This is a genomic window from Synechococcus sp. CS-603 (genome assembly GCF_977929215.1).
On the sequence record NZ_OZ376778.1, the window covers coordinates 2,148,929 to 2,203,634 of the forward strand.

Consider the following 54,706-nt stretch of genomic DNA (forward strand, 5'->3'; position numbering starts at 1 on the left):
ATGCTGAGCTGCGCAAACCAGGGCACAACTGAATCCGACATTGATTCCATTGCCACTGCTCAGCCGAGCCACTCCGCCAACTTGGTGTAACGCCGGCGGCTTAGGTGGTTCTTCACCGCCATCGCCAGTGCTTTCTTCTGCCCCACCAGCACCACCAGCTGCTTGCCACGGGTGATGCCGGTGTACACCAGATTGCGCTGCAGCATCGCGTAGTGCTGGGTGAGCAGGGGGATCACCACGGCGGGGTATTCGCTGCCCTGGCTCTTGTGGATCGTGCAGGCGTAGGCAGGCACCAGGTTGTCGAGCTCGCCCCAGCCGTAGGTCACCTCGCGGCCGTCAAAGCCCCCGGCTTCCCCGGAGGGGTAACGCACCGTCAGTTCGCTGGCATCGGCATCGATCGTTTCCACCGTGCCCACATCGCCGTTGAACACCTCCTTCTCGTAGTCGTTGGCCACCTGCATCACCTTGTCGGCCGGCGCAAAGCGCCAGCCAAAGCGCTCCACCTGCTCGGTGGGGTCGGGGTTGAGCAATTGCTGCAGCTCGATGTTGAGCGAGCGGGAGCCACAACCACCGCGCGCCATCGGGCACAGCACCTGCACCTGGGCGATCGGATCGAGGCCAAAGCGCGCCGGGATGCGTTCGCCCACCACCTTGAGGATCAAGGCCACCGCCTGCTCGGGCGAGTCGGCAGGTAGGAAATAGAAGTCGGTGGTGGTCTCAGCCGGCGGCGGCCGTAGATCGGGGATGGTGCCGGCATTGATGGCGTGGGCGGCGGTGATGATGCGGCTGCTGGCCGCCTGGCGGAACACCTCCGTGAGCCGGGCCACCGGCAGCGCGCCGCTGTTGATCAGATCGGCCAGCACCTGGCCGGGCCCCACCGAGGGCAGCTGATCCACATCACCCACCAGCAGCAAGGCCGCCTCTGGTGGGAGGGCGTCCAGCAGGGAGGCCATCAACGGCACATCCACCATCGAGGTCTCATCCACCACCAGCAGATCGCACTCCAGCGGCAGCTCGGCATTGCGCTTGAAGCCAAAGGCCGCCGGGTCGAACTCCAGCAACCGGTGGATGGTTTTGGCCTCAAGCCCGGTGGTTTCGCCCATCCGCTTGGCGGCCCGGCCGGTAGGGGCGCAGAGCAGAATTCGCAGCCGCTTGGCCGCCAGGATGCGCAGGATGGCGTTGATCAAGGTGGTCTTGCCCACCCCCGGCCCGCCGGTGATCACCAGCACCTTGCTGGAGAGGGCCTGCTCCACCGCTGCCTTCTGGCTGGCAGCGAGCTCCAGGCCCAGGCGTTGCTCCACCCAGGGGATGGCAATGGCGGCCTCGATGCTTCCCCAGGGCGGGCAGCCCACCACCAGCGCCTGAAGGAACGCCGCGATGCGGCGCTCATCGCGGTGCAAATTGGCAAGGAAGATCGCCGGTTCACCGGCCAGGACGTCCGCAACGACGGAACCCTCGGCGAGTTCCAGATCCAGGGCGCTCTGGATCAGCCCTGGCTCCATCGGCACCCGAGAGGTGGCGCCGCTCTCCTCAACCGGCCCACTGGGCCGCTCGACGGCCAGCAAATCTCCGGCGAGCTTGAGCAGCTCGGCGCTGGGCAGGCCGCAGTGGCCCTCACCGCTGGCCTCCAGCAGGGCGTAATTAACGCCGGCCCGCAGGCGGATCATCGCCTCAGGTTCGATACCCAGTCGCGCAGCGATCGCATCAGCGGTGCGGAAGCCGATGCCACGGATGTCGCGGGCCAATCGGTAAGGGTTCTCCGCCATCACCTGCACGGCGTCATTGCCATACGTCTTGAAGATCCGCACCGCCCGGGCGGTGCCGACGCCATGGCTGTGCAGGAACACCATGATTTCGCGCACCACCTTTTGATCCGCCCAGGCCTGGCTGATCCGCTGGCCCCGCACCGGGCCGATGCCCGGCACCTCTCGTAGGCGCTCAGGGGCCTGCTCGATCACCTCGAACACCTGATCGCCGAACACGGCCACGAGCTTGCTGGCATAGATCGGGCCGATGCCGCGGATCATTCCCGAGCCGAGGTACTTCTCGATGCCCTCGGCGGTGGTCGGAGCGGAGGCCCTGAGGAAGGAGGCCTTGAACTGCTGGCCGTGCTCCCGGCTGTTCACCCAGGTGCCGCTGACCGTCACCCATTCGCCGGCGCTGATTTCGGCGGCGTGACCCACCACCGTCACCAGGTCGCGGTGGCCACGGGCCTTGATGCGCAGCACGCAGAAGCCGTTCTCGGCGTTGTGGAAGGTGACGCGCTCGATTGAGCCTGCCAGCACCTCGGTGGGTTGCGGGCTGGCTTGGGTCTGATCTGACGGGGACTGGCGTGCCAGGGCAGAAGTGGCTTGTGGCCTCACCTTTGCAGGCTTCAGCCCTTCGGGGGGCGAAGGGTGCGCCAGCTGCCGCTCTCGGTGCTCACCTCCAGGCCAAGGCCAACTTGAGCAGCCGGATCGCCGGTGGGCTTTCGCTGCTGCCACCAGTTGGTGGCGAAGGCCCAGGCCTCCTCGATCGACTCGAAGTGCTCATCGAGCTCAAGGTGAGGTTGGCCGTGGTGATCCACCAGGCGATAACGCCGTGGCTGGTGGCTGCTGCTGATCGGCAAGAAGGTGGTCATCAATTCTGAGCTCAGCTTGGTGGGAGTCGATCGGTTTGTGCTGTGGTGGTGATCACCACTGGGGGCTGCAGGGCGCCCAGCCCGCCTTGCGTTTCTCCTCCCAGAGCTTCAGGGCCTCCTGACGACTGATCTCCCGTCGGTTCTTGAGCAAAGGCACCTGCTCGCCTGGCAGCAGCTCACCGCTGGTGATCTCCAGGCGTTGGTAGGTGCGCTCCCAGCGGGTTGGGCGGAAGCACAGAACCTAGCGGCCGTCGCTCAGCCAACCCTCCTGCGGGGTCAGTGGGACACGGGACGATGGTCGGCTCATGCTTTTCGCAGTCTGGCCTCGATCAACCGACAGCACTCCTGCACGTTGCTCTCGCTCTCCACCTCGGCGGCTAGCGAGCAGAAGAAGTCGTTCCAGAGGGCCGGCACCGCCAGCAGAATCAGCGGCCACCACCGCCGCAGACCACCACCAAATCAGCGCTCAGCACATTGATCACGTTGCGGGCCTTACCCATGCCGGTGAACAGGGCCAGATCCAGGTCTGCTGTGTTCTGCCTGTGGCCACCGCTCCCTTCATCGGGCAGCACCCCCACCACCCAGGTGTCCCTCCACCCGAGCCGCGCCGCGGCTGGCCGCCGGTTGCTCATCTCACCTCCGGACACCAGCCCCGCTGGCGCGTCATGTCATCGGGCCAACCCTGACAGCGGTGAGCACGGGGGATGCAGCACCCCGGCTGCTACCAGGGAGTGATGGCCATGGACGAAACCCCTTAGCACTCGCTCTGTTCAGGATGATTGACGCTCTTGTTTCAGGGCGACTGCCCGCGGGAACAACACGTTGTTCTCTTTGTACACGTGCTGGTGCAGGTCGATTTTGAACTGCAGCAAGCCATCCATCAGGGCGCGACAAGAGTTGCAGCCCCACTCCGGGGTATTGCAGTCGTCTGAGAGCTCCCGCTGGCGGCTTAGCACCGCTCCAACCTCGCTGTGCTCCAGCTCCATCTGCTGGATCGGCGCCGCCACGGATCCGCAGTGGAAGCTGGAGGAATCCTCCCCGGCCTCCAGGAACAGACCTCCGCCAGCGTGAGCTGACCACCACAGCAGTAGTCGATCCTGAGTTCTTCAAACAGTCGTGCAATGGATGGTGGGCATGGGTTAGGGCCTCCTCCAGTGGCTTTTGATCAATTTTCTGAGCCTGTTCCGTGCCTGGCCAGCCGTAGCTCCAGGCCACCCTGTCGAACAGGGTTAGGGTAATCAATATGTTCACACTGAACACCAATGGGGTCAACTACGTGCGTTGCCAACAAGGAACAGGCTCTTGTGATCTTGGTGGTTCAGCAACTGGTCGATGCCCAGTTCGTTCGTGCCAATCAGACAGCAGCCGAGCGGCTCTGGCAGGAGGTGGCTGCACTCGATCTCAGCATCGATCGAGTGATCAACTTGCTTTACAGCGCACTCGATTTCAACAAACGTGACGCGCTGCGCGCTGAGGACAATGCATGGGTGGCCTGCCACCAGGTAAGGCCACCGCGTCGTGGGCCCTTGCGGTCCTGGCGCCTGAGTCGGAGCCGTAGCCAGTCGCACCCTGCGATCTGCACCACCTGAGCCACCTGGTCAAAACCAGTGGTGGGGATAAGGCTCATCAAGGAGCCTCAGACGGCTGAACAGCAACGCCATCAACGTCAACAGCAGGGAACCCGTCAGCATCGGCATCACCACAAATCCGGGCTGGGCTTTGAGCAGAACGCACAGCAAGGCCACAGCACCGGCAGGCGGATGCAGTCAGCGCAGCAGCTGTCCAAGGGCAATGGTGAGCCCAACCGCCAGCCCCATCGCCCAAGGGGTACTGCCCAGGGTTGCCACACACACCAAACTGACTGCCGTCGCCATGGTGTTGCCTAACACGATGTTGCGCGGCTGGGCTAGGGGGCTGCTGGGATGGCCGAACAACAGCACGGTGGAAGCCCCGAAGGGTGCGACCACAAGGGCGTAGTGGCTCCAGGAGCTGATCAAGCTCAGAGCTGAGATGGCCAGCAGGCCGCCTAACCAGGACGCCATCACATCGTGGGTCTTAAAGCGTGGCTGGAAGGCCCGGCCGCGTATGCACTGCTCCTGGACCCGGCGCCAGGCCATCAGTTGTGTAGCCAAAGGCACAACTGTAGGGCTGCAAGCCTGGTTTCAGGCTTGCAGGGAAGGGCTAATGCAACCGCTGCGAGATCAGGAGTGCCCCCAGACCCTTGACCCTGAAGTGACTACAGGCTGTTTGATGATGTCTGGATGACATCACCATGGCGGATCCTTGCTGCAGCAGCGGAACCAGCGGGCAGACGGCCGAAGCCATCCCAGCCCCGCAGCCGGCCGCCGCTACCGAACGCTTGTTTCGGATCAGCGCCATGGATTGCGCCACCGAAGAAACCGAGATTCGCCATGCCCTCTCAGGACTCGACGGCATCCGAGGCCTGAGGTTCCTGCTGGCCGAGCGGGTTCTGGCGATCGATGCCGAAACAGCCGCGCTCAGCTCCGCGCTCGCCGCGATCCGCGTGCTGGGGTTCAACCCGGAGCCGATCAGCCCCGATCACCGGCCGTCCGCCGCCCAGACCCGCGCCGAACGGCGCCGTGAACAGCTCCGCCTGGGAAGTTCCTTGCTGCTGGCGATTACGGCAGAGCTGCTGCATCTGGTCATTCCCGCATTCCCGGGTCATGAACTGCTGGAAGGCGGGATGGCGATTGCCGCAATCGCCCTGGCGGGCTTCTCCGTGTTTCGCAAGGGCCTGGCCGCCCTGCGCCAGGGCCGGCTCAACATCAATGCACTGATGAGCGTGGCGGTCACGGGCGCTTTCCTGATCGGCCGTTTCCCGGAAGCTGCCATGGTGATGGCGCTCTACGCCGTGGCCGAGGCGATTGAAGCGCGGGCGGTGGAGCGGGCTCGCCAGGCGATCACCAGCCTGATGGCGATGGCCCCTGATCAGGCGGAGATCCAGAAACCCGATGGTCGCTGGCAACGGGTGTCAGCCACTGCTGTGGCCATCGGAGACGTGGTGCGTGTCCGCCCGGGCGAACGTCTGCCGCTCGATGGCACGGTGCTTAGCGGCGAGAGTGCGGTGAACCAGGCTCCGATCACCGGCGAAAGCCTGCCGGTTGACAAGGTCAGCGGCGATGAGGTTTTTGCCGGCACGATCAACCAGAGCGGCGCCCTCGAGATCCGGGTGACGGCGCCCGCCTCCCACAGCACGCTGGCGCAGATCATCAAGGCCGTGGAGGAAGCCCAGGCTTCCCGTGCTCCGATCCAACGCTTCGTCGATCGCTTCGCGGCGCGCTACACCCCGGCCGTCTTCGTCTTCGCCCTGGCTGTTGCCCTGCTGACGCCAGCTTTGCTCGGATTCACGCCACCCCAGGCGATCTACAAGGCCCTGGTGCTGCTGGTGATCGCCTGTCCCTGTGCGCTGGTGATTGCCACCCCAGTCACCGTGGTGAGTGGACTGGCCGCCGCCGCCCGTCGCGGCATCATCATCAAGGGAGGCCTGTACATCGAGGAGGCCCGCAAGATCAAGGTGCTGGCTCTCGACAAGACCGGCACGATCACCCTGGGCCAACCCAAGCTGGTGGCCTTCTCCTCTCATCAGGCGGATGCCGACGCCGGCGCGCTCCAACAGCTGGCCAGCAGCCTGGCCGATCGCTCCGACCATCCAGTGTCGAGAGCGATTGCCACAAGCCTGGAGGGTGAACGTCTGAGCGTGGAGGCCTTCGAGGCCCTGCACGGGCGGGGGGTGCGCGGCATGATCGCCGGGCGGCCGCTGATGCTGGCCAATCACCGCTGGATCGAGGAGCTGGGGCTCTGCTCCAGCGAACTGGAAGCTGTGATGCGGGTGCACGAGCGCCAGGGTAGATCGCTCAGTTTGTTGGCCGATGAAACCGGCGTACTCGCTCTGATCGCTGTCGCTGACACCGTTCGGCCCAGCTCAGCGGCTGCCATGAAGGCCCTGCGCAGCCTGGGTGTCACTCCGGTGATGCTCACGGGTGACAACGAAGCCACCGCGGCTGCGATCGCGGCCGTTTCAGGGATTGAGGAGGTTAGGAGCAATCTGCTGCCTCAAGACAAGCTCGAAGCGGTGGCCAATCTGCAGGCTCGCTACGGATTCGCAGCCATGGCCGGCGATGGCATCAACGATGCGCCGGCTCTTGCCCAGGCGGACATCGGCTTCGCGATGGGGGCCGCGGGCACCCATATCGCCATCGAAGCGGCTGATGTGGTGATCATGAACGACGACCTGATGCGCGTACCGGAAACGATCGCACTTTCTCGCCGCACATTCACCATCCTGCGTCAGAACATTGTGCTGGCGCTGGGAATCAAGGCCCTCTTCCTGGTTCTCACCGTGGCCGGCAATGCCACGATGTGGATGGCGGTTTTTGCTGACATGGGCACCAGTCTGATCGTGATCGCCAATGGTCTTCGCCTGCTTCGCAAACCCATGGTTGAGCGGCTCAGAGTTTGAGCCAGGGCGGAAACAATCAGATCTGGGCCTTGTTGATTCGAGCCGAACGGTTCAACTCCACGAGAATGCCACAGGTCTTCACCTCATCAGATTGCGGACAAAGACCTCTGAGATTCCGCAACTGATTCTGAAGCTGGCGCAGTTCATCAACCCGCGCATCAACCTCGGCCATCTTTTCGTCGAGCAAGGCGTTTACGGTCCGGCAGCTTCCGGCTGGTGCGTCCCGCGCCCCGATCAAGACGCGGACCTCCTCCAGGCTCATGTCAAGGCTGCGGCAGAAGCGGATGAAACGCAACTGCTCCACATGCTGCGGCGAATAAAGACGATAATTGCCATCTGTACGCTGCGGCACCGTCAGCAAGTGCTCCCGTTCGTAATAGCGGATGGTTTCGATCTTCACCCCGGTGCCCCGTGCCAACTCGCCAATCTGCATCGATCCTCCCTCCCCGGTAGGTGGCAACCCCTTGTTGGGGACATTAGGCCCTTGACCCTGTAGCCACTTCAGGCTTTTCAATGGCAGCCTCTCCAGCCTTCTCTCAGCCTGGGTGAAGCTCACCTTGGCCGCGCTCGCCACGATCGGCATGATCGCTACCGGCTCGATCACCGCCAAGCGCTGGTGATCGAATGTGCGGAGGACGGCGTTAACAGCCAGGCCTCGCCCTTTAAGCAGCAGGGGGCTTAGGGCTATCCCAGCTGGCAGATCAAGGGGGTTTTGGATTCGGGCGTCAAGCCCGTGAACACTCCCGCTGATCTCAGTGGCTATACCGCTTCCCGCGATTTCTGAGCCGGTGTTGCTCGCCTGCCAAGGGCGAGACCTGACGACCCACGCCCCAGCTGTATGGCCCAGGTGATCTTTCACGACTTCCACAAAAGCCTCGATCTAGCTCTGAATGCCACCACCACCAGCCTGGAGCTACCGGCTACCCCGCCGGGGATCGATCCCTTTCATTGCGGCATGAACATGGTGCGCGGTGTGATGGAGGTGAACTAAGCGGCAATCTCCAGGGTTCCCATCATCCCCAGCTCCTCGTGATCAAGGATGTGGCAGTGGTAGACGGTGAGTCCGGTGAAATCGTCGAAGCGAGTGCGGATCCGCACGGTCTCCCCCGCTCGGACTAACACCACATCTTTCCAGGCCCGATAGGATTCCGGAGTGCCGTTGCGACTGATCACCTGAAACGGGTTGACATGAACGTGGAAAGGGTGATCCATGACCCCGTCGTTCACCAGTTCCCATTCTTCGGTGTCTCCGAGTTGCACTCGTGTATCGATCCTGCCGTGTTCGTAGGCGCGGCCGTTGATCAGGAACACCATGCCCATGCCCGGGGCCATGCCGTGGTTGAGCAGGAAGCGGCGGGTGCGCACCGGCTCCGGCAGGGGAACAACCGGCAACAGGCGCTCCGGTAACGGCAGGGTCGCCACAGATCCCTCATAGGCCAGGGTGGCGACAGGCACCGGCCCCTGTTGGGCAGAACCCCGGCCCATTCCCATGCCTCGGCCCATTCCCATTCCCATTCCCATTCCTCTGCTTCGGCCCATGCCGCCCATCATTCCGCCAGAGCCGCGGGCATAGGGAAGGTTCAGCAGCCGGTAGCGGCCGCCCTGCTGGTCGCCTCGCACCAGCACCTCAGCCCGCTCGCCGGGGGCCAGCAGCAGCTCGTCTAGCTGCACCGGAGTTTCAAGGGCACCGCCATCGGTGGCGATCAGGTTGAACGGATGGTCCTCCAGGGCCAGCCGCCAGAAGCGGGCATTGGATCCGTTCACAATCCGCAGCCGCAGCAGGCCGCCAGCTGGGATCGAGAGCGCAGGATTCACCTGGCCGTTGACGGTGAGCACCGCTCCCTCCCGTCCCAGCATCATCCCCATGCCCATCGAGCCGAAATCCCCATCACCAGGGAGATCCTTGAGGAAAACCACCTGCTCCTGGGCTGCTTGCACCTCGGGGATGCGATCAAGGGCACCCCGCACGATCAGCACACCACCCAGGCCACCGAACACCTGATCAGCCACGCTTCCGTGGCGGTGAGGGTGGTAATAGAAGGTGCCGGCAGGGTGGTCGGCGGGCAGGCTGAAGTCGTAGGTCTGGCTGGCCCCCGGGGCCACGCTCAAGAAGACGTTGTCCGCGTTGCCGCTGGGAGAAATATGCAGGCCGTGGTAGTGAAGATTGGTGGGACGATTCAGGCGGTTGTGCAACCTGATCCGCACGGCGTCGCCGGGTTCAGCCTCCAGCAGCGGGCCGGGCAGCAGGCCGTTGTAAGTGAGTGCCATTCGGGGGGCATTGGCAATCGTCACGGCCGTTTCCGCCGCCACCAGATCCATCTCCAGCCGCCCGCCGCTGGAGCGAACACGTGATGGGCCGGACGCCATGGGGGCGGAGCGCCCCAGCAGGGCCGCGCCCGCGACGGAGGCGGAGGCCCCTGCCGCGAGGCCAAGGAAAGAGCGGCGGCCAAAATGGAAATCCATCGCCATCTTTATGCCTTCACGTGGAAGAAGGGCGTAAACGATCCGTCGCGGGTGAAGGAGAAGACTGTGTAGGACTCACTGCGCAACGCTGACTCCATACCCGGCGAACCGAAGGGCATCCCCGGCACGGCGAGGCCCGCCACTGCCGGCCGCTGGCGCAGCAACTGGTGGATGGCCTCAGCAGGAACATGACCCTCGATCACGTATCCCGCCAGGGTGGCGGTGTGGCAGGACGCCAGATCCCCAGGAACTCCATGACTGACCTTGATCTCTTCGAGATTTTCCACCACGTGATTAACCACGCTGAACCCCTCGGCGCGCAGATGGTCCAGCCAACCCTTGCAGCAGCCGCAGCTCGCTGAGCGGTAGGCCGTCACCTGCTGGCTCTTTCCCTCAGAAACGCTCAGATTGGTCTGCTCAGCAATTGATGGCCGAGCGGTGGGCTGCGCGTACCAGGTTCCAAGACCGGCGACGGTCATCACAGCCAGCACCGTGGCGAGTAGAAGACCGCGACGGTGGACCCCTGACCAGCGGTGTTGAGGGGGACGATTGGGATCGATTTTCTGGTTGAACATCACACCGGACATACCAATCATTCAAACCATAAGGTCTCCAGTGGAGAGGAGAGTCAAGGGGGCTGCAGGCCAGCGGCTGCTCAGAGCGCGAAAAGAGCGTCGTACTTGTGGTACGCCGGCTTACGCAGTCCATCCACGGCCAGCATCCGGCGCAGTTCGATGATCTCGGCCCGCTGGGCAAGGATTACAACCCGATTCTCCTTGGTGGGCCCATCGCCCATCATCCGCATGCCGTCGATGAAGCGCAGGTCGTAGGTGGAGCCGGCCGGGCCCACATCATGTGCGTGGCCGACATGGGCAGGGTCGACTCCGGTTGGGGTCGCCATTCCAGGCATCCCGTCCATGTGTGGGGTGGGCGGCGGTGTCAGTAGGCAAAACGTGCTGACTGAAAAATCGACATCACCACTGGGGCTTGCAGGGTCTCCAGCCCTCCTGACGCCTGGTGGCCCACAGCTTGAGGGCCTCATCCCGGCTGTGAACTCCCGTCGGTTCTTGAGCAATGGCACCTGCTCGCCCGGGAGCAGTTTGGCTCTGGTGATCTCCAGCCGGCGATAGGTGCGTTTCCAGCGCGTGGGCTTCGAGGCCGCCCTTCTTGCTCGTCTTGGGGTAGCTGGACTCAATCAGGTCAATCAATGCTTGCCAAGGCAGCACCTCTTCAATCTCAGACAGGAACTTCACCCGCCAGTGGCTCCGCCACGCTCGGCCTCTGGCCTCGGTAGGGGTGTGCTTCTAAACCATCATCTGCTCATAATCCGTGAAGTCAAGCTGCTTGCCGGCCGTCAACTCAATACTGAACGGTGATCACAGGTCCATTATGCCGCGATGAGGCTCGGTTTTCCAGAGTCTCCTACATGCGCGGCGAGCTGACAAGGAGGATTGGACTTGCCAGAACAAAAGCTTGGTGAGGACTTCGCGACCTGACATACAACTTGCTGCATGACCTGTACTGCTCCTCAAGGCTGTCGCTGGCTGCCCGATCATCAGCTAACTAGATAATCGTCCCGCCTTGCAGTCATGGATGTCAGCCATCAGGCGAATCTGCACGTGCAGAGGACCAAATCATGGCTTCTCAAGGCTCCCTCGATAATGACAATATTGCGAGGTGCTCACTAGATAGTCAACCTTTTTGATGGCTGATTGACGCGATTAAGCTATTCTTCAGCTGATGGATTGTCTTTAGCATAGGCTCGGCTCTGACCTTCCAGCTTAGCAATAAGGTTGGGTACAAATTTCTCTGAAAAGCCTGCTACAAATGACCAGGCCAGCAGCTTGGCGAAATCTGCGTTGGTGCCGGGGTTTACATTCAGGACAAAACATCGGATACCATTATAGCCTTCAGTACGATTTGGAAACTCTGGAAACAGACCACCACTTATGATTCCACCCATAAAGACCAAGTACAATACCAATGCGAATGCAGCCGCCACTGAGCACTTCCAGGCAAAATATAATGCCTGCGAGGCATAATCCATGCTCCCGTCATCAGTGCGAAAGGGCTGATTGACAGCCGAGCCCACTATTGCCGCCAAGCCCACGAAGACCGAGATTGGCACAGACTCTGTGTCACCCCCACTCATTAGATGATGGTAGGTGGCATATGCAATTAGACTGGCTGCTACCACTGCAGCAAGTCCGGCTAATCGCTTGAACCGAGTTCTTGCTACTGACCGGCTCATTTGACCTTCATGCATCCCTGGCTTCGCTCGCTGTCTCGGCGTGTGTCACCCCGTGCTTTTTAGGCCGTGTGGATCAGCAGTCGTAGATGCCGACGGCACAGCGACGCACGGTGCGGCGACCCACTCCCGCCACGCTGACGGGCGTGAGCGGCCGGCCCACGCGTGCCTGCGCCGGAGTAACGAGTGCGTTGATGACCGCTGATGACCAGCTCGGTGTCAGGGCTGTGCCAACGAGTCCAAGGGCAAGGATCAAGGCGGTGGCGTGCTTTTTCATGATGGTCATTGGTTGTCTTCACGAACAAAATTACTGGGTAGCTCACCCATGTCTTTCATCGCCTTCAGTTCCTTGAGGGTGATGGATCTGGCCCCTTCAGGCGGCAGGAAAGTGAAGTCCTGCCCGACAGCACCGGCGCCTGTTTTCCAGTCGCTGATCTGGACACTGTATTGCGGAGAACCGAGAACCTCCTTGGCTGTGATCACGTAACGGCAGGGATAGGGCCGATCTCCCTGGGCGATCCAGATCTGATAATCCACATCCTGTTTACGGAAGGCGAGATGATCGCATTCCACGCCACCGATTACCCCGCTGCCAAGGTCCTTGACATCAATCACTTCGTTCGTCAATGCTGCATAAGCCTTCGGCAGCAGCAGGTCGGCAGCCGGCAGTGGCCTTTGGTATTTGTCCTTGAGCTCATCCACCAACACCTCAATTGAACCTGCAATCGGGATCTGCATGTAGACGTTCTGATCCTTGCCAAGGAGCGTGAAGGTCGAACCATCGAATATAGATTCGATGTCAACGAACCCACTGGAGCGCGTGGCGCGAATTTTTCCCGGGCGAGCGAGCGAGACTGAGCCTGAACTGGCAAGGGTGAGCCTCTGTTTGTCGCTCGTGACAACTTCCAAGTCGGAGTCGTAGCGGAACGACAGCTCCCTCTGTGCGGCCACGTAGGTGGTCATCCCCTTGAGCAGGGCCATCGCTTCAACCTCACCGGCCACCGCCTTGCTCGCCATCGAGGCGGCTGCCATCGCCGCGAGCAGACAACAGCACGCGCCATGGCGCAAGGCCTCGCGTAAGCCATCGCCAAGCGTGAGAGTGTTGGGCAACACGGGCATCTTTGCTGACATTCACAGGAGCCATCCCCAGGCTCGACGCTCTCCGTAATCAGGGCAGTGACTGAAACGTTTCTTGATCCGAAAGGCCGTCGGAAACGAACATGCAAAATGAAAGCCTCCAACCCCTTCAACTCCAGCTCCCTCCCCGCCAGCACATCCGCCGACAGGCAGACGCAGTTTGGACAGGCTTAGATCACATTCATCGGCTCAAGGTTCTCTCCACATATTGCGCACCCACACACACTGGGCACCAGCTCCAGCTCCAGCGTTGCCCCTTTGCTGATTCCACCCGCCATCACCACCTCGAAGGCGAAGCCGAGGGCAGCTGAGTCCGCACCCGCGAGCCGACCCACCCGGAGCTTCACGGCGTGAATCCGCCGGCCCCCCTGGGCCGCCGCCGCCTCCAGGGCGATGCGGTGCACTTCCTCCATCAGCGCCAGTTCATGCATCGCCGCACCAGCACCTCGGGCAGCAAGGCACTGGTTGCGGGCGTGAGCCGGGTGCTGAAGCCGTAGCGGTTGTCCGCCACCAGCAGTTGCCTTGCGGGCCGGGTTGACTCAGGGCATGCCATTTCTGAACATCAACGGCAGCGGCCTCTGCGGAGCCGCCGAGGAGCCGGCGGTACGCCGGTTTGGCGGTGATGTGGGTGAGGGGCCCGCTCGATCGTGGATTTGATCAATCCGGAGACTCGCGCCAGTCAGATCGAGAGGCTCAAGTCGCCAGGAAGTTTTCCAGGCCCTCTCCACCAGGCAGTCGGTAGAGGCCGAAATCACGTCGATCGAGGGTGGCAATGCGGCGGAGCCCGTGCTCATGGGCCAACCAGTGCAGCGAGGCATCGGCCAGATCCATCGGCAGATCGCCGTACTGCCGCATCCAGCTGGCCATCAACTCCAGGGCCGCCCCACTGAGCTCGGCAACGCTCAGGCCACCGAGTGAGACCCAGCTCAGAAAGCGAGGGGCCACATCGGCTGGGATCAGATGGCAGACCTCAGTGAGAACAGGCCAGGTGGACACCAAAGCCCCGCTGTGCACCAGGAAAAAGAGGCGCAGGCGCCAGGGCTGCGGGGCTGGTGGATTGCCGCCGTAGCAGCTCAGGGCCTGGTCTCATTGCAGCCGTATTACGGCAGTAATACAAGCAATCGAATGAGGGTAAGGGCGGCTGGACGGGTTTGCTTAATCGTTGGGGGTCCACAGAATCAGATAAAGCCCACGTCCAGCCAGCAGCTCGTCCGCTACGGGCACACCTGCGCTGGAAGCAGTATGAAGGCGTGGTCCGAAGCCGCCGATCAGCCCCAGCCGATGCAGAACAGCTTCTTCGCCGACTCCCTTGACCAGGCCAGCATCAGCAGCAGGATCCTGGCCCTCGAGCAGGGCGTGGTGGGTTACTACAGCATCGGCCTCTACCCGGCGTCCCTGGCCTACAACAGCGCCATGCATGGGGGCGGCGACCGCTTGCTACTGGCGCCACGCCAAGGCCGCTCCCTGTTCGGGGCCTTTTCACCACGGGATTTGTCGGGCATGGACCCGACCCACGTGGCCACGATGGAGCGGATGGTGCGCCGCGAGCATGAAGGTCAGCTGCAGGAGTACACCCTGCGCGACCTGATCGAGCTCTGCGATCTGGTGGTCCTGGGCGCCAACAGCAACCACATTGAGCAAGACCTGCACGAGGCCTGCGAGCTTCGGCATGAGCTGGACCGGGAGCATGTGGTGCTGGCCTGCCTGGCGGGGTCCTTCAGCCACGATCCCCTGCGCAACGATTCCTACGTGCTCTGCGAGCGGCAGCCCAACCTGGCGTTCTTCTCCGGGTTCCACCGCCACGGCGCCCTGCGGGATCCAGTGGACAGCTTCACCGCCAACTTCTGCCATCCCAATGCAATCACGGCCTTGATCGGAGCCCGACTGCTTGACCGGCTATCACCGAATATCCAGGTGTCACCAGGTGTTCATAACGTGGAGGCGCAATACATCAAAGCAGCCAAGAATATTTCATCCATATTTGCAGGTTTTGGCTATGCCTATCACGCCGAAAATACCGGCATCTTGCCTACCCTGTTGACCCTGCTGCTGGACCAGTGTCTTGACCAGGCGTCCTCAGTTTCCATGGGCCGGAAAGACCGGCAACGGCTCTATGGCCGCCAGCCCTTTCCACTGACCGAGCTGGGCTACGGAGTGCAACGAATCGAAGCCACCCTCAGCCGTGGTGGAGACATGGAGAAAGTTCGCGACCATACCTTCACCCAGCTCACGGCCATGGTGGCTGACGTGCGCGGCAGCATGATGCTGCCGGTGTGCGGCAAGCCCACCCGCAACTTCCAGGCGGGCCAGATCCTGGCTGAGGGCATGCGGCGGCTGGGACGCTGCCCCAATGATGTGGATGAATTCGAGCACTGGTGTGAGCAGGCTGGGGTGAAAAAAGGAGGCCTTGAAGGCCTCAAGGCCCTGCGCTACTGGCCCCAGATTCTGATCAATTACGGCATCCAGGTGCATGACGCCTCGATGGTAAACCTTCTGTACATGGCGATTTTCGGCAAGAGCGACACCAAGGCCGTCGCCTTCAAAGTGATGACCGAAAGCCGGGAGCTATCGAACTATTGCCAGGAATCGGTCCGCCCCTCCCACAGTCGCCGCTATTCAGAAGCCTTGCAGAATCTGGATCGGCCGGAATCTTTGGAACTGTTGGCCAATGCTGTGATTGCTGACAATGCCAGGCGGGCCATCCCCGATGACAGCAACCAAGAGGATGGTGATGCCAATGCAGACATTCCTGCCTACCTCAAAGCCATGAATGTGATTGAGAATGTCTGGTAAGTTTGATTTATAGCTTTGATCATCAGATGACATTGATCGAGCAGTGCCTGTCAGCTTTAGGCGCCGTTTATTGCAAGTGGAGAATTTAATAGCCATTGGGTATTAACCATTGTGCATTAGCCATTGGGCATCAGCCGCCAGTCACCAGTCACCAGTCATCTTCCTACTTTCAACTGTCAACTTTCAACTGCTAACCGAGATAACTTAACGTCACCAACGCAACAAACTCGCAAAGATCCCTAGGCCCTGAAGGTATGCGTGTCAATGCAGCTAGCTTTTTAATTCTTTGGCCGATTCTTCGCCCAGATATTCTCCAAGGACTTGCGAAAGTCTCGTTCTGTCATGGGTTTGGCAAAGTCTCGTTGTCTCATCAGGCTACTGATCCACCAGACCTGCAAACCCGCGAAGGCAAGAGCAACAAGGCCCAACTGGACATATCCCCAGTTCAGCTGCTCCATCACGACACCTGCCGGTTGCTAGCCCAACGGCGCTCCAGGGAATGCCTGAACTGCTCCAAGCCCATCGCCGGGCAGGGCTGATTGAAAGTCTGTCACAAGCGAGCTTGGCGTTGCTGCGAGCATTGGGTTTGGTCGGCGGGAATGGATCCCTTCTTTGCCAGAACCCTCTCCTGCTAATGCCTCTGCCGACCTGATCAGCTTTCTGCAGGCGATCCCAGAGGGACGGATGCGTCGTGGGGTGCGCTTCCCCCAGTGGTTTCTGCTCCTGGTGGCGGTCCTCGGGATCTTGAGTGGCTGCCAGAGCCTGCGGGATCTGGAGCGCTTTGCCCTCCGCCATCACGCTGCGCTGAACCAGGCGTTGGGTCTTGAGCTCAGGCGGCCACCCACTGATTCCACCTTCCGCTATCTGTTCCTGCAGGTTGATGTGGCCGAGATCTGCCGGCAGCTGCAGGGGTGGATGCTCGCCCAGATCCCAGGTGGTGCGATGGGTCTTGATCAGCTCGTGTGCGACGGCAAGACACTCCGCGGCTCGATTGTCCAGACCGACGGTGGCGGCGGTGCGTTCATTTCTCAGGTGACGCTCTACTCCAAGACCCTGGGTGTGGCCATTGCCCAGGCCACCTACGACACCCGTGAATCTCACGAGCGTGCCGTACTGCGGGAGCTGTTGGCCACGATGGATCTCGACGGCGTCTTGATCCAGGCCGACGCGCTTCATACCCAGAAACCGTTTTTCGGCAGCTCACGGAGCAGGGGGCCGACTTCCTCCTCACAGTGAAAGCAAACCAAAGGACCCTGCATCGCCAGATCGGCGAGCAGTTCCTCTACTCCCGCAAGATCCCTCTCACAGCAATGGTTTCTGAACGCAGCCATGGACGCGACACCACCTGGATACTCAGGGCCAAACAGGCTCCTGACTTCATCAACGAGGCCTGGCCCGGCAGTAGCTGGATTGTTGAACTTGTCGTCAGTGGCAAGCGTCATGGCAAGCCCTCCCTCCAGCGGCACCTTTTTCTCACCAGCCTGCGCACCACGCCAAAAGCCCTGCTGCAACTGGTGAGGGACCGCTGGTGCATTGAAAGCTGGCACTGGATCCGCGATACCCAGCTCCATGAAGATGAACACCGTTATGGCGGCCCCGGCGCTGCCGTGCTGGCCACGCTGAGGACCCTGGCCCTCAACCTGCTCGGGCTGCACGGCCACTACTCGGTGAGAGCTGGGCTGGCTGAGGTGGCCCACGACATCGCCAAGCTGCTCACAATGGCTGGGATCAGGCCAGGATGGGCGACTTGATCAGACTTTCAATCAGCCCTGCATCGCCGGGGTGAGTGTGCGCCTTAAGACCAAAGAAAGCCGCCAGACCTTCAGACCCACCGCAACAACAAAAACAATCCAGGCTATTAGGAGCATGCGCGGTCTCACGATCGCAACATTCTCGCCTGCCATCTGCCCAGTGCTCGGTGCCCTCTGGGCGGATGGCTTCGGCTCAGGCTTCGTGCGCCATAAAAAACTACTTGACCCAGGAAAAGGGCCAAGTAGCACAATCAGATGACCTGAACAAGAATTCAACTGACCTGAACAGCAGTGATCTTAACTTTCCTGAGCAACATCAGCTTGAACTTTAGCAGGAATCGGAGCTTGCTTCTTTACTACTTTAGCTCTTTTTGGGGGAGCGCTGTAGCCTTGACTCTGGCTCAGGCTCTGCTCGTAGACCACTTGTTCAAGGGGCTTAGGATAGTTCAAGTTACCCTTGGTCACCAGTGGCTGTTCATACATTCTGACTTGATAACCACCATAGCCAAACTCAGCCTTACCTTCGACTGGAGCCGAAGATTGATAGAAAGTTTGTTTACGATCCTGGAAACAGGTCTGATAGAGCGTTTCCCTAATGCCATTAACCGTGGCGAGACTAGGTTTCTCAATTCCTTGAGAAGGGCAATAGACGAAGTCAGCAAAGGCTTGTTCTGCAACCAGGTACGGGCTGGGTTCAGCCTGGGGGCCTTCATAAAGGGCTTGCGACTGCGGCCGAGGCTCTTGGTGAGCCAGATTCTGGTAAACCAGAGCCAGGCTGTCATCACTGACATCGGTAATGTTTTGACGCCAATTCGATAGAGTTTTCTTCAAATCAAATCCCATGGCCCGCTGATAATGCCAAAGGCCACCCTGCAAGAAGAAAAAAGCCAAGTAAAAGTGGGAATTTGCCAACCAAGTGCGAGCTGAATATCCCGAACCAACAACCCCATTGGGGTCAAAGTAAGAGGGCAGAAAAGCCGATTTCAGCGCCAGGGTCGGACCGTAAAATTCAGTAGGATAGGCCAGTGTATTAAAGCCGCAGTAGTATGAAGCGGCAAAACCAGCCAGGGCAATACCAAACAGGGAATAGCCTAAAATACCATCACCAGAGAAAAGGAATGTTCTCCGCACCCAGTTAAAAGGCGGAACCAGGATATGCCAAGCGCCTCCCAGCAGCAGCAGCACAGCCACGTAGACATGGCCACCGACCAGATCTTCTAGGTTGTTGACGTCAAACAGATGGGTACGGTAACTCAGAATTGTGCCGAAATCGAGGGTTGGGTCAGTCACCAGACGCACCGCCCCAATGTTGGAGTCATACAAGCCACCAAAAGCCATGGCCTTGATCACCAGGAGCAGGGCACCTAAACCCAGAATCGCCAGATGGTGCCCCAGAATCAGACCCAGTTGCTTGGGGTCACCCCAATCAAAATCGAACTTTCCTGAACGCCCACTTTCTGCAGCCAAGCTGGGAGCAATCCGGCTACGGTGAAAATAGGCTCCACCTGCCAGTACACCGGCTGCCACGATGTGAATCACCCCAATGGCCATCAGGGGAAAGGTATTCTCAATGGATCCGCCAGAACCAATACCCCAGCCCTGGGTGGCTAAGTGAGGTAGCAAGATCAGCCCTTGATCGTACAAGGGTGCATCGGCAGAGTAAACCGACAACTCAAACAGGGTAAACACCCCGGCCCAGAGCATAATCAGGGCAGCTTGGGCCACATGGGCCACAATAAATGTATTGGAGAGATCAATGAATCGAGCATTACCCCTCCACCAAGGATAGCTTTCTTGGCTTTTTTGAACAGCGTACATGGCAATGATTTGACTGTTTTGAGGTGGTCAACAAGGGGAAGGGTGCCAGTTAATGAGTATCAGAAAAATGCGGTGCAAGATACTAGCTGCCAAACAAGATCGCGGACCGCACACCCCGAACTACAAAATAAGTTCTGACGCTCAATCCCTTTTTCTCTTAGCTCAAGCCGGAAATAATATGGTCCAAGTAAACATCCATTTGCTGGCCGGCATCAGCGCCAACACGTTGCGTGACCACTTCTTTCATGGCCTTAACGGCTTGAAGCGTGGCTTCAATAGGCACTCCTAAAGAAGTATAGGTTTCGCGCAGGCCATTGAGCACACGCTCGTCCAAGATTGAGGCATCTGCCGCAAGCATGGCATAGGTGGCATAGCGCAGAAAATAGGTTAAATCCCTGAGACAAGCTGCATAGCGCCGCGTTGGATACATATTGCCACCAGGGCAGGTTATGTCTCCGTACAACAGGCTCTTGGCCACAGTTTCGCTGATAATACTGGAGGCACTGGCACCAATTTGGCTAGCCGCTTTGACCCGCAGTGAACCGCTTTGGAAATACTGCTTCAGAGCCTCAAGTTCAGCACTTGCCAAATAACTGCCTTTTTCATCAGCAGGATTGATAGCAGCGGTAATTGTGTCTTGCATGGTTTTGTAATTTGAGGAGAAAATTCAACGGCGATCAATCAGACATGAACAGCCAGATCAAGCTCTAAAAAGCCCGAATGAGTTGCTCAAAGTAGGGAGCAGCCAATGTGCCTTCCTCTGAAGTCAATGTGCCCATAGCAATTTCCTTGAGGCAGCGCATCGCAATCTTGAGATTGGCCAATGGCACCCCAAGAGAGACGTACATATCACGCATGCCATCCAAGCCGATATCTTCCATGGGCTTGGAATTACCAGCAAGCACACAGTAGCTCACCAAGCGAATATACCAGCCCTGATCTCTTTGGCAGAGGGCAGTTTTCTCTGGAAGGCCTCGGTTACTCGGCGTATCGGAGCATTGCGCCCAAAAGCGCTTGCTGCCTTCATCAACAATCTTTTGCTGATTGGCTTCCAATTTACGCGCCGCGCTAATGCGCGTTATTCCATTATCAAAAAAGGATTGCAGTTTTGTCAGCTCGGCACTGCTGAGGAACCGGTTGGCCTCATCTGACTGAGCAATCACCTTTGCCACAATACTCATAGCTGCAAAATCCCCTTGACAAAGGAGCTGATTTACTACCACCAAAAGGTAAGGTCGATCGCTCGCGATTCCGCTACCGGCTTTAGTAAACGTAACAACTTTTCCGAGCAGCTTGTTAACTCGTTTTACAGAGTATTGAGATTTGACGCTTTAAGCACTGTGTACTTTTCCTGGCTCAGTCATGCGTTAGGCCTTAAAAAGAGATCCAATGGAACCTCGCCAAAGCCTCAGCAGCCTTGGATGAGACAGTCGTTTCCATCACAATCCGCTGTCACCGCTAACGGTTCAGCCATCAAGGCCATCGTCGACCAGCAATAGGTCCATAGCATCGGAAACCCCGTAACCAAAAGTCCTGCAGAGGCTTCGAACTTCACCGAGCCGCTGCAAAAGGTCGGTTTGTATCTGCTCAGGTAAAGAGACAGTTATCTTCAATGCCCGCTCAAACATCCGCACCAGCGCATCGAAGTAGCCTTCATCTTCTAGGCCTACATCATGGCTGAATCCGGCAGCGCACTCACAGTAAAACACCATCAACTCGGCGAGGTTCTCCGGTTGATCGGCCGCCTTTTTGTAGTCCGAAATTGCTTTCTTGGCCTTGGCTACCGAAATGTCTTGATTCATCAAAATATCCGGCCGTAACCAGCGATTGATGGTGGCCTTGAAAGGCTGGAGTGCATCGCTACCAATGGAAAAATGTGCATGCAGTAACGCTTGGTTGTCTTTGCTTGCAGCGTAGAGATCGTGCACCAGACCAATCAATCTGGCCCGGTCAAGGTCGGCCAGTTTGGACTTGAGATCGCTCCAATGGGGCATCGTTTTCTAGGTGGCCATGCCAAAATTCTTTCAGACTATGAGCTCTGTCGGCCGGCGATGCCAACTCAGTACAGAGCCTGCTCAAGCGCTTAGAGCTGCCGGTGCTGTAGCGATACTTGAAGGAGTGTGCCGGCACCATGATGTTGAGACTGCTTCTGGGACGTGTCGTCCTGTCGTCTGGCTGGTTGGTCTGCGCTTTGGTGCCGATTGGCCGCGCCGAGGGGTGGAAGGCCTGCGCCTTCAATGACCAGCCGATCGGCTGTCGCGACACCCACTCCCCTGACGGCAGCGTGCGCATCCTCTGGAACGACGGCAAAACGATGACCTATCGCATCGAGAAGGAAGGCTTCCCCTATTCCACCCTGCAGGACACACTCGGTGGAGTCTGGGAGCGGCAGGTGTTCGTTCAAGGCAATGCCGTGTTCACCAACAAGGCGAATGGCAATCGGATTTTTGTGCCGTTGCGTCCAGAATCCAACTGACCATGAACGACCGCTAGGCGTTGATGAAGGCCTCATTGGTCGAGCCCAACGTTGAAGTCAACGGCTGCTCTGGCTAGCGCCACAGGGTCCAAACCCAGCGTATGAACACCGGCAGGCCCAGGTGGCTGCCGATGGGAACCCATACGGTCCAGAATGGGGGGGACGGTTTCAGCGGTTCACACCCTGAAGGAAACGAGGAAAGTCTGGTGGGAAGAGGGTTTTCGGGCCCTTTTCGAATCCAGCGCTGTCCCGCAGCTGTGATGGGGCTCCCTGACAGGACGACCCCTCAGTCAGAACGCTCGCCGTCGTTATCCCCCATCTCCACCGGCGCGGACCGGCTCCCACGATGACCAAACCTTCCAGTTCAAGGACCAAAGCCTCATGCCGCGCGGGCTTCCGCCCCGCTGAGATGTCCACTGTTCCTTAAACGCCCTGCCCCAAGGCCGACGCCCTGCCTGACCGTTCAGAGCGGTTGACGGCGATCCGCTCACGAATCTGCTCACGGCCTTCGTCTTCCCTTCCCCATTGCCCCCGCGCATGACCACCGACCACCGGCGGGCCGACTTCGTTCTGGCCCCTTATATCCGCAGTAGCAATCGCCGCGGCGCGCTGCAGATCCTCAGCGCCGTCGGGCCCTACTTATTGCTCTGGGCCCTGGCCATTCAGGCTGCGGGGCACGCCATCTGGGCGCTTCCGTTCATTTTGGTTCTGCTGGTTCTCTTCTCCCTGCGTTGCTTTTCATTGATGCATGACTGCGGCCACCAGTCGCTGTTTCGCAGCCGCCGGCTGAACCAGATCGGTGGCTTCCTGCTCGGATTGGTCAACGCCATTCCCCAGGTGGCCTGGTCGGCGGATCATGCCTTCCACCACCGCACCAATGGCGACTGGGAGCGTTACCGCGGCGTAGCTGACTTCCTCTCCAGCGAAGACTTCGCCCGGCTCGATTCAAAGCAGCAGCGGATCTATGGGCTATTGCGCCATCCTCTGATGGCCTTCCCCGGGGGCTTCTATTACCTCGCCATCCAACCGCGGCTGGCCCTGCTGCAGGCGATCGGCGCCGCCGTGCGCGCCCGGGCTATCCCCCGCACAGCCGAGTTCTGGGAGCAGCTGCTTAACAGCGTCTGTGTGATCGGCATTCTCATCCTGGCCGGCCAAGCCTGGGGTTACGGATTCGTGCTGGGGCTGTATGCCATCACGTTGGCCTTTGCCGCGATGCTGTTCATCTGGATCTTCTATGTGCAGCACATCTTCGAAGGGACCTATGCCCATCCCAGCGAGGGCTGGAGCAAGATGAAAGGGGCACTTGAAGGCACCAGTTACCTGCAGATGCCGGTGTTGTTGCGCTGGTTCACCGCCGACATCGGCTATCACAACATCCACCATCTCTCGGAAGGCATTCCGAACTACAACCTCAGAGCTGCCCATCTCGCCAACGCAGAGCTGCTGCGCGATGTGCCCACACTCCGATTGGGCGACATGCTCGCGTGCGGCAAATTCATCCTCTGGGATCGGGCCGCCCAGCGCTTGGTGCCGCTACCAGAGCAGGCCCATGCCATTTCATGAGCCTGCCTCACCATGCTCACGGTCTTGGGAACCTCGGTTTCTTGAGCAAAACAGCCTGTTGATCGGCCATGCCGCCTGGCAGGGCTACGGCGACAGCGGAGCCGGGATGCTGTTTTGTGAGCTCGCCAGTCCAGTTCCGCTGGAGCTGGACTGGCGCTACCAGAGCGTGACCTTCAGCCGGCAGTATCTGGGTCGCGATCAGGTGGCGGCTCGGCTGCGGCGCCATGGCCTGGGGCCTGAAGCCATCAACCCCAGCCTGGACGCCCTCAACACCTACGACCCAGCCCGGGAAGTGGTGGTGATGCTTTGTGGCCATGGCTGTGAGCTGATCGCCCTGCTCAGGAACCTGCGCACAGCACCGCCGGCCTGCTTTGAGCAAGTGGAGAGGCGCTGGTCAGAGTTCGCTTGCGCTATGCATTCCTAAGGCTTTCAGGGTTCGGGATGCTCTTCGCAGGGCATCCACAGCCTTCCCATGGGATGGGCGCCTTGACAACCGAGTTCACGGGCCTTGAGCAGGGCTTCTTCACGGGTGGGGTAGGCGAAAAAGTTGCCGCTGGGCTGGCCGTGATGGTGATGCACCTGGGCGGCTTCACCACCAAGCCGGAACGGTCCCATGCCCTCCATGCCGGTCCACCACACCCCCATCACATTGACGCCGGCGATCAGCACGCCCATGCCAACCACGGTGGCGTTGATCACGCCCATGCCAACGAGGCCAAGGCTGACCACGCCCATCGGCACCACGCCGATGCTCACCACACCCATGGGCACAATCCCGATCGAGATGATCCCCAAGGGGGCGATGCCGATCGCCACCAGCTTCGGCTTACCGCCGCATTCACCCGTCACCGTCACTTGTGGCCCATGCTGGAGTGAGTTCCGCCGGTGGTCTCGGCGTGGCTGCTGCACGGCATCCACTGATGGCCCATTCGGTGTGCACCGTTGCAGCCGAAGCGCGGTGCGGCGGCCTCCGCCTCCGCCTTGGTGGCGAACACGGCCTGAACAGCCCCCTTGCCCGCTGGAGCCGACTGAGCTTTTGCTGCCTGCGTATGGACCACCCCCCAGGCGGAGCTCAGCAGCAGAACCTGGCAGGCCAACAAACGCAACATCGGGCAAGCATCCATTGAAATTCCATTGTGCACGGGTTGGGGAGGAGGCCGGGCGGCGCCGATCCGCGCCTTCGAGTTCACGTTCGAGCCGTTGGGCCTCACCGCTCTGGCCATTCAGGTGGTGACGGGCCTGTGGATGGGCTGGATCTACCTGTCTGGCTTCCAGGGGATCTTCAACCCGGCACGGTGGCATTGGCCTGGCACATCCGCGGCATCACCGCCCTGGCGATCGCTTTTGTGGCGGTCGGCGCGCTGATCCGCCTGGGCGGGTTGGGTTGAACAAAGACTGGTCTGGTTGCTTCCCCCCTGGCGCTGCCCATGCCCTCCCAACCGATCGTGATCCTCGGTGGTTTCCTGATCAGCCCTGAGGCCTACGCGCCAATGGCCACAAAGCTTGAGCAGTTGAGCGGACAGCCGGTGCGGCTGGTGGCGGTGGTCAAGGCTGAGTGGCTGCTGACCGTGTTCGCCTTCGGTTGGGCGAGGATTCTCGATCGGGTGGCCACCACGGTGGCTGATCTGGCCCGGCACTCCCCCACGGGCCAGGTGACCCTGATCGGCCACAGCTCCGGTGGGGTCATGCTGCGGCTGTTTCTCGATGACGCACCGTTCCAGGGCCGCTGCTACGACGGCAAAGCCCTGGCCGACACGCTGGTGATGCTGGGCAGTCCCCACACCGCCTTGAGGGCCACGGCCCTGCGCCAGATGGTGCAACAGCGTCTGCCGGGATCCTTCTTCTCTGATCGGGTAGGGGACGATCGGGTCAAGGCCGACAGGGTGAGGTATGTCTCGGTGGCGGGAGATCTGGAGTTGCCAGCGGCCAGTTCCATGGCCAGGCGTCTGGCACCGACGGCCTATCGCAACAGCAGCGGCGATGCCAACGACCGGGGCGACGGCCTGGTGCCAGTGACCTCGGCCCTGCTGGAGGGCTCAACCTCCGTGGTGCTGCCTGGCGTGGCCCATGGCGGTGCCTTCGGGGCGAACTGGTATGGCACTCCGGCGGTGGTGGTGGAGTGGTGGTGCGCCCTTGAGCAGCCCGAAACGGGAGCCGACACCGTGGCCAAGGGGCCGGTTGCATGAGAGTGGTGCCGTTGCGGCTGACGCCAGGGGCAGATCTGCGCCTGGTGCTGGAGGCCTGGATGCAAGAACAGAACGAGCAGGCTGGCTGCGTGATAAGCGGCATCGGCAGCCTGTCGGTGGCCCGGCTGCGCTGGGCCGGCCAGGAGGCGATCACCACCCTGACGGGAGATCTGGAGATCCTGTCGCTGGCCGGCAGCCTCTCGCCCGATGGGGTCCACCTGCACATCGCTCTGGCAGACAGCACAGGAGCGGTGGTGGGTGGCCATCTCTGCAGCGGATCGCTGGTGCGCACCACCGCTGAACTGGTGCTGGCTCTGCTGCCGGAGTGGCGCTTCAAGCGGGAGTTCGACCCTGCCACAGGCTTTGCCGAGCTGCAGATCCGCAAGGCAGATGCCAGCGACTGACTGAGCGGCCTTGCGATCAACCCTCGGGTTCTTCAACTGGCGGTGGGACTGGCAGTGGGACTGGCAGTGGCCATCGCCGCTCCACCGTGACAAAAACCACCCAGGCCAGAGCAGCGCTGATGCCGCCGCTCCAATCAGCGCGCAGCAGTTCCACGATCGCTGCCGTGCTGGCCACGATGCGCAGAGCACGCAGGCCAAAGCGGCCCAACTTCTGGAAGTTCGCCGTCATGAAAAGGGGGGTGTTGCGGCTCACTCCAGCACGACGAAGCCCGGTGACAAGGCCACCGGGCTTCGAAGATTGGTGAGGGGCGGAGTTGCTGACGTTGGCCACTGGGGCCAGTTTTCTAGTGGGGCTTCCGCTGCGTCCGGGGCACCTCAGGCGGCGCAATGGACGGAACAACACTCTATTTTTTTCGAATCAAAAATGTTTTCGTACTGAAAACGGTTTCAATCCGAAAATCTTTGGTGCGCCTGGGAAACCAGAGATCCGTGAAGGATGTTTGGAGCAGGGGCCTGATCGTCAGCGAACTCCTGAGAGTTGCTCAGGTGGGGTGTCTTCCATGGTATGGAGCCTCCCGGTGTCGATGGCTTCATCATCGGCCCGGCAGCTCACTGGGGCAATAGGGGTTTATGCCTGATCCCGGCGGCCGCGCCAGGATTGAAGCACTGCATCTCTGCCATGTTCCTGCCCAGCCCCTTCTGTCTCCTCCCTGCCGCCAAGATCGCTGGACTGCAGGCGACGGTCCTGTTGCTGCTCACCGCCCTGATCAAGGCCAGGATCCAGATCAAGGCGGCCTCTGCGCTGGGGTTGTCCCTGCTCGCCCTGCAGACCCTCGTGTTCCTCGCCGCCGCGGGCGCCTTGGGCCTGACGACCCTCGCTGGTGTGGCGGTTGCACTCAAACAACGCCAAGCGCAGACGGCTTGAGCACACTTCCGCCCTGGCGCCCGCTGTTGCGGGCGGCCCGCGAGCGGGAAGGCCGCTCTCCAGCAGCCCGCTGGCTGCAGCTGGCCAGCGTGGCTGTCGATGGCACGCCGCGCGTGCGCACCCTGGTATTCCGTGGCTGGGCCGATGGCGAGGCCCTGGATCTGCTCACCGACGGTCGCAGTGCCAAACCGCTCGAGCTTCAGTGGCAGCCAGCCGTGGAACTCTGTTGGCTGCTGCCCAAGGCCCGTGCTCAGTTCCGTCTGCGCGGGCAGGTGCTGGCTTTGCCCGCTGAGTTGGAACAAGGCGAAAGGGAACGGCACTGGCAAACCCTCAGCCCCGGCGGCCGTGCCCTCTGGGGTTGGCCCGTACCCGGGGCAGCGTGGGATCCCACGGCGGCTTATCCAGCGGAGTTGGCCGTCGATACCCCGCTGCCTGAGCACTTCGAGCTGCTGCGCATCGGCCTGAAGCAGGTGGAGTTGCTGGAGCTCAAGGATCACCCGCACCAGCGCCGCCTTTGGTGCCGTGATCGTGGCTGGGAGGAGGAGCGCCTGAACCCCTGAACGCTCTGGTCTGGGCTTCGTTCCAGCTGATGCCTCCGAGCCAGCGGCCGATGGCCGCCGCGATGGCCGAACCGGTGAGCAGCCAGGGCAGGGTGGCGGGATTGCCCTGCAGCGTGAACACAAATACCGAGCAGAACAGGGGTGTGCGGCAGGCGCCGCTGAACAATGCGGCTGCAGCGATGGCGACCAGGGCCGCCTGTTGATCCGCCGGCCACTGCTGCAGCCAGGGGCCGACCAGCACGGCCCCCAGGCTCATCGAATCGTGCATCAGGCCGCCCGGAGCGCCGATCGCGATACTCAGCAACGGCCCAAGCAGCCGCGGCGCACCTGCCCACCAGGGCATGTCCGCACGGCCGGCCAGGGCTGGGCCGAGAGCGAGCGAGCCGTCGTTGAGGCTGATGCCGCCACTGGCCACCGCCAGCAGGGCGAACAACAGACCGATGGCCAGCGCGGCAGGCACCAGATGTGAACGCAACAAAGAGCCAAGGCGCTGGGCGAAGGGAACCAGCAGGCGAACCAGCAGCACACCGATCAGGGCGGCCGCCACACTGATGAGCAAGGCGAGCGGCAGCAGGACAGGCGCCAGCGGCAGCGCCATCCCTTCGGCCAGGCGGGCGGGTTGTCCCAGCTCGGAATTGAGCAGGGTGCCGATGCCCGCCAGCAACAAGGTGGGCACCAGCAGTTGGAAGCCAGACACGGCGCTGAGTTCTTCGAGCGCGTAGGCGGCCCCCAGCAGGGGTGATTGAAAGGCAGCACCGAGGCCGGCACCACCACCGATAGCGACAGTGAGGGCCAGCGGCAGCCGCTGAAGGGGGGCGAGCCGGCGGCGCAGGGCCAGCAGGATCGAAGCGCCGAGGGCGGCGGAGGGGGATTCCGTGCCCACGCTCAGCCCGGCGAGATGGGTAAGTGCCAGCAGGGGCAAACGCGCCAGCTGGTGCCTGAGCGAGAGGTTGGCGATGGCGCGATCACGTTCTGCATCCGTGTCGGCGTCCTGGAGAACCAGCACGCCAGTGAGGCCGCCGCCCCGGCCAGCAGCCAACGGCCCCCAGGCCAGCAGCACGAAGGCCACGGTGGCAAGCAGCGGACCTGCCACCAGCAGAGGCTTGAGAGCCCCATCGCCCCCGAGGGGCCAGAGCCGCTGGAGCCGGAAGCCAAGTTCAGAGAGCCATTGATAGGGAAGTTCCGCCAGGCCAATCACCAGCCCCGCCAACAGCAGGGTCAGGGCCCAGCTGACTGCCTGGCGAAGCGACTGCGCATGGCGCGAGAGCGACGCGGTGGTCATGCGCTGATGTCCACCCGGGTGTAGGCCCGCACCAGGGCCGCCAGCATCAGGGCAAGGGCGAGCAGGGAGAGCGCCAGCGGCACCTGGGAGGTGTCCGGCAGCCAGACGACAAGGGCCACCAGCGCGGCGGTACCCTCCTGCTGCAGAAAACCGGTGAGGGCTGAGGCCTGGCCAGCCGCGGCAGGGAAAGCCTGCATCGGCAGGGCCAAACCGATCGGGACCACGATGCCGCCTCCCGCCACCACCACCAACATCGGCCCCAGCAGCGAGAGCGGATCAAAGCGGCCGGCCAGTCCCAGCGCCAGCATCACCAGGGCACCAGCGGTGATCGCACCAAGGCCAATCCAGAGCAGCCGCTGCTGACCCAGACGCACCACCGTGCGGCGCACAAGGAGAGACCCCACCAAATAAGCCGCGCTTAAAGAAAGGGAAAGGTTGCCGAACTGGGCGGGGCTGTAGCCGAAGCTGTGCTCGAAATCAAAGGGACTGGCGGCGGCGTAGCCCGCCACCACGCCAGTGGCGAGCATCACGATCAGGGCCGGCAGCAGGAAGCGGCGATCCCGGAGCAGGCGGCCATAGTCACGCAGCACCACAGCCAGCTCCCGACGCAGCGTGGTGGCACGGGAGGTCACGGGCGGCAGGGTTTCGCCCAGCTCCCGGACCAGGTAGGCGAGCGCGAGTGAGCCCAAGACGGTGAGGAGAACAAAGTCGGCCCGCCAGGAGGCCACGCTGGCGATCCACCCCCCGAGAAAGGGCGCGATACCGAGGGCCAGCGCATAGCTGATCGCCACCACCGACATCGCCTGGGCCAGGGAGCGCTGGCTGAACACATCCCGGAGGCAGGCCCGCGACACGCTGGTGCCACAGCCGGCGGCCACCCCCTGCAGTAGCCGCAGCAGCAGAAACGCCCCAAATCCAGGCACCAAGGCCAGCCCCAGGCTCGCGAGCGTGAACAGGGTCACGCCGCAAAGGGCGATCGGCCGGCGCCCGAAGCGATCGGCCAGAGGGCCCCACACCAACTGGGAGAAGCCGTAGCCGAGGGCGTAGGCAGTGATCGATTCCTCAGCAGTGCTGGCACTCACCTGAAAATCACTGGCCATGGCAGGCAGCGAGGGCAGGGCGATGAACAGGCCCGATTGCCCCAGGGCACTGCCCAGGCAGGCGTAGCTGATCTGGGCAATCCCGGTACTTGATCCCTTGGCGGTGCCTGAACCAGGAGGGGGGATCACGCGAGCTCCGGCCAGAGATCGGGTTGATCGATCATGGGCTTGCGCAGCGGCAGCACGTTGAAGCGGCGGCGGATCTCCCGCAACGGTTCTGCGGCCATGGCCAGATGGTCGAGCTGGCTGAAATCGCCTCGGCAGGCCGATCCGCGCACGAGCGCCTCGCCGAACAGCGCGGTGGAACCAGGCAGATCGAGGGCTCCGAGGCGACCGTTCACGCCGTGATAGGGCTCACCGCCTCCGCCATAGGCAACGAATTGATGATTGGTGCCGTGCTTGAACAGACCCACTTCATGGATCAGAACGTTCGTCAATGACGCCATCCAATTGGCGTCGCTGTTGTTCAGGGCCAACTTGAACGCACCCAGGGCAATCTCACCGGGCCCTGTCGGTTCATAGCCCGTGATCACGTGGTTCATGTCATGACACACGTAATAGCGGGGATTGGGCGTTTCCCTGCTGGGCATGGCCATGCCATTGCGCTCGTAGAGCTGAACGAATGCCCAGCCCAAGCTGCCGTAAGGCAGCGATGGCAGCTGGTCCAGGGCCGCGAAGAACGCATCGTCGCCCTGGGCCTCGCCAGGCCCCGGCACCCCGGCTTGCCGCTCGGAGAGTTCGGGGATGTAGGCGTCATACGCGCGAACAAATCGCGCCGTCGCCTCAGCCGCCGAACAATGGGCAAAATCCCGGACGATCTGGAGCTGGGGCGGATCGATCTCCAGGGCGCGGGCATAGGCCTCCAGGCGCTGCAGCTGGCTTTCGCTCTTGGGATGGCGGCAAAGGTCAAGGATCAAGCCCATCTGCAGGAACAGGCGCCGCCAGCAGGGCTCAGGCAACACCGCGGCCAAGGCCCCAGGGGCCAGCGGTTCAAGTTCTTGCAACTGGCTGTCTTCGAGGGCGAGCAGATGGCTGGCCACGGCAGAGAAGACCCGATGCTGTTCTGCGGTGGGGCCACCCTCTGCATCAATCAGACCCAGCAAACCGGCGGCAAGATGGCGGGCCTCTGTTGGGCTGACTGGGAACGGAATTCGATGGGGTGTCATCACCAAAACAACCAGCCTGAGCGGAACTCTATGGGGTGCATAAGTTCTGGCCTTTGATCCGATTGAAGTTGACCCGCTTGTTATCGATCCGATTGTTATCGATCCGATCGTGTTTGATCTCCTATCGCTCAGAGGGACCGTGATCCCGGTGGGATTGGTGAAGTCACCCTGAGGCAGCGCTATGTCTCCAAGGCCACGCCATAGTCCACAAAGTCCTTTCAATTCAGCTGCCCAATATGGCGGATGGCAGGCGGGTGACTGGCTGGTGATGTGCAGGCTGATCAGATCAAGTCCATCGCCTTTCTGATCGATTGCCAAGGTCAGTGATCTGTTTCTCCTGCGTTTGTTCTCACCTGGAGCTTTAGTCCCCAGGGAGACAGAACGGAAACCCATCAGGTGTCCGTGAGCGGCAAGCATGATCCGTTCAAACGCGCCAATCTCGAAGCCATTGCGCATCCGGCCCCGTTTTGCTTGGCCGGGCTGGATCAAGGCGATGATCGCAGCATCGTCGTGGGACCGATGGCCGGCAAGCGCACCCTCAACGCCCGCAACCTTGAAGCCCTCGGGGCGCCTGTGCTCGCCGAACTGCTGATCGAGCTGAGCAGCGGCCATGCCGTGATGCAGCGGCGCCTGCGCTTAGCCCTGGCTGCTGCGGAGGGGGCCAGCGAAGCCGCCCAGGAGGTGCGCAAGCGCCTGGCGGCGATCGCCCGCTCCAGCACCTACGTGGATTCGCGCAAACGCAAAGCTCTGATCTGCGAGCTGGAAGCCCAGCGCCAAGCCATTTCCGGAGCGATCGCCGAGGCCGATCCGGCCCAGGCCTTCGCGTTGCTGGTGCGCTTCCTGGAGCTGGGTGATGGCGTGATGGATCGCTGCTCCGACAGCACCGGCGCCGTGATCGGGGTGTTCCAGCAAGCGGTGGCCGAGCTGGGGCCAATCGCCAGCGCCGCCAAGCTGAAACCAGACGCCTTGGCGGAGCAGGTGGTCGATTTGCTCGGCGACAACGGCTATGGCCAGTTCGATGGGCTGATCCCGGCGCTGAAAGACGCACTGGGCGAGCAGGGGCTGCGGCTGCTGGAGCGCCACTGCCGTGAACGCGGCGCCCGCGATGGCCACCCCGCCCTGCTGCAGATCGCCGAATGCCGCGGCGATGTGGACGCCTACCTGGGCCAGTTCGACGCCAGCCAGCTCAGCTGGCCCAGCACCGCCGCCGATGTGGCCCAGCACCTGCTGACCGCAGGCCGAGCGGAACAAGCGCTGGTGGTGCTCGATGGCGCTGCCAAGGGCGCGGCCAGCTGGCATTCCCCCGACTGGAACGAAACCCGCATCGCCGTCCTCGAAGCGCTTGGCCGAAGCGACGAAGCCCAGGACTTGCGCTGGCAGTGCTTCTCTTCAACCCTGTCGATCACACACCTGCGCGATCACCTCAAACGGCTCGCAGCCTTCGAGGATGGGGAGGCTGAGGAGCGGGCCTTCCAGGTGGTGGCGGAGCACCCGATGCCTCTGCTGGCCTTGCAGTTCCTGGTGAACTGGCCCGCCCTACCCCGCGCCGCCCGTTACGTGATCACGCACTGGGAGGAGTGGGACGGGGAAGCCTTCGACATCTACGGACCGGCCGCCGAACGCCTCAGCGCCGGCCATCCGCTGGCCGCCACGCTGCTGTTGCGGGCCATGGTGGCCTTCGCCCTGTCGATGGGCCGAGCCAAGCGGTACCGCTACGCCGCCGAGCACCTGCGCAGCTGCGACCAGCTGGCCTGCCGTATCGACGACTGGCAGGGCATGGAGAATCACGAGCGATTCGTCAGCCGCCTGCAGCAGACCTTCGGGGCGAAGTGGAGCTTTTGGCAGATGTTGGAGCGCTGAACGGATCAGGGTCCCGGCAAGCCAAGCAGATGTTTTGGGCGCTCTGGCCTCGGATGGCTACGGTTCAGGTAGGCCATTCCCAAGGAGATTCCCATGATCGAATGCATGAGCGGGCTACCGGATGGCACCCTCGGTTTTTCCTTCCAGGGACAGATCACGGCCGACGATTATGACCACGTGCTGACACCAGCGCTTGATCGTGCCCTTGAGCAGCACGACCACCTCAAGCTGATCGCCCAGCTGGGGCCGTCCTTTGAGGGTTACGACCTGGGCGCCGCCTGGGCCGATGGTCGTGAAGCCTTGCGGCACTGGGATGGATTCGAGCGATTGGCACTGGTGAGCGATGTGGCCTGGGTGCGCACGGCGGCGGCGGCCTTCAGCCTGGCCATGCCCTGCCCGGTGCGGGTGTTCGCCGACGCAGACCTGGAGGATGCTCGCCGTTGGTTATCGGAATCACTGGGCACAATGCGCCTGGAGCGGCACGGCGATGTGATCGAGGTCCGGCTGATCGGCACGATCGAAGCCAGTTCCTATCAACAGATGGAAGCCAACCTCGACGCTGAACTTCAGGATGTCGATGGCGCAAGGCTGCTGCTGGATCTGCGCGAGTTCGATGGCTGGGCCGGCCTCGGCGCCCTGGGGCGCCACATGGCACTCGTGCGCGACCATCGCCGGACGATGCGGCGTGTTGTAGTGGTGGGCAACAAGGCCTGGCAGGCGCTGGCGGAAAAGCTGGTCTCCCAGTTTGTTGAAGCTGAGACCCGTTTCTTCGATGCAGCTGATTATGCCCTGGCGGAAACCTGGATTCGTCTACAATCCAACGACGACAAACAAATCAAAGCTTGAGTTCTGGCCAAGATCCGACAGCGTTTGCGAAGATCAACAACAAAATGGTTAGAGGGAAGACTGAAGTCAAAGGCGTTGTTCTTGCGGCTGGAAGCGAAGCCCTTGGTTGACACATTGTGCTGAATCGCTGAGCTACGTCTCTCCTGCACCGCTAGCCTTATGACAGCAATGGCCCACACAAGTGGGCAGATCCAATGAATCGGTGGCTGGTGATCCGTGTCTGAATTTCTTCGCCAACTCGCCCTGATGGTGGTGATGCAGGTGGTGCGGTTTCAATTTCCCGATGTGGCCACCGCTTCCAGCCAAGACCTGGCCCGTCAGCTGGCGAGCGATCCGTCTGCGCCCGTGATGATCGACACGCGCGAACCCAGCGCTATCGCTACGCCGTCGAGAATCTGCGCAGCTGCGATCAGCTAGCTGTGCTTTCTCACCAGGTCATTCAGCGATCAGCAGCCGCTGGAGGCATTGCTGAGGAGTGAGGCCACCGAGAGCCATGTGGCACCTGCTGCCGTTATAGATCCCCAGATAGCGGGGTAGCCAGCGGTTGCGTTCATCCGATGTTTGGTAGGCGATCACATAGGCCCATTCCGACAAGATGGTTTTGATGAACCGTTCGGCCTTGCCGTTGGTCTGCGGGGTGTAGGGCTTGGTGCGGATGGGTTTCAGATCCAGAGCCCGACAGGCTTTTCGCCAGTCATCCGAGCGATAGGAGGGGCCGTTGTCCGAGAGGATCCGGCGACAGGTGATCCCCTGTTCAGAAAACCATCCGACGGCACGGGCCAGGAAGCCAACGGTTGTCGCCTTCTGCTCGTCTGCGAGCACCTCGACGTAAGCCAGGCGGGTGGCGTCGTCGATCGCGACATGTACCTTCTCGTAGCCGGCACCTCGGGAGGAGCCTTGACGACGGTCGCCGGTGATGCGGTGGCCGACCCGCTCAAACCTGGCCAGCTGTTTGATGTCGACATGGATCATGTCCCCGGGGCGCTCCCACTGGTAGCGACGAACAAGACGTTTGGGGTCAAGGTTCTTCAGGCGTCCCAGGCCCAGGCCCTTCATGAGCCGACCAACGGTGGAGAGGGGCGCACAGAGAGCCCTGGCGATGCGGCGGAGCGTGCAGCGCTGGTGCCGCAGGTCTACAGCCTGCTGGAGTTGCTGCGGATCGAGCGTCCGCCGCTGGCTGCGGCGAACACTCCGTCGATCCGCCAGTGCCGCTACGCCGCCTGCTCGAAACCTGGAGAGCCACTTGTAGGCCGTACGCAGGCTGATCCCGGCTTGTGCTGCAAGGGCTTTGAGTGGCACGCCTTCATCGAGATGCCGGCGGATGAGCCGTTCCCGACTGATGGGTGTCAGTCGGGCCAGAGGGTGGCTATGCATGGTGTGTGAGGTCTTGGGACGGTGGTGACACTCCGACCCTGGCGACCTCACACCCCCTTGTCAGCTGAACAACGTGGTGGGACTACACAGCTAGCCTCCTGCATCGACGACTGGCAGGGCGTGGAGGATCACGAGCATTTTGTGAGCCGCCTGCAGCAGGCCTTCGGGGCGAAGTGGAGCTTCTGGCAGATGTTGGAGCGCTGAGCGCCAGGGCTGGAGCTGTAGGTTCCCGTCTACTTCGAGAAGGTTGTCCAGGTGCTGGAGCGATTCACACTGCTGTTCCCGCTTTGGACCCTGCTGGGGGTTGTGCTGGCGCTGCCGTTCCCCTGGCTGTTCACCTGGCTGCAAGGGCCTCTCATCGTGCTGGCCCTGGGGGTGATCATGCTCGGCATGGGCCTGGAGCTGCAGCCGGCCGATTTCCGGCGGGTGCTCCGCCGTCCGCGGCCGGTCGCTCTCGGCGTGATCGGCCAGTTCAGCGTGATGCCCCTGCTGGCCGCAGCGCTGGCCTGGGGTCTGGGGCTGGAGCCGCCCCTGGCCGTGGGGCTGATCCTGGTGGGGTGCTGCCCAGGCGGAACGGCCAGCAACGTGGTGACCTTGATCGCCCGGGCTGATGTGGCGCTGTCGGTGGTGATGACCACGGCGAGCACCTTGCTGGCTGTGGTGCTCACCCCTGCGCTCACTGGGCTTCTGGCCGGTCGTTATGTGCCTGTGGACGGCTGGAAGCTGTTGTTGGACGTGTTGCAGGTGGTGCTGCTGCCCCTGGCCGCCGGCATTGGCCTCAAACGCGGCACCCCGCGGCTGGCCCGTTGGATCGGACCGTTGATGCCTCCACTGGCAGTGCTGGCGATTGTTCTGATCGTGGCCAGCATTGTGGGCAGCCAACGGCAGGCCTTGCTGGAGCAGGGCCCGCTGTTATTCCTCGCGGCGCTGTTGCTGCATGGCGGCGGCTTCCTGCTGGGTTGGCTGATCCCCGCGGCCGAGCAGCAGCCGATTTTGGTGCGTAGAACCCTGAGCATCGAAGTGGGGATGCAGAATTCCGGACTGGCGGTAGTGCTGGCCCGATCGGCGTTCGCCGCCACCCCACTCACAGCCCTACCCGGTGCCATCTCGGCAGTGGTTCACGCGGTGCTGGGAAGCCTGCTGGCCAGTTGGTGGAGGAGGAATGAACGAAGGAACAAAACAGCACCAAACGGCTAAAATCACGTTCATAGAAGTCCAACGAATCGAGCAGATCAACTATGGAAAAGGACGTTGACTAGTGGTTGAATTTCTTCGCCAACTCGCCCTGATGGTGGTGATGCAGGTGGTGCGGTTTCAATTTCCCGATGTGGCCACCGTTTCCAGCCAAGACCTGGCCTTTCAGCTGGCGAACGATCCGTCTGCGCCCGTGATGATCGATACGCGCGAACCAAGGGAATATGCCGTCAGCCACCTTCCTGGAGCCCTCAACCTCACCACGGTGGAAGCCATCGAGAAGGAGGGTATTGCTAAGGATCGTCCATTGGTGGTGTATTGCACCGTTGGCTATCGCTCCGCCTATCTGGCCAGAGAACTGAATGCAGCGGGCTATGGACAGGTAGCGAATCTGGACGGTTCTATCATTCAGTGGCACAACCAGGGCAATCGCCTGTTGGCTCAAGGAGAATTGGTCCAAAAAGTGCATCCCTACGACAAAACCTGGGGCCTCCTGCTAAACCCCAATGATCGATCCGATGGAACGCCGAAATAGCAGCATATCAAAGCTTCTAGATCACCTAGCGTAACCTCTTCATCCAGGAGGACGAGAGAGAGATCAAACCGTTCAACAAGCTCACACATGCATTTCAAACTTGGGACAGATGCCGTGTATAACTTTACACGCAAAGACTATGTAGCAAGCCCTGTAAGCCACTTCGGATCAAGAACCATCCAAGTCATTGCAATCAAAGCCCTGAATCAGGAAAATCCCTATGAGCATATTTTCTCACACCACTTTCAAATTGGCCTTGATGAGCGTCTGTTCGCTTGCACTGCTTTCGGGTGGCGATCAAGCATGCGCTGGGCCTTCAACCGAAATCCCGGAAATCGCCAGCACGGCTGCTCCCTCCATAGCTGGAGATGGACTCACGACCAAGCAATTCAAGGCCATCGCCGAGGAGGGATTCATCTACGGCTTACCGCTGGTGATGAACTATGCGGTGATGTATGAGTATGCCGTCGACAAAGCTGGTAGCCAATTCAAGGCGCCTTTCAACCAGATCAGGAACATCCCACGGGTGTACACCTATAGGGATACAGCTGTCGTTACAGCCAACAGCGATACGCCTTATTCCTTCGTGTGGCTGGATCTTCGAGCCGAACCCATGGTGATCTCCATACCGGCCGTCAAGGACCGCTATTACTCGGTGATGCTTACTGACAGCCACACCTACAACTACGGCTATCTGGGCAGCCGTGCCACCGGCGGCAAGGCCGGAAAGTACATGATCGTCGGTCCAGGCTGGAAGGGCGAGAAGCCTGCAGGCATTGATAAGGTATTTCAGTCGCTGACACCATTCAGCCTGGCAGTATTCCGAACCCAGCTGATCAATCCGGCGGATATGCACAATGTGGAGAAGATCCAGTCCCAGTACAAGGCTGAGCCACTGTCTGCTTTTATCGGTGAGCCGGCCCCACCAGCCGCGCCAAAGATCAATTTTCTGCCTGCTACGACCGCCGGTATCAAAGACAACTTCTGGGCTTACCTGAACGCTGCACTTGAATACATTCCGGAAGCTGAGGAAGACAAGGCCATCCGCGGCAGTCTGGCCCAGTTCGGTATCGGGCCTGGCAAAGCCTTCGACATCAAGGCGCTGTCACCGGAACGCCAGCAGGCCATGGACGAGGCGATGAAGGCCGGTGACGAGAAGGTCTCCACCTATTTGGCCTCCGGCATGACAGAGGCCAATGGTTGGCAACTCGGCTCCTTGCCTGGGGACCGAGCGCACTACGACGGGAACTGGGTCATGCGTGCTGCCACCGCCAAGGCGGGCATCTACGGGAACGATGCCGCCGAGGCCGTGTATCCCTTGGGGCGTGTGGATGTCAACGGAAAGATCCTAGATACCAGCCAGCACAATTACACGCTCACCTTCGCCCCAGGCCAGCTGCCGCCAGTGAATGCGTTCTGGTCGGTGACCATGTACGACGGCAAGTCACAGTTGATGATCAAAAATCCGATCAACCGCTACTTAATCAACACGGCCATGGTACCTCAGTTAAAGAAGAACGTTGACGGCTCCGTGACGATCTACATCCAGAAGGATTCACCGGGAAAGGCCAGGGAAAGCAATTGGCTGCCGGCACCGGATGACACGGCCTATCTGGTCATGCGTCTGTACTGGCCAAAGCCTGCCACCAATGCGCTATCTGTTCTGCCGGTTGGCAAGGGCACCTGGAAGCCACCGGGCATTGTGAAAGCCAACTGAGCAAACGATTGGTCGTAGTGATAAAAAAACAGCAATGATTATGAGACAAATAAGGGATTAGTATAAAGCGCCAACCCGATTCATCCGTAGAGCAGAACAGTGATTATGTATCGACGTTTCATGAATATGGCCTTTACGGCAGCTCTGCTCATGCTGCCGTTGTCACACAGTGCCGCCGCCCAAGTCAGCAAGTCTGAGCTGGAATCAATTTCGATCCCGGATCGGGTCGAAACTCCGATTGGTGAATTGAAGTTCTTTGACGGCGTTCCCACCAACGCCACCATCGACAAGCTCTATGACAACCTCGACCGCATGCGCGGGCTGCAGGTCTACTTGGACAACGTCGGCGGTGTATCGATCCAGAGCGTCCTCGACGGACTCGCAAAAGCGGGTGCTGACACACCGAACAAGATCGCTCTGTTCGAGAAGCTGATGGATTCTAAGACACTGGTCGTTACGGCGAACACCTCGACGCTGTATGCCTATGCGGGCACTGATCTGGCCAAGGATGGTCCGACGGTTATCGAAATTCCACCGGGCATGCTCGGCTTTCTCAACGATGCATGGCAGCGCTTTGTTGGCAACATGGGCGTGACCGGGCCGGACAAGGGCATGGGTGGAAAATATCTGGTGCTGCCACCCGGCTACACCGGCAAGATCCCTGCCGGCTACTTTCTGCTGAAACCGCAGACGAACAGAAACTTCCTGTTTCTGCGCGGCTCGATTGCCAAGGGGCTGGAGCCAGCCGTGGAGAACATCACTTCGGGCTTGAAGATCTACCCATTGAAGGATGCTGCTGAGCCGGCACCAACTGAGTTCGTCAATATGTCTGACAAGGCCTTCAACACGGTCTTTCCAAACGACCTGCAGTACTTTCAAATCCTCAACGATATGATTCAGCGCGAGCCGATTGAGGCGATCAGCCCGGAGGTACGCGGTGCTATCGCCTCAATCGGCATTGTCAAAGGCAAGCCATTCGCGCCCGATGCGCGCATGAAACAGCTGCTCATCGAGGCCGGTACGCTCGGAAATGCCACAGGGCGCGCCATCACCTATCAGCCGCGCATCGGCGGCGTCTTCATCTATCCCGGAACCGAGAGCAGCTGGACCACCGCCTACGCAAACAAAAACACATCATTCGTGTCCGAGGGCACAGTCGACTTGTCTGCGCGAGCGTTGTTCTATTTCAACGCAGGCGGAGTAACGCCGGCTATGGCAACCTCCCGTGTTGGAGCGGGATCTGACTACGCATTCGCCACTCTGGATGCCGACAAGAACCCGTTCGATGGTGCCAAGACCTACAGACTGCGTCTGCCGCCCAACGTGCCGGTGAATGACTTCTGGGCGCTCACATTGTATGACACACAGACACGCTCGATGTTGCAGACCAGCCAACCTTTCCCAACCGTCGGAAGCCAGGACGAGGGCATGCAAAAAAATGCAGACGGCTCATTCGACATCTATTTCGGGCCAAAGCCGCCTGTAGGCAAAGAGGGCAACTGGCTAGCGACGCTGCCGGGTAAAAGCTGGTTCACGATCCTGCGAATGTACGGCCCGCTTGAGCCATGGATTAACAAGACCTGGCGCCCAAGCGAGATCGAGTTGCTGAAGTAAGACATCATTTCCTATACAACGATCTGCAACGAGGAGTCTTCAAAATGAACAATTTCTTTTCCACCGCCGCAATCGCACTCATCAGCGCACTGGCCATCCCTTCGTTGGAGGCCAATGCCAAAGATTTAAGAGCTGCAGTTGACCGTCCGATCGTAGTCAACGTTGATAACTTCAACGAAGCACAAAGCGACCTCGAGTTTGCAGGCATTTTGAAATTGTCCGGCGGCATCAACCAGCTGCATCACAACCGCACGCCGACACCAATCGACAAGCAGAACGTGATCCGGATGAATCGCGACACCCTTTACAGCCTTGGGCTTATCAACATCTCCGAGGGTGCGACTATCACCTTGCCAGATGCCGGCAAACGCTACATGTCGTTGATGATCATCAACAACAATGGCTACGTGAACAATGTCTACTACGGTGGCGGCTCGTACAAGTTGACAATAGCTTAGTTTGATACACCAATCGTTGGCGTGATTATTCGCACTTTAGCCAACTCCACGAACAAAGCTGATCTCGCCGTAGCACACAAGCTACAAGACCAAATCAAGATCAATGCCAGTTCCAATCAAGTGTTTGTCTTGCCCAATTACGACATGATCAGTTATGAGGCAACGCTCGAACCGATTCTCGACCTGGCCAAGGGCTTGAAACGCTACACCCGCATCTTCGGCTCCAAAGCCGATGTTGATCCGGTTCACTTCTTGATTGGCAGCGCTTCTGCCTGGGGCGGACTACCAGACAAAGACGCGCAATACTACAATATAGAGCCCAATCTACCATTAGGCAAGTACGAACTGACGGTCAAGGATGTACCGGTGAAGGGTTTTTGGTCGATCAGCTTATACAACGCGAAGGGCTATTTCCAGAAAAATAACCTGAATGCCTACAGCCTCAACAACCTGATTGCAAAGCCGAACAGCGATGGCTCCTACACGGTGCGTTTTGGTGGCTGCACCGCCAGCACCGAAAACTGCCTGCCGATCATGGACGGCTGGAACTACAGCGTACGTATGTACGAGCCAAGCCAGGCCATCATCGATGGCACGTGGACATTCCCCAGCCCGCCAACACCACGCATCGACTGATTCACGCTGAATTTAGAAGCCTCATCCCTTCAATTGGCTGTAAGTACAACAGTATCGGCCTACATGTCATCCGGCAGTTGGGGTAATCGATCACGGATGACGCCCAGCGTGATTTGAAGGGCTCAACCGTTGCATTCACAGCCGCAGCCGAGGTGGCAGGGCTCGCCGTTGGGGTGGCCGTTGGCACAGGCATCGCTGCAGAAGGATCCTTCTGCCTTCACCGAGCAATGGCACTTCGGGCAAGCGCATTCGATCTTGACGGGGCTTTGCAGGGTCGTGGTCATGGCTTCTCTCTGCAGGCGGCGAGCAACCCCATCATTCTGGGGCCTTTTCTTCGTTTTCTGGGCCTCTCAGCGAGCGGGATGGTCTGTTTAGGGTCGCCTCCATGGGGCCGGTGCAGATCGTCTGGTTCAAACGGGATCTGCGCGTGGCCGATCACCAGCCGCTGCTGCAGGCCAGTCGCGGCGGTCCGGTGCTGCCGTTGGTGGTGGTGGAGCCCCTGCTCTGGCAGCAGGACGATTGCTCAGCGCGCCAGTGGGCCTTCTGCGCCGAGAGCCTTGAGGAGCTCCGCCTGGCTTTGGCCGCGCTTGGCCAGCCGCTGGTGGTGCGGATCGGTTCGGTGGTGGAAGTGCTGGAGCGGGCCCGCCGTCAGTTCGGTGTGGCGGGGCTGTGGAGCCATGAGGAAACCGGCAACAGCTGGACCTACGCGCGCGACCGGCAGGTGGCCCGGTGGGCCGCAAACCACGGCATCGCCTGGAGCGAGACCCCGCCGTTTGGTGTGTTCCGAGGTCTACGCAGCCGCAACGGCTGGGCACGCCGCTGGGAAGCTCGCATGGCTGAGCCGATCACAGCTGCTCCCGATGCCTTGCAGCCGCTGGTGGGCGTTGAGCCCGGCGCCATCCCCACCGCAGGCGAACTCGGCCTGGCGGTTGACCCCTGCCCGGGCCGGCAGAGCGGCGGAAGGAAGGAAGGACTGGCCCTGCTGCAGAGCTTTTTAGCTGTGCGAGGAGCCCGCTACCACCGTGAGCTCTCCAGCCCGCAGACGGCCTTCGCCCACTGCTCGCGCCTGTCCCCCCACCTCACCTGGGGCACCCTGTCGATGCGGGAGGTAGTGCAGGAGAGCCGGAGGAGGCGCAGCGAAGTGAAGGCTCTGCCGCCCACCACCCGTGCCACCTGGCCCCTGGCGCTGCGCGGCTTTGAGGAGCGATTGCACTGGCATTGCCACTTCATCCAGAAGCTTGAAAGCCAGCCGGATCTGGAGTTCAAGGAGCTCCATCCCCTCACCGCCGGCCTGCGCAGCAGCGACCCGGAGCGGTTAGCCGCCTGGGCCGAAGGACGCACCGGCCTGCCGTTTGTGGATGCCTGCATGCGCGCCCTGATCGCCACGGGCTGGATCAACTTCCGCATGCGGGCGATGTTGATGTCGGTGGCCAGCTACCAGCTGTGGCTGCCCTGGCGCGAGAGCGGCCTGCATCTGGCCCGCCTGTTCGTCGACTACGAACCCGGCATCCACTGGAGCCAGTGCCAGATGCAGTCGGGCACAACGGGCATCAACACGATCCGCCTCTACAACCCAATCAAACAGGGCCAGGATCACGATCCCCGCGGCAACTTCATCCGCCAATGGCTACCTGAACTGCACGCCATACCGGCTGTGCACCTGCATGAACCGTGGACGATGGCGCCCTCCACCCAGGAGCGCGTCGGCTGTGTGCTCGGGGTGCATTACCCATTCCCAATCGTTGAACCAACCATCGCTGCTCGGGAAGCCCGCGAAAAGATCTGGGCTCGGCGGCAGGAGTTGGGCTTTGCGGAGCTGGCCGATGCGATTCAGAAGAAGCACGGGTCACGCCGCTCTGGCCTGGCAGCGAGTGGGGGTCAACGGCGGCGCCGGTCGGTGGCTGGAAGCACCAACAATCAACAATTGGGGCTGAATCTAGGCTAAGCCTTGACCCAAAGACACTGACATTTGACAGGTAGAGCGAGACCGACAGCTCTTGCGACAGGATCAGGCTGATCTGTGCAAGGCCAGTCCTGTTTCTTACTTCCCCAGCTCTACACCAATGGGCTTTGAGTAGCTTGCAGAGGATCTGCTGATGCTTGAGCGAACGATGCCAGACGAAACCATGCTCGGCGGCAGAGAATCGCATGTGGTCGTCATCGGCGGCGGATGGGCTGGCTGGGGTGCCGCAAAATCACTCTGCGAAGCCGGTGTTCGCGTGACCCTGATCGATGGGATGGTCGATCCAACCGGCAGTCAACCAATCACAACCAAAAGCGGTAAACCATTTGAGGCGGGCACCAGAGGATTTTGGAAGGACTATCCCAACATCAATGCCCTCAGCGAAGATCTCAACATTGGCCCTATTTTCACTGACTTCACAACCAGTGCTTTTTGGTCACCCGATGGATTGGAAGCGACTGCTCCTGTTTTTGGAGAGCAGCCCCAGTGGCCAAGCCCCCTTGGTCAAGCGATGGCAACAGTGAACAACTTCAAGCAACTTCCGATTCAAGATCGACTCAGCATCGCAGGACTTCTCTATGCCATGCTCGACCTCTATCGCAGCGATGAGGTATTCCAGAAATACGACAAGCTTAGCGCTCAATCACTTTTTGAACAACTTGGCATCAGCGATCGGCTGATCAATGATTTCCTGCGGCCGATCATGCTGGTTGGTTTGTTCAAGCCTCCCGAAGAACTTTCGGCCGCTGTGACCATGGAGCTCCTCTATTACTACGCCCTGGCCCATCAAGACTCGTTTGATGTGCGTTGGATTCGCTCAAAAAGTATTGCGGAGCATCTTTTTGCCCCTCTCAGTCGAAGGCTGATCTCACACCATCATCTGCAGGTGCTTGGGGGAACCCTAGCGACACGGTTGAATCTGTCACGTGAAAAGCAAAGCATCACATCGGTTGAAATTCAGAGCATCAAAACAAAAGAAGTCACGGTGATTGATGATGCCGATGCGGTGGTTTTGGCGGTGGGTGCGAAAGGGCTCAAATCTCTGATGTCTCAATCACCAGAATGCAGCCATGCGGCACCAGAGCTGGTTGCCGCTGCTTCTCTCGGTTCAATCGATGTCGTTTCAACGCGTCTGTGGCTGGATCGCAATATCCCCATGGCTTACCCAGCCAATGTTTTCTCCCGCTTCGAATCGCTGAAGGGCGCGGGAGGCACATTTTTCATGCTGGATCAACTGCAAAAAGATTCAGAGGCGGCGCTATGGGGTGATGAGCAACCGCAGGGTTCGGTGATTGCCAGCGACTTTTACAACGCCTCTGCCATTGCAGTGATGAAGGATCAAGAGATCATTGATCTTCTCATCCATGAGCTGCTTCCCATTGCTCACCCCGAATTCAAAAACGCAAAGGTGGTTGATTATGAGGTGCGGCGTTATCCCGGTTCTGTGTCTCTGTTCTCTCCAGGCAGTTTCCAGAAGCGACCACCCTTGGAAACCTCTGTAGAAACGATTGTTTGTGCTGGTGACTGGGTGCGGATGGGCGACAAAGAACATGGTGCCAAAGGCCTGTGCCAGGAAAGAGCCTATGTGTGTGGTCTGGAAGCCGGAAACTCCCTGATCAGGCGCAACATTGTTAGAGGCCCGAATCCACCGGAGAGCAGCCAACATCCCGTGATCCCAATTCGTGCCGACGAACCACAAGTTGTCCTAGGCCGTGCTCTCAACAAAATCGTAATGGATCCAATCGAGGCCTTTGGCCTGAAACTACCTTGGTTTGACTCCTAGCGTCCATCACCATCGCTGGACCGAGCGCATCATCAACCACTGCTCTGATGTCCTGTGCTCAAATGTGAGGGCAGGCGTGACCGTGATAGTCATTCAGGGGGCTCCTTTGCGTAGCTCCACGTATTGCTCGATGGCTCAATAAACAACTAGTTGCCTATATTATTCCAAAGTTCAAATACTGCTCGAACAGTGCTACGGAGTCCTTCTGAAGCTCTGCCCTCTATGACTTTTTACCGCCTAACCCCCAAGAGCAGGTGCGGGCAAGTGCTTAAGATGATGAGCATTAGGCACTAATCCCATCTTCTAAGTCTGGATGTTAGCCAGGCCATTACGCAACAAACATATCCTGTAAAACTCTCAGAACTTTAAGAAGAGTCACTTCAGGGAGAACGCCGAGCCGTTTGACTAACCGCTCTCTATCGACAGTCCGCAACTGATCAGCAACGATATGACCATTCTTGCCTTGAAAGGTGCAAGCAATACGGAATGGGTAGGGATGACCTCCAGTCGTCAGCGGTGCAACGATAAAAGTACTCATATGGGTATTCAGTTCATTGGGTGACACAATTATGCAAGGCCTTGTCTTTCTGATTGCTTGCCCTCGCGTTGGGTTCAAAGAAACCAGGAAAATATCTCCTCGGGAAACGGCGAGGTCAGTCACCACTCCCATTCCTCATCGTCGAACTTGGTAGAGATGGTGTCATCAAGAAGTACCTCCGGGGCAAAGGCAGCTGCCGCCTCAGCCCAGCCAGCCCGTGCTTTTGCAATGGCTGTGATGGTGAGAACCCCTGGAGAGGCGTGGATCTCCACCTCATCCGACAATCCAGCCTCTTCCAGCAGAGGCTTCGCAAGGCGTAGGCCCCGTGAGTTTCCAATCCTGACCAGTTTCGCCCTCACAACTCATCCACGCCAACAATGTGATCACATTGTAGCCACGCTTCTGGCTTTGGCGGTGGTCTCTTCGGCTCTGGTTAACGCTCAAGATCAGCGGCGGGCGGAGGCTAATAAATAAAGTCCCATCTCAGCTCCCGTCCGATGGATCTTGATGTTAGGACTAACTGGCGCAGGCCGCCCCACTGTTTGATCCAGCCAAATACTTTCTCGATGCCGCGGCGGGCATTGATTGATTTGGCGTAGCCCTCATGGCGTGCAGTGCGGCCATCGATGGCGGAACCACCAGGGCGGCTGGTGTTCTGAGCGACGTGCGGCGTCACGGCAATGCGGCGCATCTCGGCGACAAAACCCCTGGTGTCGTAGTTCTTGTCGGCACCAAGGGTTTTCTGGTGGGCACCGGGGATGTCAGCCGCCATCGCCTTGGCGGCATCCCGTTCTCCAGTGCCCGTGGCTTGGGTGACGCGACAGTCCACGATCAGGGCATGGCGGTTGTCCATGAGCACGTGCCCCCTGTAGCTCGGTTGGGCGGGGTGGGCGTTGGACTTGCGGGCCAGCAAGGCGTCTGGATCGACGCTGGAGCGATGGGTCTTGTTGCTGAGCTTGATGCTGCGGAAATCCCCCTTGGCCCGCTTCTTGCCGGGCTTTGGAGTGCCAAAGCCCTCGCCAGGACCTGATGGCGGTGGCGGTGGGTCCTCCTGCCCGTCGATCCGCTCCAGCGAGGCATGGGATGCACAGGCCTGCAGCAGGGTGCCATCCACTGAAAAGTGCTCGTCGCTGAGCAGCGGCTTGACCTCTGGAGCGCCCATCAGCTTCTCCAGGAAGCGCCCCATGACGTCGTCATTGAGAAGCCGCTCGCGGTTCTTGGTAAACGTGGTGGGGTGCCAGATCGGATCATCCGGGCTCAGGCCTACAAACCAGCGAAATAGCGAAATAGCAGGTTGTAGTGGAGCTGCTCCAAAAGCAGCCGCTCCGATCGAATCCCGTAGAACGCCTGCAGCAACGAGGCCAGCAGCAGTTGCTCGGGCGGCACCGAGGGCCGGCCTTCCGCGGCATAACAGGTCACAGAAGGTGGGATTGAGGCGATCGAGGGCCTGATCCGCCAGCTTCCGGATCCGCCGCAGCGGATGGCTGGCCGGGATCCGCTCCTCGATCGACACGTAGGAGAACAGGGAGCCACTGCGCTCCTGGTGACCTCGCATCTGGGCTGGGCAGTTGATCCATTTTCGCGCAGGCCTGGTTTTTCAGCAAACTCTTAGCAGCAGCAGGCAAGAAAGACGATTGTCAAAAAACTTCGACTAGAGTAACATCATATTACATTCTGGCGCTTATCATGGGATGCAAAAAAACTCGATATTATTTCATTGTTAAGATATTTAAAAAAAATTGATTATGATTAAAACGGCAAGACATCAGCTGAATGCAATTCTCCTGCTGCTGGCAACCAGTGCAATTGCTTCCCCCGCTCTTTCTCAAGAATCGCCTAGACGCGCCAATCCAGCCGCATCCCAGAACTTGCGTGCCCAATCCATACCGGACATTTCAGCAAGTGAGATGATTATGACTGGCATTACTGCCGACATGGACTATGTCAAGAAGCAGGATCGTCCTCGCGGAATTTCAGTTAATACATATGGACTGTGCCGCTTTAGCGAACTAGGACAATCCCGCGTTTTTTGCACTAACCCTAGGAACTTAGCTCAGATTAGTCGACCGCAGAACCCAGGGGACAGTCGAATCAGCACTTTTGCCCAGCGCGAAGAAGATGATATTAGGCTCGGGGTGCGTCCTAGCGGCGGACGACAGGCAAGATACCTTTGGTGCCGATTTGGACCCCAAGGTGGTTCCCGCAGCGAATGCGCCAGTTAATCCTAACGTTAGCCATCACCAGAACGCAATAAGACTAAGAAATCGAACCGAACCTTCCGGTGGCTGCTCTGGTGTATGGCGTTGTTAGCTGGTCAGCGCCTTCACCCGCGGCGATGGTGCGCCACGAAGAAGGCCCTCCACGCTCAGATCCTCATCAATATCCGGCCAGTGGATTCCAAAGCCAGCCCCAGCAATCTCCCAATTCTCGCGCTCCCGAGGGGTGGCATGTAAAAGCCGCGGATACCAAGCCAGAGGTGCAGAGATAGAGCGGCCGTCTGCGAGGTCAACAATCAGCTTGTCCTCTGTGCAGGCAACATCTGTGACCCGTTCGCCAGGGTTAGCCATGAAACTCCTCCCACGCTCTCGACAGGATAGCTCTGTTCATGCTGACCAGCCGTTCAATCTCACGAAGCTCTTTGGCCCTAAAGCCAAGGCTTGAGGAAAGTGCCACTGGCGTGAGCCAAACTTTGCATGAAGCCTGATCTCGGTCAACATGAATATGAGGAGGTTCGTTTGGCTCGTGACTGTAGAAGTAGAACCGATACGGGCCGCTTCTGAGAATTGTCGGCATCCGTGATCGCCATCATCACTCAAAGCATAGCCAGCACGGGGTTCCTGTACAGCTAACGCCCAAGATCACCTGCACGCAGGAAGCTCATGAGAATATCAGGGCTTCCTAGGAGGCGTGACAGGTGGATCTTGGTATTAGAAGGTGTCACCATTCAGGCCTCTTCGGAGGATCTTGACCAATGCATCCATCACTCCAACCATCTTCGCATCTTTAAGTCTGCCTGCCTTTCCAATAATGATCGAAGCATTCGCAGTAAACAACTTTACGATGCGTACAAAGCTCTCCCGCCTAAGCCCGCCTTCGGCAAAGTCACTTCCCAAAAGAGGAATCGCGAGTCTATCCGCGTAGGCTTTGCTCGTAATCTGACAAAGGATGAAGTCTGCCATTCCAACGTCTGCAATGATCAAGGCAGGTCTTCGCTTGGATTGGGACAGGTCTGAATAGGGGAATGGAATTAAAACTACGTCTCTTATTGAAGGTGGGCCCATGCAGCTTCCTCTTCTGAGTTCAGCCAGTCTGCAGACAGAGACCTTTCGCTTAAGGAAACTCCGCTGATGACAGAGTCAGGCTCTTCAGTGGGAACAGAAACAAACACCCTCGCCCCCTTTGCCAGACGAACATGGCTACTTATCTTGATGCGTCCATCTGTTTCAACAATTGCCTCAAATACATTTTCCATAGATCGGAGTCACTGGTATGTGCCTGAGTTCTTTCAGCATAGCCCCAATGTTGTCGTTGTGAAGGCAGGCTTGACAACGCAGACGTAGGCATTGGCATGGCCACACTCATCCTTCCAACGCTGCCCCTGAGTGGCAGGCAGAATTTTAATGCTATCAAAACGAATTCGTTGGCAGCCTGTCCACTCCAGGGGCATGTTCGAAGGTGTCGCATCACCACAGGCATCTTTCTCGGACCTATACCCCGCCAGCAGAGTTCAAGTCACCTCCGCTTCACTTCTCACGCCGGCGCTCAACTTCAGTCCAAGAGCCGTGACGACTTTCAGGATGGTGTCAAAGCTCGGGCTGCGCTCACCAGACAGGGCCTTGTAGAGACTCTCCCTGGAAAGACCCGAATCTCGTGCCACCTGGGTCATCCCCTGGGCACGTGCGATGTCGCCCAGAGCCTTTGCAATGAAGGCAGCATCACCATCAGCCTCCTCGATGCAGGCTTCCAGATAGGCCGCCATATCCTCCGGTGTTTGGAGATGCTCGGCAACGTCGTACAGGCTGGTCGTAGTTTTCATCAGGTCGCCTCCGTCAGGTTGTCTGCCAAAAGAAGGGCTTCATCAATGTCCTTGGCTTGTGAGCTCTTGTCTCCGCCAGCCAAAAGGATGATCAAGGTGGTTCCCCTCTTCAGGTAGTAGACCCTGTATCCAGGGCCATAGTTGATCCGCAACTCCGACACGCCGGACCCGACGGGCTTGACGTCACCAGGATTGCCGCCGATGAGGCGCTCGATCCTGGCCAGAACCTTCGCCCGTCCTCTCAGATCACGGAGACCCACAAGCCAACGCACGAACCGCTCTGTCTGGCGGACTTCAACCATCCGTCAACTGTAGCTTCCTGGCTACGGCAATGGAACCCTTCTTGCGAGCCACATCAAGGTCGACACATCCTTCGAACGCTGCTCCTGAGTGGCAGGCAGTTAGTGCCAATCTGTAGCAGAGGTCTTATGGAGGCCTGTCCACTCCAGGAGCTTGTTCGAAGTGTCATATTTACTAGCTTAATTCGCAAAATATCTGCATTCACCGAGTAGTTTTCCCAAGAGAATAAATGACTCCAGCTCTAGGACCGGGATTTTAAATCCTGGAAGTGATGCGAATACGCAATGCTGATAAACTTATTCACCTCTGCTACCTTCTGAGTCACAACGGGTTTGGTATTAACTCAAGCCAGTCAAGACGGCGTGAATGGGGATCCTGTACGCTCACCCAAAAACTTGGTGCGATGACCAGCACAGGTCGTGGTCGAGGGGCAACCTACGCTGAAAGTACAAAGCTCCAGATTATTCGGGCAGTACTGAGGCAGCCGGGGCGTACTGGTAGGCAGATTGCTGAGTCTCTTGGTCTTCACCGTTCAAGAGTCAACGCATTTCTTTACGGCGAAGGGAAAAGGCGCTTCGGCTTAATGGAATCCAACTGGCGGTGGTATCCAGGCAGAGCACATGAACCTTGGATGCCCAGTAACCGGGCAACAGAACCAGCATATCAGGATCATCCAGTGGTCGAACAGACAGAAAGCGTATGCGCGATTCTGTCGAGAATGAGCATTACAAATGCGACACTGAAGATTCGTACTCTTTCACTTACACTTGTTGAGCTTGCATTTGGTGAAGATGAATATCCAGCTTTGGACTAACGGCTGCAAGCTGAGTTGATAATCAGGAAGAAGACCCTGGAATCAGCCTCCAAAGAAGTTCAGGTGGTCAGGCATGGTTCAAGTCGTTGGGCGTGGGTCATTATTGTCGTTCTTGGAGTTTGGGTGCTGACGTTGCTGAGCAATCAGAAACCAGCAGATAACCAGAATAATCTGCAGCAGTCAGGTGAAGCTGAGCGGGTGTTGCCTGGGCAGTAAGGAAGTGAGTTCCGCAATGCAACATAGAGCCACAACCAAGAAAGATAAAGGGACGAGATATAAATCTCGCCGACCCTTCGAACGCTCCAGATCAGAAGCGGGCATTTGTTCATAGCCTCAGCCAATTCCTTCTGCTCCCGCCTTCTGTATCTGGATGTTAGGTAGCTCCTTCAACTCCCAGAAGCATCATAGATGTGATCTCTGGCCACTCATACTCCTTGCGTCGATGCATTACCCATTTTTCAGCCTCCCTGTGGATTTGTACGTGCCAGTAGAGGCGGCCGTCTTCCCGAATGGTCTGATTCATCCCCTCTAGCTGAGACTTGATGAACTCTAAAGGTAAAACGGCAATCTGTTCTGGCGATCCACAGCCAAAGCACGCATATGCAGATGATGCCTCAGACAGCTTCTCAAGTTGGTGCTGCTGAAACGCAAACCAATAACCGGGCCCACTAGAATTCTTATACTCCTTGGACACGGCACAAGTTATTGTGAGGCCTGAATCAAGATCACCAAAAACCACCCTTGATTGCTTGGTTAGATCTGCATTAAAGAACTTTCCGATCTTGTCTACACATGCAAGATTGAAGGAGACAGGCTTCTCTCGCTCTTTTGGATCCCTTCCGCTTGGGGTGTCTTCGCTTCCGTCTTCGCCAGCTAGCTCTTCCGGGGTTTCCTCCAGGATATCTTCTGCTGTCGAAAAGACAAGATCAATGATCTCATCTACCCGGGTGTACTCCCGGGGGATGAGAACTTCGCGAATCCGTGCTTCAACGGAAGGGCTATCAAGATCCTGGCGAATCTTCATTAGACGCAAGAGAGCATCAATAGATATCAGGCGAACATCCCAAGCATAGCGAGAGCCGCGAATCTGGGCTTCAAGTTCACCAGTGTCTTCGCGCCCTACAATGATTAGTATTGACGACTGGTCTTCGCTAATCCGGCCAGCTTTAATGAGCCGCCTGCGATACGTTGCAACAGTTTCTACTGGGAGCCGATATGCATCAGTGGTCTTAACTTCTGCAACAATCGCATGATTGTTCGGCGCAGTCCAAATGCCGTCATGCCCAATATCACTCTTGGTTCCACGATATCGGCCTGGATCAACTTTAAATCCCAGCCGTGAGGCAATTTCGTTGACTATATCCTGTAGGGCTAAACCGGAATCCTTGAATGCACTTTCAAGGCAATCGTTAGCATACTTGCCAATAAGATCGCCTGGGACTCTGGCCAGAAAGTTACGGAATTCTGCTGGTGCCGAGTTGTTGTCGCCGAGCTTTCCATCACCCGCGAATCCAATGATCTGGTCTACGCGCTTGGCTCGAATCTGCTCAGGATTCTCCTTCCAGATCTGAATGAGAGTCATGGGTCACCATTCGTCATCGGAGTCTACCTAACGCTTTCCATCACCTGGCCGCAGATTCTTCTTGCGTAAACAGACACCCTGCGGCGCGGCTCAGGTGCATGGCCATGTTGGACTGCTGCTATAACCCTCAGTATTGGGTAATCCCTGTTGGGGACATTGATGGTACTCTTGGTTCAGGGACAGGAGCCGTAGCAGGTGGTGCTGCAGCGGCCAAATCATAAAAACTGACACCAGCACTCTTGAGAAAGCTGAAGCGCGGATCGCTATTCACGTGGTCGACGCCATGAACCGACGGAAGCCACCCTTTGATATTCGCTTCATAAGCTAGTAGCCAGTTCTCGTCGTAGAGCGCTTCAGTAGTCATATAGCTGCTCCACAGGGTAGAAACTATGCCTCCGGGTATGAGCCCTATGTCATTTGCATGCAGCGTGAGAAGTGCAACAAACGAGTTGTCGCACTCAACAAGTGCCGATGCTGAGGCAGAATCAATCTGGATTCTCAATGCGAGACAGGCCCACAGCGACCATGCCACTTCGCTGGTGTGATCAAGGCGTGCGTGTTCCGTGATGATCGTGCAGAGTGCCTGCTCTAGGGCTGCATGGGGGCAGGGTTCACCATCATTCACGCGGCGAATGAGTGTCTGAAGTACATACGGAAGGCAGGCTGGTTCCGGAACTGCGCAGTTGAGGAGCAGAGTGCAAAAGATGTTCCAGTTGCTGGGATCGATTTTGATACCACTCACACGGGCAACTGCATACTGCAAGACTGGTTGACTTGAATGAATTTCCGCCAAGTAAAATGCAAGAGTAAAATAGTCAATCAGTTCGGTTAGCTGGGATCTTGCCTTTGCAGAGTCGAGCGGATGTCGTCTCAATTGAGCCACCCAAGTCGAATCAAGTGGCGCCGGCAAATTAATTACCTTTGTCTTCCTTGGATTTAAGGCTAATCCATACTTTGCCAAGATGCTCTCTAGTCGATGAAACGCCTCATCGGCTTCCGTCCTACTTCTAAAGCCAAGTTCGTAATCGTCAATATAGCGATGACCTCGCAGGCCTGGAATGGTATTTATCAATTCCTTGTCACAGGCCTGCATCAGTATTTCAGCAAGAACTAGAGATGTGTCAGGCCCAATTGGTATTCCGACTGTTTGTCCGTCTTGCGCGGATCGCACAAGTAGATCTAACCGGTTTCCCAATAGCGTGTTGTCTCGCTTTCGTTTGGCAACCGCCTTAGTGTGCAGCACCCAAGGAAGGGAATGGGTATAAATTGAATGATAGAAACGACTAATATCTGTCTTTAGAATAAATCTGTTGTTGCGCCTTGACTCGACTGCGTCTAGCGCACGATGGCTTTGGGGCTTAGACGCTTGTATAGCCCTTCCCGAGGATGCGAATACTGGATTTGTTGCCGACATAATAGTACCACCTACGGCCGGAATTAAGTCGGCCCAGTTAGATACTATCTCAAGTGCCAGTGCATGTTGACTGACTGGATTTGGAACATCTAGGGCGCGGCGAAGAAGACCACCACGGGCTAAAGAGTAACGTGCCGGCTTTGTCGTCTCTAGTCGACCATTACGCTGGCTAGAGTCAACCTGAAATCCTGAAGGCAGAGTGGCACCTGGTGCGGTACAGGTGCTAGCAAGCGTTTCAGTTGTGAACGGGTTCGGGAGTTCTCTGGGAAAGTAACCCCTCGCGAGAATGTCTTTCAGAATCACAGTGCCACCAAGGTAAAGGAGTCAGTCCAACGCTCAAGATCAGCGGCGGATACTATCTCATCGCTCGAGACAAGCAATACAGGACCCGCCCGCTGCATCTTGATGTTATACGCCTGCCTCAGTAAGTGATACTATAGCAAGATCAGGTTCTGCATGGGTCTTGCACACAAAGCGTTCTGCAAGGCCATGGTGTTTCTCGTGAATCAAATGGCACAACGGCTTTTCAGTTAAGAACATATCGCAGTAAGGCAGGGCCATTCCGGCATGGCGAAGATCGGCAAGATTGTTGACTTTGTATCTTCTGTTTCTTTGCCATCGGAAAGCCGCGTGAAGAGTGACGAATGTCGTCAGAGTTGGCAACTTATCCTCCATCTTGTCTAGCTTGAAAATGTTGTATATCAAGTTTGCAGCTGTCTGACCTATCGAAGGGTCTGGTTTCGCATTCAGATCTGCACCTGCTCCAGCTTCACTCAGATAAATCTGAAACATAATCTTCGAAAGGGAGTCTTTTAGAAGACTCAGAATACCAGCCAGTTCAATCATGAACAGCTGTTTAAACGAGCTGAATTCATTTGCGTTGGCAAACTTTCCTTTGTTGTACTTATCTGCAGAATCGGGGATGGGCTTCCACTCTGGGCGACATCCAAGATGTTGGAATATATCGGCAAAGTCTGCATTCCACATCTGATCAAAAAATGCTTTTTCAATAGCATCAGACTGCTCCCTGGTAAATGACTTTGACTGAGGTGCCACATACCCAAGGACAT

61 protein-coding genes, 4 pseudogenes and 1 riboswitch (2 of these 66 cut by a window edge) are annotated in these 54,706 nt (G+C 59.1%); of the genes and pseudogenes, 24 read left to right on the forward strand and 41 right to left on the reverse strand.

The features are described from left to right. Position 1 carries a 1-nt sliver of a patatin-like phospholipase family protein gene (locus tag ACXMDM_RS11305; RefSeq protein ID WP_071799674.1) on the forward strand. Its footprint begins 2,171 nt before the window's first position, so just 1 of its 2,172 coding nucleotides falls inside the window; the start codon falls outside the window, past its left edge; the stop codon is cut by the window's left edge — 1 of its three bases falls inside, at position 1. A gap of 58 nt (positions 2–59) precedes the next feature. Here ACXMDM_RS11305 and recD2 read toward each other — a convergent pair whose 3' ends face one another. The 6 genes from recD2 to ACXMDM_RS11335 all read right to left on the reverse strand — a co-directional run bounded on the left by recD2 (position 60) and on the right by ACXMDM_RS11335 (position 3,743). Continuing rightward, positions 60–2,285 carry an SF1B family DNA helicase RecD2 gene (recD2, locus tag ACXMDM_RS11310; RefSeq protein ID WP_499569632.1) on the reverse strand — a complete coding sequence of 742 codons (2,226 nt, stop codon included), beginning with the start codon at positions 2,283–2,285 and terminating at the stop codon, positions 60–62. A gap of 89 nt (positions 2,286–2,374) precedes the next feature. Continuing rightward, entirely contained in the window at positions 2,375–2,620 is a 246-nt protein-coding gene (locus tag ACXMDM_RS11315; protein ID WP_071799784.1) for a hypothetical protein, read from the reverse strand. 52 nt (positions 2,621–2,672) lie between these two features. After that, positions 2,673–2,858: a DUF1651 domain-containing protein gene (locus ACXMDM_RS11320; RefSeq protein ID WP_259723084.1), complete on the reverse strand. Its 186-nt coding sequence runs from the start codon at positions 2,856–2,858 to the stop codon at positions 2,673–2,675. A gap of 187 nt (positions 2,859–3,045) precedes the next feature. Then, on the reverse strand, positions 3,046–3,252 hold the full coding sequence (locus tag ACXMDM_RS11325; protein WP_499569634.1) for an SLOG cluster 4 domain-containing protein: 207 nt from the start codon (positions 3,250–3,252) through the stop codon (positions 3,046–3,048). 138 nt (positions 3,253–3,390) lie between these two features. Next, positions 3,391–3,627: a hemerythrin domain-containing protein gene (locus ACXMDM_RS11330; protein WP_259723081.1), complete on the reverse strand. Its 237-nt coding sequence runs from the start codon at positions 3,625–3,627 to the stop codon at positions 3,391–3,393. Then, a complete protein-coding gene (locus ACXMDM_RS11335; RefSeq protein WP_083544587.1) occupies positions 3,570–3,743 on the reverse strand; it encodes a DUF542 domain-containing protein in 174 nt (57 codons plus the stop codon). Before ACXMDM_RS11335 ends, ACXMDM_RS11330 begins: the two co-directional genes overlap by 58 nt. Positions 3,744–3,930: 187 nt before the next feature. Here ACXMDM_RS11335 and ACXMDM_RS11340 point away from each other — a divergent pair, with 187 nt between their 5' ends. Continuing rightward, a complete protein-coding gene (locus ACXMDM_RS11340) occupies positions 3,931–4,209 on the forward strand; it encodes a hypothetical protein (protein ID WP_186437658.1) in 279 nt (92 codons plus the stop codon). A gap of 9 nt (positions 4,210–4,218) precedes the next feature. Here ACXMDM_RS11340 and ACXMDM_RS11345 read toward each other — a convergent pair. Next, positions 4,219–4,737: pseudogene (locus tag ACXMDM_RS11345) on the reverse strand (HPP family protein). 155 nt (positions 4,738–4,892) lie between these two features. Between ACXMDM_RS11345 and ACXMDM_RS11350 the strand changes: the two are divergent. Beyond that, positions 4,893–7,100 carry a heavy metal translocating P-type ATPase gene (locus ACXMDM_RS11350; RefSeq protein ID WP_259723079.1) on the forward strand — a complete coding sequence of 736 codons (2,208 nt, stop codon included), beginning with the start codon at positions 4,893–4,895 and terminating at the stop codon, positions 7,098–7,100. A gap of 16 nt (positions 7,101–7,116) precedes the next feature. On the opposite strand, the gene cadR is transcribed toward ACXMDM_RS11350, so the two are convergent. Then, positions 7,117–7,704, reverse strand: a complete 588-nt coding sequence (cadR, locus tag ACXMDM_RS11355; protein WP_259723083.1) for a Cd(II)/Pb(II)-responsive transcriptional regulator — start codon at positions 7,702–7,704, stop codon at positions 7,117–7,119. A gap of 234 nt (positions 7,705–7,938) precedes the next feature. Here cadR and ACXMDM_RS11360 point away from each other — a divergent pair, with 234 nt between their 5' ends. After that, entirely contained in the window at positions 7,939–8,091 is a 153-nt protein-coding gene (locus ACXMDM_RS11360; protein ID WP_186437660.1) for a cupredoxin domain-containing protein, read from the forward strand. On the opposite strand, the gene ACXMDM_RS11365 is transcribed toward ACXMDM_RS11360, so the two are convergent. From ACXMDM_RS11365 to ACXMDM_RS11410, 10 genes are all read right to left on the reverse strand, one after another. Beyond that, positions 8,088–9,569, reverse strand: a complete 1,482-nt coding sequence (locus ACXMDM_RS11365; RefSeq protein WP_499569638.1) for a multicopper oxidase family protein — start codon at positions 9,567–9,569, stop codon at positions 8,088–8,090. The genes ACXMDM_RS11360 and ACXMDM_RS11365 overlap by 4 nt on opposite strands. Before the next feature lie 2 nt (positions 9,570–9,571). Beyond that, entirely contained in the window at positions 9,572–10,042 is a 471-nt protein-coding gene (locus ACXMDM_RS11370) for a DUF411 domain-containing protein (RefSeq protein ID WP_499569640.1), read from the reverse strand. Positions 10,043–10,218: 176 nt separating this feature from the next. After that, positions 10,219–10,464: a hypothetical protein gene (locus tag ACXMDM_RS11375; protein ID WP_071799676.1), complete on the reverse strand. Its 246-nt coding sequence runs from the start codon at positions 10,462–10,464 to the stop codon at positions 10,219–10,221. Positions 10,465–10,537: 73 nt separating this feature from the next. After that, complete coding sequence (locus ACXMDM_RS11380; RefSeq protein WP_499569642.1) at positions 10,538–10,816, reverse strand: DUF1651 domain-containing protein; 279 nt, start codon at positions 10,814–10,816, stop codon at positions 10,538–10,540. Between the two features lie 473 nt (positions 10,817–11,289). Further along, positions 11,290–11,610, reverse strand: coding sequence for a hypothetical protein (locus tag ACXMDM_RS11385; protein ID WP_313772523.1), 321 nt, complete (start codon positions 11,608–11,610; stop codon positions 11,290–11,292). 277 nt (positions 11,611–11,887) lie between these two features. Then, entirely contained in the window at positions 11,888–12,088 is a 201-nt protein-coding gene (locus ACXMDM_RS11390) for a hypothetical protein (protein WP_259723075.1), read from the reverse strand. A 5-nt stretch (positions 12,089–12,093) separates the two neighbouring features. Beyond that, positions 12,094–12,930 (reverse strand): DUF2092 domain-containing protein, encoded by an 837-nt coding sequence (locus tag ACXMDM_RS11395; RefSeq protein ID WP_259723074.1) that lies wholly within the window; start codon positions 12,928–12,930, stop codon positions 12,094–12,096. Positions 12,931–13,118: 188 nt separating this feature from the next. Beyond that, positions 13,119–13,379, reverse strand: coding sequence for a hydrogenase maturation nickel metallochaperone HypA/HybF (locus tag ACXMDM_RS11400; protein WP_071799679.1), 261 nt, complete (start codon positions 13,377–13,379; stop codon positions 13,119–13,121). Beyond that, the gene (locus ACXMDM_RS11405) at positions 13,361–13,501 is read right to left on the reverse strand and encodes a hypothetical protein (protein WP_162922809.1); all 141 of its coding nucleotides are present in this window, start codon (positions 13,499–13,501) and stop codon (positions 13,361–13,363) included. Before ACXMDM_RS11405 ends, ACXMDM_RS11400 begins: the two co-directional genes overlap by 19 nt. A 140-nt stretch (positions 13,502–13,641) precedes the next feature. Continuing rightward, a complete protein-coding gene (locus tag ACXMDM_RS11410) occupies positions 13,642–13,944 on the reverse strand; it encodes a type II toxin-antitoxin system VapC family toxin (RefSeq protein WP_145537101.1) in 303 nt (100 codons plus the stop codon). A gap of 285 nt (positions 13,945–14,229) precedes the next feature. Between ACXMDM_RS11410 and ACXMDM_RS11415 the strand changes: the two genes are divergently transcribed. Continuing rightward, entirely contained in the window at positions 14,230–15,741 is a 1,512-nt protein-coding gene (locus tag ACXMDM_RS11415) for a DUF8648 domain-containing protein (RefSeq protein ID WP_071801808.1), read from the forward strand. Positions 15,742–16,019: 278 nt separating this feature from the next. Here ACXMDM_RS11415 and ACXMDM_RS11420 read toward each other — a convergent pair whose 3' ends face one another. Then, positions 16,020–16,199, reverse strand: a complete 180-nt coding sequence (locus ACXMDM_RS11420) for a DUF8681 family protein (RefSeq protein WP_071799681.1) — start codon at positions 16,197–16,199, stop codon at positions 16,020–16,022. Positions 16,200–16,425: 226 nt separating this feature from the next. Here ACXMDM_RS11420 and ACXMDM_RS11425 point away from each other — a divergent pair. Continuing rightward, positions 16,426–17,492, forward strand: a pseudogene (locus ACXMDM_RS11425) (ISAs1 family transposase). Between the two features lie 822 nt (positions 17,493–18,314). Here ACXMDM_RS11425 and ACXMDM_RS11430 read toward each other — a convergent pair. The 4 genes and pseudogenes from ACXMDM_RS11430 to ACXMDM_RS11445 form a co-directional block, all read right to left on the reverse strand. Further along, positions 18,315–19,310: pseudogene (locus ACXMDM_RS11430) on the reverse strand (chlorophyll a/b binding light-harvesting protein); the annotation flags it as partial. 157 nt (positions 19,311–19,467) lie between these two features. Further along, a complete protein-coding gene (locus ACXMDM_RS11435; protein WP_071799685.1) occupies positions 19,468–19,953 on the reverse strand; it encodes an allophycocyanin subunit beta in 486 nt (161 codons plus the stop codon). A gap of 64 nt (positions 19,954–20,017) precedes the next feature. Continuing rightward, the gene (locus ACXMDM_RS11440) at positions 20,018–20,491 is read right to left on the reverse strand and encodes a bilin-binding protein (RefSeq protein ID WP_071799686.1); all 474 of its coding nucleotides are present in this window, start codon (positions 20,489–20,491) and stop codon (positions 20,018–20,020) included. A 285-nt stretch (positions 20,492–20,776) separates the two neighbouring features. Beyond that, positions 20,777–21,304 (reverse strand): hypothetical protein, encoded by a 528-nt coding sequence (locus ACXMDM_RS11445; protein ID WP_071799687.1) that lies wholly within the window; start codon positions 21,302–21,304, stop codon positions 20,777–20,779. Between the two features lie 185 nt (positions 21,305–21,489). Here ACXMDM_RS11445 and ACXMDM_RS11450 point away from each other — a divergent pair, with 185 nt between their 5' ends. The 3 genes from ACXMDM_RS11450 to ACXMDM_RS11460 all read left to right on the forward strand — a co-directional run bounded on the left by ACXMDM_RS11450 (position 21,490) and on the right by ACXMDM_RS11460 (position 23,773). Then, positions 21,490–21,786: a hypothetical protein gene (locus tag ACXMDM_RS11450; protein ID WP_499569647.1), complete on the forward strand. Its 297-nt coding sequence runs from the start codon at positions 21,490–21,492 to the stop codon at positions 21,784–21,786. A gap of 146 nt (positions 21,787–21,932) precedes the next feature. Beyond that, positions 21,933–22,107, forward strand: a riboswitch (cobalamin riboswitch). Positions 22,108–22,323: 216 nt separating this feature from the next. Further along, the gene (locus tag ACXMDM_RS11455) at positions 22,324–23,349 is read left to right on the forward strand and encodes a fatty acid desaturase (RefSeq protein ID WP_071799688.1); all 1,026 of its coding nucleotides are present in this window, start codon (positions 22,324–22,326) and stop codon (positions 23,347–23,349) included. A 58-nt stretch (positions 23,350–23,407) separates the two neighbouring features. Further along, entirely contained in the window at positions 23,408–23,773 is a 366-nt protein-coding gene (locus ACXMDM_RS11460) for a hypothetical protein (protein WP_083544304.1), read from the forward strand. Positions 23,774–23,778: 5 nt separating this feature from the next. On the opposite strand, the gene ACXMDM_RS11465 is transcribed toward ACXMDM_RS11460, so the two are convergent. After that, a complete protein-coding gene (locus ACXMDM_RS11465; protein ID WP_071799690.1) occupies positions 23,779–24,204 on the reverse strand; it encodes a DUF3721 domain-containing protein in 426 nt (141 codons plus the stop codon). Next, positions 24,201–24,458: a DUF3721 domain-containing protein gene (locus ACXMDM_RS11470; protein ID WP_071801810.1), complete on the reverse strand. Its 258-nt coding sequence runs from the start codon at positions 24,456–24,458 to the stop codon at positions 24,201–24,203. The genes ACXMDM_RS11465 and ACXMDM_RS11470 overlap by 4 nt, the downstream gene beginning before the upstream one ends. A 318-nt stretch (positions 24,459–24,776) precedes the next feature. On the opposite strand from ACXMDM_RS11470, the gene ACXMDM_RS11475 reads away from it, so the two are divergent. Together ACXMDM_RS11475 and ACXMDM_RS11480 are read left to right on the forward strand one after the other, a co-directional pair. After that, entirely contained in the window at positions 24,777–25,535 is a 759-nt protein-coding gene (locus ACXMDM_RS11475; RefSeq protein WP_071799691.1) for a lipase family alpha/beta hydrolase, read from the forward strand. Further along, on the forward strand, positions 25,532–25,939 hold the full coding sequence (locus ACXMDM_RS11480; protein WP_071799692.1) for a PPC domain-containing DNA-binding protein: 408 nt from the start codon (positions 25,532–25,534) through the stop codon (positions 25,937–25,939). Before ACXMDM_RS11475 ends, ACXMDM_RS11480 begins: the two co-directional genes overlap by 4 nt. Before the next feature lie 16 nt (positions 25,940–25,955). Here the strand turns inward: ACXMDM_RS11480 and ACXMDM_RS11485 are convergent, their stop codons facing one another. Next, a complete protein-coding gene (locus ACXMDM_RS11485) occupies positions 25,956–26,168 on the reverse strand; it encodes a hypothetical protein (protein ID WP_071801811.1) in 213 nt (70 codons plus the stop codon). A 450-nt stretch (positions 26,169–26,618) separates the two neighbouring features. Between ACXMDM_RS11485 and ACXMDM_RS11490 the strand changes: the two genes are divergently transcribed. Further along, positions 26,619–26,864 (forward strand): hypothetical protein, encoded by a 246-nt coding sequence (locus tag ACXMDM_RS11490; protein WP_071799693.1) that lies wholly within the window; start codon positions 26,619–26,621, stop codon positions 26,862–26,864. Beyond that, the gene (locus ACXMDM_RS11495) at positions 26,861–27,424 is read left to right on the forward strand and encodes a pyridoxamine 5'-phosphate oxidase family protein (RefSeq protein WP_071799694.1); all 564 of its coding nucleotides are present in this window, start codon (positions 26,861–26,863) and stop codon (positions 27,422–27,424) included. Before ACXMDM_RS11490 ends, ACXMDM_RS11495 begins: the two co-directional genes overlap by 4 nt. Here the strand turns inward: ACXMDM_RS11495 and ACXMDM_RS11500 are convergent. From ACXMDM_RS11500 to ACXMDM_RS11510, 3 genes are read right to left on the reverse strand one after another with little or no spacing between them, the layout of a single operon-like run. Further along, positions 27,351–28,706, reverse strand: a complete 1,356-nt coding sequence (locus ACXMDM_RS11500; protein WP_499569652.1) for a chloride channel protein — start codon at positions 28,704–28,706, stop codon at positions 27,351–27,353. The genes ACXMDM_RS11495 and ACXMDM_RS11500 overlap by 74 nt on opposite strands. Further along, positions 28,703–29,935 carry a multidrug effflux MFS transporter gene (locus ACXMDM_RS11505; RefSeq protein ID WP_071799696.1) on the reverse strand — a complete coding sequence of 411 codons (1,233 nt, stop codon included), beginning with the start codon at positions 29,933–29,935 and terminating at the stop codon, positions 28,703–28,705. The genes ACXMDM_RS11500 and ACXMDM_RS11505 overlap by 4 nt, the downstream gene beginning before the upstream one ends. Next, complete coding sequence (locus ACXMDM_RS11510) at positions 29,932–30,972, reverse strand: hypothetical protein (RefSeq protein ID WP_071799697.1); 1,041 nt, start codon at positions 30,970–30,972, stop codon at positions 29,932–29,934. The genes ACXMDM_RS11505 and ACXMDM_RS11510 overlap by 4 nt, the downstream gene beginning before the upstream one ends. A gap of 402 nt (positions 30,973–31,374) precedes the next feature. Between ACXMDM_RS11510 and ACXMDM_RS11515 the strand changes: the two genes are divergently transcribed. The 3 genes from ACXMDM_RS11515 to ACXMDM_RS11525 all read left to right on the forward strand — a co-directional run bounded on the left by ACXMDM_RS11515 (position 31,375) and on the right by ACXMDM_RS11525 (position 34,095). After that, a complete protein-coding gene (locus ACXMDM_RS11515; protein ID WP_233830885.1) occupies positions 31,375–32,832 on the forward strand; it encodes a DUF6880 family protein in 1,458 nt (485 codons plus the stop codon). Between the two features lie 105 nt (positions 32,833–32,937). Beyond that, positions 32,938–33,678: a SpoIIAA family protein gene (locus tag ACXMDM_RS11520; protein ID WP_083544590.1), complete on the forward strand. Its 741-nt coding sequence runs from the start codon at positions 32,938–32,940 to the stop codon at positions 33,676–33,678. Between the two features lie 216 nt (positions 33,679–33,894). Next, complete coding sequence (locus ACXMDM_RS11525; RefSeq protein ID WP_071799699.1) at positions 33,895–34,095, forward strand: hypothetical protein; 201 nt, start codon at positions 33,895–33,897, stop codon at positions 34,093–34,095. Positions 34,096–34,113: 18 nt separating this feature from the next. Here ACXMDM_RS11525 and ACXMDM_RS11530 read toward each other — a convergent pair whose 3' ends face one another. Beyond that, positions 34,114–35,052: an IS481 family transposase gene (locus ACXMDM_RS11530; RefSeq protein ID WP_071799672.1), complete on the reverse strand. Its 939-nt coding sequence runs from the start codon at positions 35,050–35,052 to the stop codon at positions 34,114–34,116. Between the two features lie 255 nt (positions 35,053–35,307). Between ACXMDM_RS11530 and ACXMDM_RS11535 the strand changes: the two genes are divergently transcribed. The 8 genes from ACXMDM_RS11535 to ACXMDM_RS11570 all read left to right on the forward strand — a co-directional run bounded on the left by ACXMDM_RS11535 (position 35,308) and on the right by ACXMDM_RS11570 (position 44,952). Next, positions 35,308–36,249, forward strand: coding sequence for a bile acid:sodium symporter family protein (locus ACXMDM_RS11535; RefSeq protein WP_071799700.1), 942 nt, complete (start codon positions 35,308–35,310; stop codon positions 36,247–36,249). A 61-nt stretch (positions 36,250–36,310) separates the two neighbouring features. After that, positions 36,311–36,781, forward strand: coding sequence for a rhodanese-like domain-containing protein (locus ACXMDM_RS11540; protein ID WP_083544308.1), 471 nt, complete (start codon positions 36,311–36,313; stop codon positions 36,779–36,781). Positions 36,782–37,001: 220 nt separating this feature from the next. Next, on the forward strand, positions 37,002–38,498 hold the full coding sequence (locus ACXMDM_RS11545; protein ID WP_071799701.1) for a DUF1254 domain-containing protein: 1,497 nt from the start codon (positions 37,002–37,004) through the stop codon (positions 38,496–38,498). Between the two features lie 120 nt (positions 38,499–38,618). Beyond that, positions 38,619–40,112 (forward strand): DUF1254 domain-containing protein, encoded by a 1,494-nt coding sequence (locus tag ACXMDM_RS11550; RefSeq protein WP_233830889.1) that lies wholly within the window; start codon positions 38,619–38,621, stop codon positions 40,110–40,112. A 44-nt stretch (positions 40,113–40,156) separates the two neighbouring features. After that, complete coding sequence (locus ACXMDM_RS11555; protein WP_205526829.1) at positions 40,157–40,570, forward strand: DUF1254 domain-containing protein; 414 nt, start codon at positions 40,157–40,159, stop codon at positions 40,568–40,570. Between the two features lie 21 nt (positions 40,571–40,591). Beyond that, entirely contained in the window at positions 40,592–41,206 is a 615-nt protein-coding gene (locus ACXMDM_RS11560; RefSeq protein WP_205526830.1) for a DUF1214 domain-containing protein, read from the forward strand. Positions 41,207–41,591: 385 nt separating this feature from the next. Then, positions 41,592–43,151, forward strand: coding sequence for an FAD-binding domain-containing protein (locus ACXMDM_RS11565; protein ID WP_071799703.1), 1,560 nt, complete (start codon positions 41,592–41,594; stop codon positions 43,149–43,151). Positions 43,152–43,317: 166 nt separating this feature from the next. Then, positions 43,318–44,952: a hydroxysqualene dehydroxylase gene (locus tag ACXMDM_RS11570; protein ID WP_499570412.1), complete on the forward strand. Its 1,635-nt coding sequence runs from the start codon at positions 43,318–43,320 to the stop codon at positions 44,950–44,952. A gap of 328 nt (positions 44,953–45,280) precedes the next feature. On the opposite strand, the gene ACXMDM_RS11575 is transcribed toward ACXMDM_RS11570, so the two are convergent. From ACXMDM_RS11575 to ACXMDM_RS11625, 11 genes and pseudogenes are all read right to left on the reverse strand, one after another. Beyond that, positions 45,281–45,622, reverse strand: coding sequence for a type II toxin-antitoxin system PemK/MazF family toxin (locus ACXMDM_RS11575; RefSeq protein WP_071799704.1), 342 nt, complete (start codon positions 45,620–45,622; stop codon positions 45,281–45,283). Further along, a complete protein-coding gene (locus tag ACXMDM_RS11580) occupies positions 45,610–45,849 on the reverse strand; it encodes an AbrB/MazE/SpoVT family DNA-binding domain-containing protein (protein WP_071799705.1) in 240 nt (79 codons plus the stop codon). Before ACXMDM_RS11580 ends, ACXMDM_RS11575 begins: the two co-directional genes overlap by 13 nt. A 104-nt stretch (positions 45,850–45,953) precedes the next feature. After that, positions 45,954–47,045: pseudogene (locus tag ACXMDM_RS11585) on the reverse strand (IS5 family transposase). A gap of 751 nt (positions 47,046–47,796) precedes the next feature. Next, positions 47,797–48,057, reverse strand: coding sequence for a DUF2442 domain-containing protein (locus ACXMDM_RS11590; protein WP_071799706.1), 261 nt, complete (start codon positions 48,055–48,057; stop codon positions 47,797–47,799). Continuing rightward, positions 48,050–48,283 (reverse strand): DUF4160 domain-containing protein, encoded by a 234-nt coding sequence (locus ACXMDM_RS11595; protein ID WP_071799707.1) that lies wholly within the window; start codon positions 48,281–48,283, stop codon positions 48,050–48,052. Before ACXMDM_RS11595 ends, ACXMDM_RS11590 begins: the two co-directional genes overlap by 8 nt. 134 nt (positions 48,284–48,417) lie before the next feature. Continuing rightward, positions 48,418–48,771 carry a type II toxin-antitoxin system PemK/MazF family toxin gene (locus ACXMDM_RS11600; RefSeq protein WP_071799708.1) on the reverse strand — a complete coding sequence of 118 codons (354 nt, stop codon included), beginning with the start codon at positions 48,769–48,771 and terminating at the stop codon, positions 48,418–48,420. Positions 48,772–49,217: 446 nt separating this feature from the next. Continuing rightward, positions 49,218–49,526: an addiction module antidote protein gene (locus tag ACXMDM_RS11605; protein ID WP_205526831.1), complete on the reverse strand. Its 309-nt coding sequence runs from the start codon at positions 49,524–49,526 to the stop codon at positions 49,218–49,220. Beyond that, on the reverse strand, positions 49,526–49,828 hold the full coding sequence (locus ACXMDM_RS11610) for a type II toxin-antitoxin system RelE/ParE family toxin (RefSeq protein WP_071799710.1): 303 nt from the start codon (positions 49,826–49,828) through the stop codon (positions 49,526–49,528). The genes ACXMDM_RS11605 and ACXMDM_RS11610 overlap by 1 nt, the downstream gene beginning before the upstream one ends. Before the next feature lie 1,185 nt (positions 49,829–51,013). Next, on the reverse strand, positions 51,014–52,222 hold the full coding sequence (locus tag ACXMDM_RS11615; RefSeq protein ID WP_499569660.1) for a hypothetical protein: 1,209 nt from the start codon (positions 52,220–52,222) through the stop codon (positions 51,014–51,016). Positions 52,223–52,349: 127 nt separating this feature from the next. After that, positions 52,350–53,636 (reverse strand): RNA-directed DNA polymerase, encoded by a 1,287-nt coding sequence (locus ACXMDM_RS11620; protein WP_071799712.1) that lies wholly within the window; start codon positions 53,634–53,636, stop codon positions 52,350–52,352. Between the two features lie 408 nt (positions 53,637–54,044). After that, positions 54,045–54,706, reverse strand: the 3' portion of a protein-coding gene (locus ACXMDM_RS11625; protein WP_499569662.1) for a hypothetical protein. It continues 184 nt past the right edge of the window; only the last 662 of its 846 coding nucleotides appear in the window; the start codon falls outside the window, past its right edge — the gene reads right to left on this strand; it ends in the stop codon at positions 54,045–54,047.

Bases quoted from the DNA above. Each gene is read 5' to 3' on its own strand.
- ACXMDM_RS11325 (WP_499569634.1), bottom strand. From the start codon at position 3,252: ATGAGCAACCGGCGGCCAGCCGCGGCGCGGCTCGGGTGGAGGGACACC.
- ACXMDM_RS11470 (WP_071801810.1), bottom strand. From the start codon at position 24,458: ATGTTGCGTTTGTTGGCCTGCCAGGTTCTGCTGCTGAGCTCCGCCTGG.
- ACXMDM_RS11365 (WP_499569638.1), bottom strand. From the start codon at position 9,569: ATGGCGATGGATTTCCATTTTGGCCGCCGCTCTTTCCTTGGCCTCGCG.
- ACXMDM_RS11360 (WP_186437660.1), top strand. From the start codon at position 7,939: ATGGCCCAGGTGATCTTTCACGACTTCCACAAAAGCCTCGATCTAGCT.
- ACXMDM_RS11445 (WP_071799687.1), bottom strand. From the start codon at position 21,304: ATGCCCCATTGGAGCGATCTCAAGTCCAAACTGGCCGACCTTGACCGG.
- ACXMDM_RS11530 (WP_071799672.1), bottom strand. From the start codon at position 35,052: ATGCATAGCCACCCTCTGGCCCGACTGACACCCATCAGTCGGGAACGG.
- ACXMDM_RS11600 (WP_071799708.1), bottom strand. From the start codon at position 48,771: ATGGGCCCACCTTCAATAAGAGACGTAGTTTTAATTCCATTCCCCTAT.
- ACXMDM_RS11575 (WP_071799704.1), bottom strand. From the start codon at position 45,622: ATGGGAGTGGTGACTGACCTCGCCGTTTCCCGAGGAGATATTTTCCTG.
- ACXMDM_RS11615 (WP_499569660.1), bottom strand. From the start codon at position 52,222: ATGACTCTCATTCAGATCTGGAAGGAGAATCCTGAGCAGATTCGAGCC.
- ACXMDM_RS11375 (WP_071799676.1), bottom strand. From the start codon at position 10,464: ATGGCGACCCCAACCGGAGTCGACCCTGCCCATGTCGGCCACGCACAT.
- ACXMDM_RS11605 (WP_205526831.1), bottom strand. From the start codon at position 49,526: ATGAAAACTACGACCAGCCTGTACGACGTTGCCGAGCATCTCCAAACA.
- ACXMDM_RS11400 (WP_071799679.1), bottom strand. From the start codon at position 13,379: ATGCATGAACTGGCGCTGATGGAGGAAGTGCACCGCATCGCCCTGGAG.
- ACXMDM_RS11590 (WP_071799706.1), bottom strand. From the start codon at position 48,057: ATGGCTAACCCTGGCGAACGGGTCACAGATGTTGCCTGCACAGAGGAC.
- ACXMDM_RS11405 (WP_162922809.1), bottom strand. From the start codon at position 13,501: ATGGCATGCCCTGAGTCAACCCGGCCCGCAAGGCAACTGCTGGTGGCG.
- ACXMDM_RS11550 (WP_233830889.1), top strand. From the start codon at position 38,619: ATGAATATGGCCTTTACGGCAGCTCTGCTCATGCTGCCGTTGTCACAC.
- ACXMDM_RS11570 (WP_499570412.1), top strand. From the start codon at position 43,318: ATGCCAGACGAAACCATGCTCGGCGGCAGAGAATCGCATGTGGTCGTC.
- ACXMDM_RS11565 (WP_071799703.1), top strand. From the start codon at position 41,592: ATGGGGCCGGTGCAGATCGTCTGGTTCAAACGGGATCTGCGCGTGGCC.
- ACXMDM_RS11475 (WP_071799691.1), top strand. From the start codon at position 24,777: ATGCCCTCCCAACCGATCGTGATCCTCGGTGGTTTCCTGATCAGCCCT.
- ACXMDM_RS11620 (WP_071799712.1), bottom strand. From the start codon at position 53,636: ATGTCGGCAACAAATCCAGTATTCGCATCCTCGGGAAGGGCTATACAA.
- ACXMDM_RS11545 (WP_071799701.1), top strand. From the start codon at position 37,002: ATGAGCATATTTTCTCACACCACTTTCAAATTGGCCTTGATGAGCGTC.
- ACXMDM_RS11415 (WP_071801808.1), top strand. From the start codon at position 14,230: ATGCAGAACAGCTTCTTCGCCGACTCCCTTGACCAGGCCAGCATCAGC.
- ACXMDM_RS11420 (WP_071799681.1), bottom strand. From the start codon at position 16,199: ATGGAGCAGCTGAACTGGGGATATGTCCAGTTGGGCCTTGTTGCTCTT.
- ACXMDM_RS11435 (WP_071799685.1), bottom strand. From the start codon at position 19,953: ATGCAAGACACAATTACCGCTGCTATCAATCCTGCTGATGAAAAAGGC.
- ACXMDM_RS11440 (WP_071799686.1), bottom strand. From the start codon at position 20,491: ATGAGTATTGTGGCAAAGGTGATTGCTCAGTCAGATGAGGCCAACCGG.
- ACXMDM_RS11370 (WP_499569640.1), bottom strand. From the start codon at position 10,042: ATGACCGTCGCCGGTCTTGGAACCTGGTACGCGCAGCCCACCGCTCGG.
- ACXMDM_RS11520 (WP_083544590.1), top strand. From the start codon at position 32,938: ATGAGCGGGCTACCGGATGGCACCCTCGGTTTTTCCTTCCAGGGACAG.
- ACXMDM_RS11500 (WP_499569652.1), bottom strand. From the start codon at position 28,706: ATGACCACCGCGTCGCTCTCGCGCCATGCGCAGTCGCTTCGCCAGGCA.
- ACXMDM_RS11395 (WP_259723074.1), bottom strand. From the start codon at position 12,930: ATGCCCGTGTTGCCCAACACTCTCACGCTTGGCGATGGCTTACGCGAG.
- ACXMDM_RS11385 (WP_313772523.1), bottom strand. From the start codon at position 11,610: ATGGATTATGCCTCGCAGGCATTATATTTTGCCTGGAAGTGCTCAGTG.
- ACXMDM_RS11510 (WP_071799697.1), bottom strand. From the start codon at position 30,972: ATGACACCCCATCGAATTCCGTTCCCAGTCAGCCCAACAGAGGCCCGC.
- ACXMDM_RS11315 (WP_071799784.1), bottom strand. From the start codon at position 2,620: ATGACCACCTTCTTGCCGATCAGCAGCAGCCACCAGCCACGGCGTTAT.
- ACXMDM_RS11485 (WP_071801811.1), bottom strand. From the start codon at position 26,168: ATGACGGCGAACTTCCAGAAGTTGGGCCGCTTTGGCCTGCGTGCTCTG.
- ACXMDM_RS11555 (WP_205526829.1), top strand. From the start codon at position 40,157: ATGAACAATTTCTTTTCCACCGCCGCAATCGCACTCATCAGCGCACTG.
- ACXMDM_RS11390 (WP_259723075.1), bottom strand. From the start codon at position 12,088: ATGAAAAAGCACGCCACCGCCTTGATCCTTGCCCTTGGACTCGTTGGC.
- ACXMDM_RS11480 (WP_071799692.1), top strand. From the start codon at position 25,532: ATGAGAGTGGTGCCGTTGCGGCTGACGCCAGGGGCAGATCTGCGCCTG.
- ACXMDM_RS11595 (WP_071799707.1), bottom strand. From the start codon at position 48,283: ATGCCGACAATTCTCAGAAGCGGCCCGTATCGGTTCTACTTCTACAGT.
- ACXMDM_RS11350 (WP_259723079.1), top strand. From the start codon at position 4,893: ATGGCGGATCCTTGCTGCAGCAGCGGAACCAGCGGGCAGACGGCCGAA.
- ACXMDM_RS11490 (WP_071799693.1), top strand. From the start codon at position 26,619: ATGTTCCTGCCCAGCCCCTTCTGTCTCCTCCCTGCCGCCAAGATCGCT.
- ACXMDM_RS11455 (WP_071799688.1), top strand. From the start codon at position 22,324: ATGACCACCGACCACCGGCGGGCCGACTTCGTTCTGGCCCCTTATATC.
- ACXMDM_RS11610 (WP_071799710.1), bottom strand. From the start codon at position 49,828: ATGGTTGAAGTCCGCCAGACAGAGCGGTTCGTGCGTTGGCTTGTGGGT.